Annotated in this window: 43 protein-coding genes and 1 pseudogene (2 of these 44 only partly in view); 26 read left to right on the top strand and 18 right to left on the bottom strand. The window is 54.9% G+C overall.

Annotated elements, in window-relative coordinates; translation table 11 throughout:
* On the top strand, window positions 1–640 hold the 3' portion of the coding sequence (locus ACK509_RS15800) for a tyrosine-type recombinase/integrase (RefSeq protein ID WP_410767527.1). 560 nt of this gene lie to the left of the window's left edge; the window shows 640 of its 1,200 coding nt (coding positions 561–1,200); its start codon lies beyond the left edge, outside the window; its stop codon occupies window positions 638–640.
* A gap of 78 nt (window positions 641–718) precedes the next feature.
* On the opposite strand, the gene ACK509_RS15795 is transcribed toward ACK509_RS15800, so the two are convergent.
* Window positions 719–1,072: a hypothetical protein gene (locus ACK509_RS15795; RefSeq protein ID WP_410767517.1), complete on the bottom strand. Its 354-nt coding sequence runs from the start codon at window positions 1,070–1,072 to the stop codon at window positions 719–721.
* A gap of 189 nt (window positions 1,073–1,261) precedes the next feature.
* Here ACK509_RS15795 and ACK509_RS15790 point away from each other — a divergent pair, with 189 nt between their 5' ends.
* Window positions 1,262–2,605 carry a DNA cytosine methyltransferase gene (locus tag ACK509_RS15790; protein WP_410767516.1) on the top strand — a complete coding sequence of 448 codons (1,344 nt, stop codon included), beginning with the start codon at window positions 1,262–1,264 and terminating at the stop codon, window positions 2,603–2,605.
* 13 nt (window positions 2,606–2,618) lie between these two features.
* Here ACK509_RS15790 and ACK509_RS15785 read toward each other — a convergent pair whose 3' ends face one another.
* Window positions 2,619–3,380 carry a CBS domain-containing protein gene (locus tag ACK509_RS15785; protein WP_410767515.1) on the bottom strand — a complete coding sequence of 254 codons (762 nt, stop codon included), beginning with the start codon at window positions 3,378–3,380 and terminating at the stop codon, window positions 2,619–2,621.
* 397 nt (window positions 3,381–3,777) lie between these two features.
* A complete protein-coding gene (locus ACK509_RS15780; protein ID WP_410767514.1) occupies window positions 3,778–6,720 on the bottom strand; it encodes a DEAD/DEAH box helicase in 2,943 nt (980 codons plus the stop codon).
* 132 nt (window positions 6,721–6,852) lie between these two features.
* Between ACK509_RS15780 and ACK509_RS15775 the strand changes: the two genes are divergently transcribed.
* Complete coding sequence (locus ACK509_RS15775) at window positions 6,853–7,899, top strand: HNH endonuclease (protein ID WP_410767513.1); 1,047 nt, start codon at window positions 6,853–6,855, stop codon at window positions 7,897–7,899.
* 41 nt (window positions 7,900–7,940) lie between these two features.
* Here the strand turns inward: ACK509_RS15775 and ACK509_RS15770 are convergent, their stop codons facing one another.
* Window positions 7,941–12,209, bottom strand: a complete 4,269-nt coding sequence (locus tag ACK509_RS15770; protein WP_410767512.1) for an Eco57I restriction-modification methylase domain-containing protein — start codon at window positions 12,207–12,209, stop codon at window positions 7,941–7,943.
* Between the two features lie 409 nt (window positions 12,210–12,618).
* On the opposite strand from ACK509_RS15770, the gene ACK509_RS15765 reads away from it, so the two are divergent.
* Genes ACK509_RS15765 through ACK509_RS15755 form a run of 3 tightly spaced genes read left to right on the top strand, consistent with a single transcriptional unit; the run spans window position 12,619 to window position 19,377 of the window.
* Window positions 12,619–16,455 (top strand): helicase-related protein, encoded by a 3,837-nt coding sequence (locus tag ACK509_RS15765; RefSeq protein ID WP_410767511.1) that lies wholly within the window; start codon window positions 12,619–12,621, stop codon window positions 16,453–16,455.
* A gap of 31 nt (window positions 16,456–16,486) precedes the next feature.
* Window positions 16,487–18,457 carry a hypothetical protein gene (locus ACK509_RS15760; RefSeq protein ID WP_410767510.1) on the top strand — a complete coding sequence of 657 codons (1,971 nt, stop codon included), beginning with the start codon at window positions 16,487–16,489 and terminating at the stop codon, window positions 18,455–18,457.
* Window positions 18,457–19,377, top strand: coding sequence for a phospholipase D-like domain-containing protein (locus ACK509_RS15755; RefSeq protein ID WP_410767509.1), 921 nt, complete (start codon window positions 18,457–18,459; stop codon window positions 19,375–19,377). The genes ACK509_RS15760 and ACK509_RS15755 overlap by 1 nt, the downstream gene beginning before the upstream one ends.
* Here ACK509_RS15755 and ACK509_RS15750 read toward each other — a convergent pair.
* Complete coding sequence (locus tag ACK509_RS15750; RefSeq protein WP_410767508.1) at window positions 19,366–20,307, bottom strand: TIGR02391 family protein; 942 nt, start codon at window positions 20,305–20,307, stop codon at window positions 19,366–19,368. The two genes, ACK509_RS15755 and ACK509_RS15750, sit on opposite strands and share 12 nt — an antisense overlap.
* A 679-nt stretch (window positions 20,308–20,986) precedes the next feature.
* On the opposite strand from ACK509_RS15750, the gene dcm reads away from it, so the two are divergent.
* Window positions 20,987–22,912, top strand: coding sequence for a DNA (cytosine-5-)-methyltransferase (gene dcm / locus ACK509_RS15745; RefSeq protein ID WP_410767507.1), 1,926 nt, complete (start codon window positions 20,987–20,989; stop codon window positions 22,910–22,912).
* 355 nt (window positions 22,913–23,267) lie between these two features.
* Here the strand turns inward: dcm and ACK509_RS15740 are convergent, their stop codons facing one another.
* Together ACK509_RS15740 and ACK509_RS15735 are read right to left on the bottom strand one after the other, a co-directional pair.
* Window positions 23,268–23,453, bottom strand: a complete 186-nt coding sequence (locus ACK509_RS15740; protein WP_410767530.1) for a hypothetical protein — start codon at window positions 23,451–23,453, stop codon at window positions 23,268–23,270.
* A gap of 305 nt (window positions 23,454–23,758) precedes the next feature.
* A pseudogene (locus tag ACK509_RS15735) lies at window positions 23,759–23,974 on the bottom strand (rhodanese-like domain-containing protein); the annotation flags it as partial.
* Window positions 23,975–24,256: 282 nt separating this feature from the next.
* On the opposite strand from ACK509_RS15735, the gene ACK509_RS15730 reads away from it, so the two are divergent.
* Complete coding sequence (locus ACK509_RS15730) at window positions 24,257–25,117, top strand: translation initiation factor eIF-2B (protein WP_410767506.1); 861 nt, start codon at window positions 24,257–24,259, stop codon at window positions 25,115–25,117.
* Between the two features lie 86 nt (window positions 25,118–25,203).
* Here ACK509_RS15730 and ACK509_RS15725 read toward each other — a convergent pair whose 3' ends face one another.
* Window positions 25,204–26,049, bottom strand: coding sequence for a class 1 fructose-bisphosphatase (locus ACK509_RS15725; protein ID WP_410767505.1), 846 nt, complete (start codon window positions 26,047–26,049; stop codon window positions 25,204–25,206).
* 236 nt (window positions 26,050–26,285) lie between these two features.
* On the opposite strand from ACK509_RS15725, the gene gfcR reads away from it, so the two are divergent.
* Window positions 26,286–26,912, top strand: a complete 627-nt coding sequence (gene gfcR / locus ACK509_RS15720) for a transcriptional regulator GfcR (RefSeq protein WP_410767504.1) — start codon at window positions 26,286–26,288, stop codon at window positions 26,910–26,912.
* A gap of 29 nt (window positions 26,913–26,941) precedes the next feature.
* Here gfcR and ACK509_RS15715 read toward each other — a convergent pair whose 3' ends face one another.
* The 3 genes from ACK509_RS15715 to ACK509_RS15705 form a co-directional block, all read right to left on the bottom strand.
* The gene (locus ACK509_RS15715) at window positions 26,942–28,195 is read right to left on the bottom strand and encodes an HAD hydrolase family protein (RefSeq protein ID WP_410767503.1); all 1,254 of its coding nucleotides are present in this window, start codon (window positions 28,193–28,195) and stop codon (window positions 26,942–26,944) included.
* A 132-nt stretch (window positions 28,196–28,327) separates the two neighbouring features.
* Window positions 28,328–28,681: a hypothetical protein gene (locus ACK509_RS15710; RefSeq protein ID WP_410767502.1), complete on the bottom strand. Its 354-nt coding sequence runs from the start codon at window positions 28,679–28,681 to the stop codon at window positions 28,328–28,330.
* A gap of 101 nt (window positions 28,682–28,782) precedes the next feature.
* Window positions 28,783–30,003: an MFS transporter gene (locus ACK509_RS15705; protein WP_410767501.1), complete on the bottom strand. Its 1,221-nt coding sequence runs from the start codon at window positions 30,001–30,003 to the stop codon at window positions 28,783–28,785.
* A gap of 182 nt (window positions 30,004–30,185) precedes the next feature.
* Here ACK509_RS15705 and ACK509_RS15700 point away from each other — a divergent pair, with 182 nt between their 5' ends.
* Window positions 30,186–31,196: an NADP-dependent oxidoreductase gene (locus ACK509_RS15700; RefSeq protein ID WP_410767500.1), complete on the top strand. Its 1,011-nt coding sequence runs from the start codon at window positions 30,186–30,188 to the stop codon at window positions 31,194–31,196.
* A 161-nt stretch (window positions 31,197–31,357) separates the two neighbouring features.
* Here ACK509_RS15700 and ACK509_RS15695 read toward each other — a convergent pair whose 3' ends face one another.
* From ACK509_RS15695 to ACK509_RS15680, 4 genes are all read right to left on the bottom strand, one after another.
* Window positions 31,358–33,535 carry a universal stress protein gene (locus ACK509_RS15695; RefSeq protein WP_410767499.1) on the bottom strand — a complete coding sequence of 726 codons (2,178 nt, stop codon included), beginning with the start codon at window positions 33,533–33,535 and terminating at the stop codon, window positions 31,358–31,360.
* A gap of 418 nt (window positions 33,536–33,953) precedes the next feature.
* Complete coding sequence (locus ACK509_RS15690) at window positions 33,954–35,102, bottom strand: ABC transporter permease (RefSeq protein ID WP_410767498.1); 1,149 nt, start codon at window positions 35,100–35,102, stop codon at window positions 33,954–33,956.
* On the bottom strand, window positions 35,095–35,859 hold the full coding sequence (locus ACK509_RS15685; RefSeq protein WP_410767497.1) for an ABC transporter ATP-binding protein: 765 nt from the start codon (window positions 35,857–35,859) through the stop codon (window positions 35,095–35,097). The genes ACK509_RS15690 and ACK509_RS15685 overlap by 8 nt, the downstream gene beginning before the upstream one ends.
* Window positions 35,856–37,439, bottom strand: coding sequence for a CARDB domain-containing protein (locus ACK509_RS15680; protein WP_410767496.1), 1,584 nt, complete (start codon window positions 37,437–37,439; stop codon window positions 35,856–35,858). Before ACK509_RS15680 ends, ACK509_RS15685 begins: the two co-directional genes overlap by 4 nt.
* A gap of 83 nt (window positions 37,440–37,522) precedes the next feature.
* Between ACK509_RS15680 and ACK509_RS15675 the strand changes: the two genes are divergently transcribed.
* From ACK509_RS15675 to ACK509_RS15660, 4 genes are all read left to right on the top strand, one after another.
* On the top strand, window positions 37,523–37,951 hold the full coding sequence (locus ACK509_RS15675) for a hypothetical protein (RefSeq protein ID WP_410767495.1): 429 nt from the start codon (window positions 37,523–37,525) through the stop codon (window positions 37,949–37,951).
* A 94-nt stretch (window positions 37,952–38,045) separates the two neighbouring features.
* Window positions 38,046–38,921 carry an NAD-dependent epimerase/dehydratase family protein gene (locus ACK509_RS15670; RefSeq protein WP_410767494.1) on the top strand — a complete coding sequence of 292 codons (876 nt, stop codon included), beginning with the start codon at window positions 38,046–38,048 and terminating at the stop codon, window positions 38,919–38,921.
* 136 nt (window positions 38,922–39,057) lie between these two features.
* Window positions 39,058–39,714 carry a lactate utilization protein gene (locus ACK509_RS15665; RefSeq protein ID WP_410767493.1) on the top strand — a complete coding sequence of 219 codons (657 nt, stop codon included), beginning with the start codon at window positions 39,058–39,060 and terminating at the stop codon, window positions 39,712–39,714.
* Between the two features lie 149 nt (window positions 39,715–39,863).
* The gene (locus tag ACK509_RS15660) at window positions 39,864–40,187 is read left to right on the top strand and encodes an ASCH domain-containing protein (RefSeq protein WP_410767492.1); all 324 of its coding nucleotides are present in this window, start codon (window positions 39,864–39,866) and stop codon (window positions 40,185–40,187) included.
* Between the two features lie 12 nt (window positions 40,188–40,199).
* On the opposite strand, the gene ACK509_RS15655 is transcribed toward ACK509_RS15660, so the two are convergent.
* On the bottom strand, window positions 40,200–41,459 hold the full coding sequence (locus ACK509_RS15655; protein WP_410767491.1) for an integrase: 1,260 nt from the start codon (window positions 41,457–41,459) through the stop codon (window positions 40,200–40,202).
* A 1,327-nt stretch (window positions 41,460–42,786) separates the two neighbouring features.
* Here ACK509_RS15655 and ACK509_RS15650 point away from each other — a divergent pair.
* The 12 genes from ACK509_RS15650 to ACK509_RS15595 all read left to right on the top strand — a co-directional run bounded on the left by ACK509_RS15650 (window position 42,787) and on the right by ACK509_RS15595 (window position 56,120).
* Window positions 42,787–43,548 (top strand): IclR family transcriptional regulator, encoded by a 762-nt coding sequence (locus tag ACK509_RS15650; protein WP_410767490.1) that lies wholly within the window; start codon window positions 42,787–42,789, stop codon window positions 43,546–43,548.
* Between the two features lie 137 nt (window positions 43,549–43,685).
* On the top strand, window positions 43,686–45,002 hold the full coding sequence (locus ACK509_RS15645; RefSeq protein WP_410767489.1) for an ABC transporter substrate-binding protein: 1,317 nt from the start codon (window positions 43,686–43,688) through the stop codon (window positions 45,000–45,002).
* A 9-nt stretch (window positions 45,003–45,011) separates the two neighbouring features.
* Window positions 45,012–46,040, top strand: coding sequence for a branched-chain amino acid ABC transporter permease (locus ACK509_RS15640; RefSeq protein ID WP_410767488.1), 1,029 nt, complete (start codon window positions 45,012–45,014; stop codon window positions 46,038–46,040).
* Entirely contained in the window at window positions 46,037–47,152 is a 1,116-nt protein-coding gene (locus ACK509_RS15635; protein ID WP_410767487.1) for a branched-chain amino acid ABC transporter permease, read from the top strand. Before ACK509_RS15640 ends, ACK509_RS15635 begins: the two co-directional genes overlap by 4 nt.
* Window positions 47,149–47,958 (top strand): ABC transporter ATP-binding protein, encoded by an 810-nt coding sequence (locus ACK509_RS15630; RefSeq protein WP_410767486.1) that lies wholly within the window; start codon window positions 47,149–47,151, stop codon window positions 47,956–47,958. The genes ACK509_RS15635 and ACK509_RS15630 overlap by 4 nt, the downstream gene beginning before the upstream one ends.
* Window positions 47,955–48,662: an ABC transporter ATP-binding protein gene (locus tag ACK509_RS15625; protein WP_410767485.1), complete on the top strand. Its 708-nt coding sequence runs from the start codon at window positions 47,955–47,957 to the stop codon at window positions 48,660–48,662. Before ACK509_RS15630 ends, ACK509_RS15625 begins: the two co-directional genes overlap by 4 nt.
* Before the next feature lie 112 nt (window positions 48,663–48,774).
* Window positions 48,775–50,718 carry a 3-hydroxyacyl-CoA dehydrogenase/enoyl-CoA hydratase family protein gene (locus ACK509_RS15620; RefSeq protein WP_410767484.1) on the top strand — a complete coding sequence of 648 codons (1,944 nt, stop codon included), beginning with the start codon at window positions 48,775–48,777 and terminating at the stop codon, window positions 50,716–50,718.
* A gap of 47 nt (window positions 50,719–50,765) precedes the next feature.
* Window positions 50,766–51,956 carry a thiolase C-terminal domain-containing protein gene (locus ACK509_RS15615; protein ID WP_410767483.1) on the top strand — a complete coding sequence of 397 codons (1,191 nt, stop codon included), beginning with the start codon at window positions 50,766–50,768 and terminating at the stop codon, window positions 51,954–51,956.
* A complete protein-coding gene (locus ACK509_RS15610) occupies window positions 51,953–52,438 on the top strand; it encodes a Zn-ribbon domain-containing OB-fold protein (RefSeq protein WP_410767482.1) in 486 nt (161 codons plus the stop codon). The genes ACK509_RS15615 and ACK509_RS15610 overlap by 4 nt, the downstream gene beginning before the upstream one ends.
* Before the next feature lie 3 nt (window positions 52,439–52,441).
* On the top strand, window positions 52,442–54,064 hold the full coding sequence (locus ACK509_RS15605; protein ID WP_410767481.1) for a long-chain fatty acid--CoA ligase: 1,623 nt from the start codon (window positions 52,442–52,444) through the stop codon (window positions 54,062–54,064).
* Between the two features lie 574 nt (window positions 54,065–54,638).
* Window positions 54,639–54,950: a non-histone chromosomal MC1 family protein gene (locus ACK509_RS15600; RefSeq protein ID WP_410767480.1), complete on the top strand. Its 312-nt coding sequence runs from the start codon at window positions 54,639–54,641 to the stop codon at window positions 54,948–54,950.
* A gap of 162 nt (window positions 54,951–55,112) precedes the next feature.
* On the top strand, window positions 55,113–56,120 hold the full coding sequence (locus ACK509_RS15595; RefSeq protein WP_410767479.1) for a TatD family hydrolase: 1,008 nt from the start codon (window positions 55,113–55,115) through the stop codon (window positions 56,118–56,120).
* A gap of 89 nt (window positions 56,121–56,209) precedes the next feature.
* Here the strand turns inward: ACK509_RS15595 and ACK509_RS15590 are convergent, their stop codons facing one another.
* Window positions 56,210–57,097 carry a fumarylacetoacetate hydrolase family protein gene (locus tag ACK509_RS15590; protein WP_410767478.1) on the bottom strand — a complete coding sequence of 296 codons (888 nt, stop codon included), beginning with the start codon at window positions 57,095–57,097 and terminating at the stop codon, window positions 56,210–56,212.
* Window positions 57,098–57,145: 48 nt separating this feature from the next.
* Window positions 57,146–57,671 carry the final stretch of an amidohydrolase family protein gene (locus ACK509_RS15585; RefSeq protein WP_410767477.1) on the bottom strand. 830 nt of this gene lie beyond the right edge of the window, so the window shows 526 of its 1,356 coding nt (coding positions 831–1,356); the start codon falls outside the window, past its right edge — the gene reads right to left on this strand; it ends in the stop codon at window positions 57,146–57,148.

Genomic DNA, 57,671 nt, shown 5'->3' with positions numbered 1-57,671 from the left:
CGAGGCTGGTGAAGAGTTCGGTTGGGAAGCGGGTGAGCCAGACCCACAGGCGTTGTCTCCGTCGCAGGTTCGCCGCATCTACGGAGAGGTAGATTCTCCTGAAACGGAGTTGCTCGTCGTTGCGCTTGCTGGCTGGGGGTTACGACCCTCGGAGGTCGCTGCGTTGCACGTCGACCAAGTGGTCTTGGATGCTGAAGATCCTCATTTGTCGTTCGGTGATGGAGAGCGAAAGAACGGCCCGGGTGAGGTGACGTTATTGTACGGTGTGGACGTCGTCGCTGATCGGATTGATGCGCTCTCTGACCGTGAGACGTGGAATGGGTATCTGTTCCCGTCTCGGTCATCGTCGACGGGGCACGTGTCAGTCAGTACGATACGTCGTCGGTTCAAACAGCTTGCTGACACTGCTGGTGTTGTCGTCGATGGCGAGACACCAACTCCGAAGATGGGACGGCGGTTCTGGTACTCGGCGTATCAGGAAGCTGTTGGGGAGGTTCTAGAGGGATTGGAAGGGGTAGCTGAAGATCAGGGGAGTTCGTCAACCGAGGTTGTGCTTCGGAATTACTTGTCGAGGGATCAGGAGCGGAAAGCTCGGCGAAGGAGGATGTACAAGAAACTAGACGAGGCATTTGGTTCTTGAACATACATCCCAAACGTTCGGGTACCCATCGATTGCTGGGGTCTACCATTGAAATGCAAATTATACGTCAGAAAGGAGTTAAGAGAGTTGACTGATAAATTTGTCAACCATTTCCCGAGCCTCTCCGAGATCAGATGTTGAGTGAGAAAATTCCGCACTAATAAGTTCTGTGAACCCGGGTCGGTGGTAGTCGGGGCCAGCGGTTTCACTGGCCTCTACATGCCATTCGCTGTCGAAGTATTGGAGTGAAACGACTCTTATCGGCACATCGGTACCAACGAGCGGAACATCTTCTGAGTCCCAAGGGTATTCGTCATCCGACATCTCCCGAACCCACTGATAACTGTCTTTGTCAAACTTAGAACGTTCCCAGTGGTGTCCATCCTTCTCGATAGATTGGGGAGGGATATCCCGATCGTCTTCAGTCGACATAAGCAAAACACTGGTCGGGCCAATTAAATAATGTCGGTCAGTTAATTCGGTTCGGAAACGGCAATTTGAGCTAAAGATATCGCGGTGTCCAACAGATTGGGTGACTGCGCTCTCTGTCTCACCACCAATAGATCTGGAAGCGTCCTTAGTTCCGAACTGCTTTGGCGGTGTCTCATAATCTTACAAACAATGAAAGAGCGGCCATCTGCAATCGATTTGTTCTGTGGGGCAGGAGGGCTCTCACGGGGACTCCAGAATGCGGGCTTCGATGTCTACTGGGCGATTGACAGCGACACTGCTGCTGTGGAAGCCTATCGGCGAAACCACGGCAGTCATGTAGTCGAAGAGGACATCCGTGAAACTGACCCTGCACTAGACGGACCCGACATTGAACCGGGGATGCTTGACCTTGTGGCGGGCGGGCCACCATGTCCTTCCTTCTCTACTATTGGACGGGCAAAGCTTGGATCACTGGAAGACAGATCGGCCGAGGAAGACGATAGAAATGTACTCTACCGCGACTTCCTCCGATACGTCGACTACTTTGAGCCAGCAGCCTTCGTGATGGAAAACGTTACCGGTCTGCTCAGCGATACCGCAATCGTCGAATCAGACACGATTCAACAATCTCTACCGATAGACTCAGCGTCTGCTGGAGAACCAGTCGGCAAGGAAATTCCAGTCCCCGAGATCATCCTTGAAGAAATGAATACACTCGGATATCACGCTAACTGGGAAGTAGTCGATGCAGCTGACTACGGAGTTCCCCAACATCGAAAACGGGTATTCTTCATTGGGACACGCGAGGGCGATACACTACCAGACCTTCACCAGTTGAAAACACACCGTGAACCAAAGAACGAGACCGAACAAACCATGCAGGTCCGGAGCACCCCTGGGGCGTTTAAACAGTCTTCTCAAACTACGTTCGATACCGAACCAGCTGTTCCCCACTTCAATCGAGGTGATACAGTCAAACGACCGTATCTGACTGTTGCAGACGCAATTATGGATCTACCACCAGTTTCACCCGGCGGAGAGATGCCGCCACGAGAAGCGACGGAATACACCCTTCCTCCGGTTTCACCATACCAAGAATGGTTACGCGATATCCCGGAGGATGAAGACTGGGACGACCAGACGCTCCGCAATCACAGCTGTCGAGGTCATAATCATCTCGACCTTACAATTTACAAGCTGCTTGGGCACGGTGTCGGATGGAATATCGGAGATGTGAGCCAAGAGCTCCAGCCATACCGCGACGATGTCTTCCCAGACAAGTACAAGAAACAAAATCCCTCCAAGCCGTCATCAACCATTCTGGCGCATATTCAGAAGGACGGCCACATGTTTATCCACCCTACAGAAGCACGATCGCTGACTGTCCGAGAGGCCGCGCGGTTACAGTCATTTCGTGACTCGTACTGGTTCCCCGAGAGCCGTACAAGCGCGTATCGGCTCGTCGGCAACGCTGTGCCACCACGGTTGGCGCACGCTGTAGGCCATGCGATTAGAGAAGAAGTTCTTGAGTGATATCTCGGGGGCTCTACTGAGGACGCGGATTATCAGCGACAGCGGTGATGTATCCGTGGGCAAATTCGATTATGTCAAGATCCAGCTCGCTCCGGTCTTTTATACGGAAGTGGAAGAGACGATTGCGGTGTTCTCCAATACGGCTGACCAGCTGTCGGACGAAGTCCTGCTGCTCGTGAAAGAACTCATCGAACCCGTCGTCCCAGTTTTTCGAAAACAGGAACTCGTAGTGACTGAAGCTGCACTCATCGAGGCTCTCAACGAGACGTAGATGGCCAGAATCCGAAGAAAGGTCTCTCAACACCTTTGGAACCTCATCGCCGTACACATTCTGAATGATGCTACGGATGGCGTTCTCAATTCCTTCAATCAGCAGAAAGGGCTGGGTTGATTTCCTCCAGAACTCGCGGATGTCGTAGTCAGTGACGATTCTGTATCCGTCTGGGGAGTCCACGAGTACGTATGAGCGTTCGCCAAGAATGCTGAACAAAGTATTGAACTCATCATTGTGGTCGACTATCCGTGGCCTTTCGACTGCGAGTTCAGCTGTCCGGTTGCTCAGCCTCTTTGGTGAGTCGAACAGTTCGTCAGTTGCGAGCAGCGCTCTTGCAATCGACTGATACGATACAGCTCCGATGAGTTCACCACCACGGGTGATTCCAACCTGAGAGTACTGCTGTGCTAGCATCAGTTCGATCACATCACGTATGCTTGTCTCCGCAGTAACTGTCTCAAAAGGAGGGGCGTCGATCTCACCAACCGTATCAAACACCATAGGAGTACACATGAACCCCTTTCAGAAAATATCGACGGGTTCTCAGAAATCACGACAGAAACTGATTATTCAAGCAGTTTCTCAACACGCTCATACTCACTAGTTCCCAATATCAAACACAAATAGCATTCAATTATCATAATTTTATTTGTAAGTACAGCACTTGAACCTGTGGTGTGCATTATCATCTCTGAGTGACTGCGGGCGAACGAGAATCGGAAAACCATGCATTCTCGATGGAATCTATTCTAGGCCCAGCTACCGTTCTTGGTTACTCTCGACGCCATCAGCTCAGCTACCTGTGGACCGAAAAGTAACCGATTCAGAGCAGCACGCAGACGCCAGAGATCCCAGAAGCAATTATTTGTGGAAGGGATCTAGGGGTCTAGGGCGGTGTCTAACTCTCGAAGGCATCTATAACGACGGCCATGTTGATGAGCTCTGGTTCGTCAGGAATTACCTGTTCCTCCTCCTCAAGTTTCGCCAGCTCCGCATCACGCTCTTGTTTAAACTCCTTGAGCTGGCTCCGTGCCTTCGCGAGGACGATACGCATGTCTTCATCCGGCTGAGTGTCGCGTTCCTCGAAGCGCTCGATCCGGTCTTTGAGATCGTCGATCCGGTACTCAAAGTATTTCCGTGTGTGCTCGCGTCGAATGCGGGCCTCTCGCTGTCGTTCTTCTCCTGCTTCTGCTGCCAGATCCTCTATGACCTCCCACGCGACAGCCTCCGCCCGATCCACGAGCTCGTCAGAACACGCAGAAATCGCTTCGACGGCGGAATAGTCGTTGGCGGCGGAAGGCGGGAGACCACCAGTGATGTTGATGTCGCCGGTCTTCTCCACCCCGTCAGGTGTCACATAGACCTTGGCGAGTCGTTCGGTGACCGTCTCGCCAGTCCCCGAGAGGTATCCGACCCGGAAGTGACAGAGCAGTCCCGGTGTTTCCAAGTCTCTACCTCCAGTTAGAACGGCGGTCTGCCCCCCGACGGCATCACTTTCGAAACAGAACTGCATCATCGACCGGACGACCGGATGATCGAGAGCAATGAATTCGAGTGACTCGTCCTCAACTGCGTTCTTCCGGTCGAACGTCGCAGCATCGTACCGATCCATTACTTCGCCCCCCGAGATTGGGTCCGGAACGACGAGGTCGAATACGTCACCACCGTCCTCGGCGGGGCCGGACCGCACGTTGACAATCCGCCCACCGAACTCGTTGCACACAGTCCGGACGAGATATTCAACGTCCGCCTCGCTGATCGTGTCCTCTGCACTCTCGTCGATGATGTTGAGGATTTCCCGGTCCTCCTCACTCAGGTCGAACCGGTCGCGGATGAGCAGTTCTTCGTCGACGCGGCGAACTGCCTCCTCCTGGTCTTCGACAATCGCATCGAGGTCGGCAGCAATCGAATCCGCCCCATCCTTCTGCGTGATAGCGGTCATGATCTGCTCCTCGAGGTCGACGTTCTCCAGCACGAGCCCGAGGACATCCGAACTCATGCCCAATGTGTCCTCGATCTCGTCGAGTTTTCTCAGCAGAAGCTCGAGGATATCGCTCTCCCGCGTATCGTCGACGAACAGATTTCGGATCTCGACTGTGTGTTCCTGCCCGTAGCGGTGGAGCCGACCGATGCGCTGGTCGATTCGCGTCGGATTCCATGGGAGGTCATAGTTGACCATGATGTGCGCGAACTGGAGGTTCAGCCCTTCCCGGGCCGCGTCCGTCGCGAGCATGATGTTGGCCTCCTTTTCGAACTTCTTCAGCTGGCGCCTCCGCTCAGGTTGTGAGAGGTCGCCGTACACTTGGGAAACGTCGTGTTCGCTGAAAAGCCGGTCTCTGAGGTACTCCAGCGTGTCCGTGTACTCTGTGAAGATGAGTACCTTCTCGTCGGGGTCCTCGGCTAGGACGCCGTCGACGAACTCGCGTAGCTGTTCGGCCTTGGAGTCGACGTCGATCGTCCTCGCCTGATTGTAGAGGTCTCGGACGATTTGCCATTCCTGTTTGACCTTCTCCGGGTCATTAGATGCTGCCACACTCCCGAGCTCCTCCTCGACCTTTTCTCGTTGGGCGTCGGTCAGCATCTCGGGGTCCTGTCGATACTGCGGCAGGAGACTCTTAGTGAGCTGAGACAGGTCACCTAGGTCCGCACCACCAGCTTGGATGGACTCCATCCGGTTCTTGAGCGACTTCCTGATGGCGTGGATCGACGAGACGAGTCGCTTCTGATAGAGGACCATCGCGAAGCCCGCAGTGTCGTTGTCCTCCCTGTGGGCGAGGTTGTAATGCTCCGTGATGTACTCGGTGACGTTCTCGTAGAGCTCTCGCTCCTCGGGTGTGAACGTGACTGGTAGCGTCTCGATGTTCTTGTCTGGAAACATCTTCGAGCCGTCGGCCTCGTACATTTCGCTCTTCAGACGGCGGATCATCAGGTCCCGAAGACCCTCCTTATTGACGTCGTGTTCGTCACGGAACCGATAGGGGTCAATGAGAGAAACCATGAAGTAGAACTGATCCCGTTTGCCTTTGTGTGGAGTCCCGGTCAAGAAGAGGAGTCCATCGGAGTTCTGCGAAACTGCTTCGCCGACTCGGTACCGGTCAATCTTGTTGACGCCTCGCTTCCCCTCGCGGCGCGCTGTCAGGTGGTGGGCTTCGTCGACCACTGCAATGTCCCACTCTTCATCGAGGTTGTTGAGTGCCGCGAGCATATCGTCCTGCTTCGCGAAATCGATAGACGTGATGATGCGGTCGTCGTGCGTCCACACGTTTTTGTTGGGGTGAGCGCCGCGCTTCGCCTGGACGTAGTCTCGGTCGTAGATGACGTAGTTGCTGTCGAATTTTTCGCGGAGTTCCTCCTGCCACTGCGTCGTGAGTGGCGCAGGAGCAACGATCAGCACACGGTCGGCTTGCCCCCGAGCGGCGAGTTCTTCGATGACGATGGCCGCTTCGATGGTCTTGCCGAGCCCGACTTCGTCGCCAATCAGGTACCGGTGGTCATACGAGGTGAGAATCTCGTAGGCTGCCTTCACCTGGTGCGGTGCGATGTCAATCCGACTACTCTCCAGAGCAACGAACCGGTCTTGCCGGTGTGCGAGGTCGATCTCTGCGGCGCGCTGGCGGAGGTTGAACCGCTCGGGCTTGTCGAACTGACGCTTCGCGAGCAGTGAATCGCTTCCTTCGACTTTTTCGACTACTGCACTCGGTCGCTTTTCCTGTCCTGAATCTGTTAATATCGTCACTAAACACTGGCCACTGGGTCGGTGGTTCACCTTCGCCACCTCACCATCGCCACCCGCGAAGCTCACGCGGTCGCCGACATCGAATCCACAGTCGCAATCAGTCACTGCTCAAACTGGATGTGACACGCCCCCTTAATTTCTTCGCGAAGTCGGGTTCAACTCACCTCAGCAGACGTTCCACAGTGATGATTTGTCCACAAGTAGATATTTCACGTGCTGGGCTTTAAATAGAAGACAATGAGTCATGCGTTCAGAATCGGTCAAAGCTACCGTGATACTGGGAGCTACAGAAAGACCGAGGATCAATTTCTACGCTGGATCCGAGGCCCTCTAGATAGCGGTATCAAGAACGTCGGTGGGATTCGAGACCTCGGGACAATCCGTTCCGACACACCTGCCGCACTGGTTCTGGTCTCGAACGACAAAGGCGTCTCACAGCATGATGACCCGTGGGATGACACGCTCGCAGTCGATTCCGGATATATCAGCTACTGGGGAGACGCCAAGGAAGGTAATCCCTACGACGAGTCTGAGCAGAACGATAAAATCAAGCAAGCCTTCGACAGGAAGGCTTCAGGTCGGCGCGAGGAAGTTCCCCCAGTCCTCGTATTTAGAAAGCCACAATCCGGAGTCGTTGAATTCTGTGGTCTGTGTGTTCCCGCCCACCTCGAAATTCGTTCATACCAGGATGATTCAGGCACGCAGATTCCCAATTACCTCTTTCATTTCTCGATACTCAACACCCAGTCTGTTCCAGTCTCTTGGCTCCACAACCGTGCACGGACGAATAGTTCTGAAAACGCACCGGATGTCTGGAAACAGTGGGTGAGAACCGGAGACGTCAAGCAGTGGCCGACCGGGGAATTACTCGATTCTGTCGGAGGAACAATCCGACGCTACGAGCAACCAGAGGTCGTTGTGAGCGAGGCTTTCAGGGCTGAAACATTTGAGCGGTACGGCCAAGCGTGTACTCTGACTGGCATCCGAGAAGCGGCCCTGCTCGACTTGGCTCACGTGTTGCCCCGGAGCCAGCGGCCTGAACTCGCCGAGCATCCGGAGAACGTCTTCGTGCTGAACTCACTCCACCACCGGGCATTCGACGCACATCTCTTCACCATTGATAACGATCATAAGATCCGTACCAGTCCTTCGTTTGAGCCTGCCCATCCGTTCCTAAGGGAAACGATTGCTGAACGAGAAGATGAACAAATAGTATTCCCGCCTAGTGCCGAGATTCGATCCGAATTCTTGCAGGAACTGAACACAAGACTGTCGTGGCTATAGGCCGCTACCACGCTACAGTACATACCAAAGGCGACAGCTCGTTAGTCGCCAGCGACGGCATCCTCGACAATTTCGATTTCTTCATTGGTTAGATCGTATAGTTCGTAGACAATTTCATCGATCAGGGAATCGGTTTCCTCAATTTTCGCATCTATCTTGTCGGCTCGCTGTTTAGTTTGCACGTAGCTCGTCAATCCATCTTCGACGTCTGCAATACGAGGAAGTGTCAATTTCCGTAGTCGGTCGACCAAAGAGTTCGTTTTCGTTGCGGTCTCCCGAAACTCAGCAAATCCGCCAGCTTTGTCGACGGCTACTGGAACAAACGCCTTGATCAGATCGGCTTCCTGTGTCGTAATGTCAGTGATCCGCAGTGCTGGTTCGAGATCGGTTTCGGTGTATCCCCACCGGTCAGTCTCGTAGGCGTCTTCATCCTCGGGTTTATAACGAGCACTCAACAGGACCTCAACGGTGGTCTCGGACTCTCGGACCACGTTGGCCTCGCCAACCCGGAGGTTTGGCTTCTCCTCGGTCGTCTCTTGGAGGATCGAATCCGAAGAGCCACTTGTGGGTTGGGTCAGACCAATGTCGGCGAGGGTCTGGCCACCAGAATAAGAGCCGAGGTGATCTAGAAGGTTCAAATTAAGATTCCCTCTTTTCCTATTCAAATCAGACATTTTCGCGGATAGATTAGATAGTTTATCACTCTGGTCGCAGTGCTCTTCAAGAATTATTGGTAAGTTTTTGATTGTACCCTTCCCAAAGGAAAAGTAATTATTTTGGTATGGTATTGCCCTCTTTTTGAGATAGAAGGTTGTGATTTTACTATTTAATAGCGATTGAATATATCTTTCATCACCATCAATCACAATACCATTTCCACCAGCAGTACCACCACCAACAAAGAAATATTCGCCAGTATAGTCAAGTGCAAATGATGTGCGCTTTGCTAGAACCTGTGTTAATAACTTTTTATCTTGCATCCATTCTAATCGGCGTGGTTTCCACATCTCATACCAATACGAATAGCCAGCCCCTTCACTTTCTACGGCATCCATCAGATACTGTCTCGATTTTAATTCGCTTTTTACCTCTGGAATATTAAGATACTCCCAAGCTTTTTGATAACTTTGACTCAATTCTTCCTCTGAAAGCGGCCTACGGTCTGTTTTCCCATATTTTTCTGATTTATACGGATATAAAACAACATACTCGGCATCGCTTATTTCATATCGTCCAATATCTTTTCCTTTTAAGATAGGAAACAGAATTTCAGTCTCTATTAAATGCTCTTCACCAGTCAATTTAGATTTGACTAACGTTAGATCACCAGCGTTTGAGATCGGTTCCAGGATATAAACAGAATCTTTCCCAGAATTCACGCCTTGGAAGATTCTTTGTGTTACTTCTGTTAATTCTTTAGAGGATTCAATCCCCTCGATTTTATTAAGAATATCATACTCTATCTGCGAGCAGAAAATCCAATATTCACTATGCAACGTTTCATAAAATGAATTCTTTAGCTCTAGGCCACCAGATGAAAGAAGCTCTCTTGGTGATGAGTTTATATATTTGAAAGAATCTCCACTATTATCGCCAAGGATAAATATTCCAGTATATGTAGAAAGACCTGGGAAAATTTGACTATCTCCGAAGTCAACAACTTGACGGATATATCGTCCATCATTAAGATATGAACGTAATCCTTCGCCATAATCAGCTGTGAAAAATTTATTTGGCATTATATATGAGACATACCCATTTGTAGAGCACAAAGATAGCCCCCGTTCACAAAATACAACATAAATATCAAATTTCCCAGTTGAGGTTTGGTAGTATGAATTGAAATAATCTACTTGTGATTTTATATTTGAGCGTAAATTCTGGATATTTACATACGGAGGGTTCCCGATGACCGCATCGAACCCTGCCTCATCCAGTTTCTCGCCATCTTCGTTGAAGAACACCTCTGGATACTCTAATTCCCAGTGGAAGATGTCCTCCTCGTCAGCTAATGCTTGCGCTGATGTGAACCAACTTTTCTGTTGAATTGCAGCCCAAGCATCGACATCATCAATCGCACCCGCCATCTCCTGATAAACGCCCTTGGGCACGTCGACGCCGAACTGCTCGGCAGTATGAACGTTCGCAATCTCAAAGAGTCGACCGTAGAGTGGGTCGTCCTGAATTTCGTCATATAGCTCCTCCATTGATTTGATGTCCGCCAGTTCTTCGTTTTCAATCGACAGCAGGTCCTGCATTAGATCCATTACGTGACCCAAAGTCTGCTGGCGTGCTCGCGCAAATGACTGGCTCAGTGTCAATTGTCCGCTGCTTGACTCACTATCATCCGACAGCACGACCGTAATATCTGAGCCGACAAGCGAGTTACCAGTCTTCAGGTGGTGATCAAGGAACGCAAGTGGTTGCTTAGCAGCGAGCGTTCGCAACCACAGAGACACTTTGGCAAGTTCCGTCGCAAGCGGGTTCAGGTCGACACCATAGATGCATTTTTGGACAACTTGTCGACGTGCCCAGTTGATATCTCGGAGTTCGCCTTCCTCAGTCATTGGCTCGCTGATCGCTTCTTCATTCCCTTTCCGAGCTGCTTGCTGGTCTTGACGCTCTTGGGCGTCAATGATCTCACGTGCAAGGTAGTCAACTGCGTTAACCGGGAAATGCCCGCTACCCATTGCGGGATCTAGTATCTTGAGATCAAACACACGCTCTGCAAAGTCCTCCGCAAACTGCCCACCACCCTCTTTGTCGAACGGATCCTGTGCAAGGAGATCTTCTCGAATATCGTCGACGAGCGGACCAAGAGTCTCTTCGACGATGTATTCGACGATATATTCTGGTGTGTAGTACGATCCTGTGGCCTTCCGCTCCCCGTCATCTGTTTGGAGATATACCTCGTCCTCTTGTACAGCAACTTCCTCATCAGAATCTGCTGTTGTATACTCACCATTCTCAACTGCCAATGGTTTGTCAGCGATATCGAGTTTGTATTCCAGCAGCCCTTCGTATATCGACCCGAGATGCCGTTCGTCGAGTGAGGAGTAGTCGACGAAAACCTGGCCGTCACCCTCGTCGGCGTCACGTCGCGTCATTAGTTCGATTACCTCTGCGAGGTGAGCATCGTCTACCTCGTGCGTCGCGAGGAACTGGGCCTCCGCACTGTCGTCCGGGTCTGGATTAATTCGGAATAGACCACCGTTGTAGGCCGGGATGTAGAGTTGATCCTGCGGAATATCCTTCCCTTGGCTCCCTTGGTCGATGAGGACGAACAGTTCATCCAGTCGGTCCCAGAGGTGAGTTTGAAAGGTCTGATAGTGCTGCTGCGTCTGATCACGCTTGTCGGCGACCGTCTGCTTCAGCTCGTTCAGACTGTAGCTATTACTGTAAATGTCGTTGTCAGTAGGAAGGAGGTCGCGTCCCTCACTCTCTGCGTACAGGACGAAGATGAGACGGTACAGGTAGATGAGCGAACTGTCGTGAACCAGCGGCAGGTCGTCCTCACCGAGGTTGTCGTTCGTATCAAGGAATCCCTCCGCGAGAACGCGAATTGCCTCGTAGATGTTGTTTTGCAGGTCCTCACCGATTGCTTCCGCGAAGACGCTGGATTCGTCGTAGACGTTGTCGAGGAAACAATCGCCTGATCGGTCAAGCAGGAACGCCTGCTGTCGGAAGAAGAGATAGAAGTCTTTGAAATCCTCGATGCCACCGTCACCTTCGACGAACTTGAAGAGTTCCGGCAGGTTGATCTCGTAGTAGGAGTCCAGTCGGTGGCTCGTCGGTTCGTAGTAGAGCCGCCACTGCTCTCCGTTCGTCAGGACCGCCCACTGGGGTGGTGTCTCTTGGAGGTAGGCGTGGATCTGGTAGCTCGGGTTCTCGAAGTCGCGTTTCTCCTCACCACGGGTGTCGAGTTTCCGACCCCACCGTTTGGCGTCGGCGACAGCGATTGCTTCTTCGTAGAAGTCTTCCCGATCGAATGCGGCATCCGCCGCCTCCGAACTCGGGAAGAAGCCGTAGTCCGGTCGCCGGGCGTTCCGCATGACCGTCTCCTCGATTTCGAACGGAATCCCGAGTATGTCGAAGATGGGGCGGATGAAATTCCGCTCCAGCTGGGCTTCATTGTAGTCCGCGACGCGGTCCTGCTTGTCTTCCCAGAGATCGCGAATTTCGTCGTACGCCTCACGGACTTCGTCCTCGCCGGCTTCCTCCCAAGGCTCAGTCTGCCGGAGATGCTCGGTGAGGTAGTGGTTGGAGAAGAGGTCCCGGTTCGTGCGATAGGGGTGAGATTGCTGAGACATGTGTGCTGATATACTAGCGCCGGGGGGACGCTATCTGTGAATATTCAGACAGGGACACCACTGCCCTATAACAGTTAGTGAAAATGAGTGTCGGATTGATCTCGCCAAGTTTCTTTCGGCTGTGGTCTGCGTACAGCCGAACGGGAGATTGACAGTTGCCATTGTTCAAACTACGGGCGACCTCCGCTTTTGAGCTCCAGCCCCTCAGTCAATTTATATGCCGCTATTCTGAGAGAGGCGTCATCGGTCACACGCAACAGATCCAATTCCTATCTCCAGAGAGCCAGACTTAGTCGGAATTGTAGCTGTCGTTGGCGGCTTGGGGTTGTCCAATGTCCGTTCGAAGTTTAGCAGACAAAGAGAGGCAAAAAACTATGAGACAGCACGATTGACTTGAACCCAGTTATCGATGAGCCAACACAACCCGGTGGGTGGAAATCCGCCTGACTTTTCGTCTATTGAGTATGGTGACCGCGGGCGCATTGCCCAGCACCTACGCCAGACTGTATTAGATGAGATCACCGGGGCAAAGGGGGATCGAGTACACACTGACTTCCCACGTGATCGCTTCTTTGCTGGGACGCTAGCAGCGGAGTCCTTAGATCAGTTCGACGACTTTGACGATGATCTGCAGTCGAAAATGAAGCCCAGCGCACTTGGGGCCAACGTCAAACTCGACAACGTCACTCACGAGACGACGCTCAAGATCCGCCCTGAAGTAAGTGTCTGGGTTCGTGTCAATCCGACATTCGAAGAGTTGGCCGACCGCGACCAGTTCATTTCACTTGCCGATTCTGAAGACAGCTCATCCGAGACAGAAGACCTCCTCCCCGTATTCGAACGGCTTACGTTGGATATTGAGCCTATCGAGATTACCGGCGAACAGCTGATCAGCGGGTTCGAAACAGTACCATCTGAGGTACAGGCAGCAATCGATTCGAAATTTGAAGCTGCGTTCGAACAAGTGAAAACAGATGCCCATTCAAGTGACTTGGATCTCTATCTCGATGTTGAGGACGACGACGGGCTGCCCGGGTGGGCGATGGAATCTGAGGAGCAGTATCAGACATACCTCAATGAGCGCAGCGGGCCAATCGCATTCCCGGATTGGGAAGCCGACCTAAATCTAACAGTCATCGAGGAGTCAAACGGTCTGCACCTCGATGTTGAGTTCGAGAACACTGCACAGACCCTCAAAGAAGATAATCGCAACACCACACGAGACCCCACGCTCTTCGAAGCGAATCTAGAGCTGAAGATTGACGGCGCGGGTATCTTCGTCCCATTCACCTTCGACCCGCTCCCTGAGGACTTCCGATATAACCGCGATTTGTGGGGTCACGGACGCAATTGTACGATCATCGCACCCGAGATCGACACAGTAGTTGACGGGAAGCCTCCAGGAATGCGCACGCCACGGGAGGAGCCAAGCACGAGTCATCTTCGGACGACTGCGATTCCTGAACACCAGCAACTATCCTATGACTCGGCAACTCGTGGGCCAAAACCCAAGTTCGAAACGTTGTCGGACTTAGAGGACGGCGGCATACAACTGCTCAAAGACATCCACGAACAGATGCAGGCGTACGATTCGGGAACTTATCAAGACGCGCTTGATGACTATCGACAGCACGATGGATGGGACCAATCAGTCAACGAGCGTGGCGGCACCGACGAAGCAGACTTCCACGGAGATCGCGAGTCATTCCGTCGAGAAATGGCCCGCTTCAAGCGTGGAATCGAGTGTCTTGAAGAGTATCCCGACACAGCAGGGCGGGCATTCGAGTTGATGAATGAAACAATGCGCAAGATGCATCGCGGGTCGTTCGATAGCTGGCGCCTGTTCCAGTTGGTGTTCATCGTAATGCTCCTCCCGGACGTTGCCAGCCGGGAATACGACAACTTCACAGAAGCGACATGGCGTCAAGATTCATCTCCGGGGCCACACAACGAGAGCGACGCGGAAGATGCCTTGGATGTCGTCGATGTGCTGTGGTTCCCCACTGGCGGTGGGAAGACAGAGGCGTTCCTCGGGGTCGCTGTTTGGAGTGCGTTCTTCGATCGCTTCAGAGGCAAAGACTTCGGAGTAACTGCATGGACTCGATTCCCGCTGCGACTCCTGTCTATGCAGCAGTTGCAGCGTATGGCAGAAACGATGATGTACGCCGATCTCATCCGCCGTGATGAGCCATCGATTGCGTCGTCACCCGCACACGCGTTCAGTGTCGGGTTCATGGTCGGTAAACGGAACACTCCAAATCAGCTCACTGGCTATCGGAATGACAAGGCAGCCGAGCTGGCGCGTGATGATAAACGTCGGGAAGACCTCAAAGTCTTGCCCACGTGTCCTGTGTGTGGGTCAGAAACCCGGATGAAAGTCATCGAAGATAAGCATCGACTCGCTCACATGTGCACCGGTGGTGAGCTTAACTGTGAATGGCAACAGCGGGATCTCGACCTCGGGACGCCTTACCTCCCTGCAGAGCTTCCAGTCCACATTGTAGACAATGAGCTGTACCGGTACGCACCGACCATCCTTGCAGGGACCATTGACAAGGTCACTGCAGTGGGGTATCAGCGAAAGATGGCACATCTCATCTCGGGTGAGATGGAATACGAGTGCCCGACGCACGGCTTTGCCAGCTTAGGTGAGTGTACTGAGAAGTACGGCTGTGAAATCCCAAGAGACGAATTCGAAGACCTCGCGACACCGGTTGAGCCGTACGATCCGGCACCGTCTCTCGAAGTCCCCGACGAGCTTCATTTACTGAACGAATCGATGGGGAGCTTCGACGCCCACTATGAGACCGGTATCCACGAGCTCCAAGAGATGGCTGATGCAGGAAAAACTAAGATTATCGCTCCGACAGCGACCATCACCTCCTACGACGACCAAGTGTATCACTTGTTTGTCCGAGAGGCTGAGCGATTCCCAGCTCCGGGCCCATATCTTAGAGGGAGTTTCTATGCGGAGGAGTCACCAGAGTTGCAGCGCCAATACATCGGGATCACTCCGCACGGGAAAACGCACATCAACGCGATTATCGACCTGCTGTTCTACTATCACAAGGCAATCCAAGACTTGCTCGTCACAGCAGTCGAAGACCCAGACAGGCTTCTGAACGGAGATATCCTGATACCAGACTCAAACGCTGCAGAGGGTCCACTGGATGTTGACTCAGTGCCTGAGTTGCTCGATATGCTTGGGGACTACACCACGAGTCTCACGTATCTGCTTGCGAAGAAGGACGGCGATAGACTCGACCAAAGTATCAGACTGCAGCTGTCAGACTACTTCCACAAGCTTGACCGACCGGAGTTGAACCCTGATCGGATGACTGGTGGAACCCAATTCGACGAGGTCCAAGAGCGACTCGACAAGCTCGAAAACCCGTGGCATTCGGGGCGCGACCAAGATGTCGTCAGCAGTCTCGTCGACCAAGGAATCATTGAGGAAAAGAATGAACAAGAGCTCATTGAGCTACTCGACATTGTCGACGGCTGCTTGCATAACGGGCAGCCAACCAGTGTCTATCATGACGCCTTGGACAGGGCACCCGATGGAGTCGGTCAGGGATTGGCTTACCTTCTAGCAAGCCGCCTGAACTCAATCACTGCCACGAGTATGATCAGTCACGGGGTTGACGTTGACCGCTTCAACATGATGATCTTCTTCGGGATGCCCCGAGACACGTCAGAGTACATTCAGTCTAGTTCACGCGCTGGTCGGACCCATCCCGGCCTGATCTTCAACGTCTTTCATCCCATCCGGGAACGAGACCAGAGTCACTATCACTTCTTCGAGAAGTACCACCAGTTCTTAGACCGGCTCGTCGAGCCGGTCCCGATCAACCGGTGGGCAAAAAATAGTATCAGGCGCACGCACCCAGGACTGTTCATGGCGTTGCTGTTGAACCACTACATGTATGAAGACGACGTAGATCGACTGTTCTTCGGGAGCAATGCACGGGAGTTCGTCCAAAACTTAGACGACGAATCAGAGCTCTCTGAAGCGATTCATTGCATGTATGGTGGAGATGCAGCCCCTGAGGAGTTCGCCGATACCGCTGAGTCACTCACCAAAGAAGCGATCGCCGATATCCAACTCAACGATGACGAAAAATGGACGAGCAACCGCCTCGGGAACTCTGTCATGACGAGCCTGCGTGACATCGACGAAAAGCTGCGTATCCAATCGACGTACCGTTCGCGAGACGTATTCGATACCTTAGACAGGAGACGCTAGAATGTCAATGGAAAGAAGCCGCACACAAGTAATGTTTCAGTTCCTTCCAGGGAACACTTTCGACTACAGCGATGGCCGAGGAATTTGGAGGGTCAGCTATCTCGAAACCGACAGCATCGGTGGCGAGATAGACCGAGGGTATATTCTCAACAAAATCGAATACCGGGTCAGAAATTGGGACGGCGGTCAGATGGGCTTCAGTACATTCGACCCCGAACGGTACCATTTCGGCCGTCCCGATGATGTTCGTGCGGACCTATTCCCACTCACGTTCCGCTGTCAGCGGTGTGACCGCGCGCATCAGTACTATGATATCGACGATCTTGAAACGAAAAATTCGGGTCTCACCTGTGAACGTGGTGGTTGTGACGGGGAACTTCGCCAGTATCAATTCGTTAGTGTGCACAGGTGCGGCGAGATTCAGGGTCTGAATGTCCCTCGTTGTAGCAACGGGCACGGGCAGAAGTATATCAAACTCGATACCCAGGGAAGTCAGAAGTCTGGGAAATTCAAGTGGGTGTGTGCCATCTGTGGGTGGGACATTCCGGTCAAATTCCTGCAAAACTGCGACTGTGATTACGACGAAGAACACGCCAGCGATGACGAAGACGACGCTAGCGGTGGTATGTACACCACTGTTCATCGGGCAAGCAGCGTCTATTACCCACACTACCTAACCACAGTTAATCTCCGATCGGCAGGACTCGGAGAACTCAGAAGCACTCAAGAGGGCCTTCGAAAAGGAATCGCGGCGTACCTTGGCTTGGTCGCTGATGCAGAGATACCAGTTAGAAGCATTGATCTAAACGCCGAGACTGAACCAGATGAGATCTCTGAAGAGGAATTAGCGCACGTAATCGTTTCGGAGGATGACGTGAGTACGATGGCCGGAGCCCGCGAACATCTCCGAGAAGAGGGTGTATTGACAAGCACGACCCTCAATAGACGCCTCGATGAGATATTGGAATTAGAGGAAGCAGCAGATGAAAATGAGAATGAGGAAGAAAATCAGCTCGCAGATGCTGGCGACGAGCTCCTCCAGTACTCCCTGTCGAAGGAAGAACTCACCAGTCGGTCGTTAGACGAATTGGAAGAAATCGCCCGAGACCGTGGCTTCACTGCGAAGGCAAATCGGATCGAAACGTACCCGAACATCTTGACCAACGCTGGGATTGGTGATGTCAGGGTCATCGAGGACTTCCCGATTCAGACGTTCGTCTATGGCTACACTCGAGGGAGCCGTCAGGACGCCCAGATTCGACCATTCACGACGAACAACAGCGATGCCAATGACAGACCAATCTTCGTCGACACGGCCGAAAGTGAGGCCGTCCAGTTTGAACTTGACCCTGCACACATCCTCCTGTGGATCGCCGCCACTCATCCGGAGACGAGTGACCCAGCCGCTGTCGCCGGCGACGTGACGCTCCCTTCGGTAGACGTGTCCTCTCCAGGGGCCGTTCAGCACGCGAAAAGTGAGATAGATGAGATGGATGAAGAGGTCCAGCGAGCCTTCATTATTAATCACCTGACCGAGGTCGATGGATTCGGGAGGTTCAACACGGAGACAGAGAACTCTATGGCAGGTGAAATAACGGAAACGGTGTTTACGCTCATGCATACGATGAGCCACGTATTCCTCAAACAGGCCTCGACAATCAGCGGTTTCGACAGGACGAACTTGAGTGAGTATCTGTTCCCGCGCGCACTGTCGTTCGTGATCTACGCAAACAATCGGAATGACTTCAACATTGGTGGGATCACCACAATGGTCGAACAGCAGCTCGATACGCTCATCACGCAGGCGCAGTCAGTTGGCAATGATTGTGTGTATGACCCAGTCTGCTCGCGGCGCGGGGGTGCCTGCCTGTCGTGTCTTCACGTGAGCGAAATCAGCTGTTCATATTTCAACCAAGTTCTGGGTCGTCAGTATCTCTATGGGAGTCACCGGCACTCTGGTGAGGAGCGTCCCGGGTTCTGGGAACTTGCCGAGATGCTCTGATGGTCACAGACGAAAAGCTACGGTTGGAAGTCGCACTGTCGATCATCGAATTGATTGACAATTTCGATTCCGTCGAGGGGATGCTACTACAAGCGGCAGGCGCTGACCAAACAATCACGAATGGAGATGTCGAGGCTGTAGCCAAGCTTTCGCCATCGCGGGCCAAGGATTTGTTACGTCAGTTGAATCGTGCCGACGCCGTTCAACTATCGAAATCTGGGAATTCCTACACTGTTCAATCACGTCAAACTCGCAAACTTTTCACTGTGGTTCGACAAGCGGCATCGACGCTGGAAACACACCAGTCACGAACCCCATCAGCAACTGATGTGACGCCAGTAATAACCCTTCCAGATGACCCCGATTTTCGAGGCACATCGCCCCAGCTGTTCGGGATGAGCCATCTAATGCCAAGCCTCAGCAGGCTCATCAAGCAAGCAGAAGATAGGATTGTGCTGCTTTCGCCGTTTCTTGAAGCGGACGGCATCGAGCGACTACACCTCCCGCTGAAAAATGCCCTCAAACGGGGAGTCCAAGTGACAATAGTCACTAGATATCTTGCGGATGAGGAATCGTACAATTACTCAGTTCTTGCTAACCTGTGTGAAACTTTAGAGGAAGATGCCAACCCTAACGAGAAAATTCAGTTCGTGGATTACACTGTCTGGGATGGGGATGTCCCCGCCGACGAACAAGTCCAAGATGGAAGGGCACCCTCGTTTACATTCCACGCCAAGGTGCTACTCTCGGATGACTCCCGTGTCTACGTCGGCAGTGCAAATTTGACAGACTACGGGTTTGACCGCTATCTTGAGCTTGGAGTGATCTTAGAAGGGCCAACCGTCAGCTCATTCACCGACTTAATCGGGTATCTGTTGGACTCGGAGGCTGCGACAGTTGTTCGACCATCAGCCCTCTGAGGTGTCCATCTGTTCGACAAGGAGGTGCAAGAAGTCGTAAAGGAACAATACGTCGCGAGCATGACGTTTCGAGAAGGGCTTCAAATAGGTGTGGTCCACCGCATCAGGATCGTTATGAGTGAAGGGATTTCGAAGCGCGCCATTCGTGCTCTGAAACAGGTCCCTCACTTTCTCCTGCTTATTTTCGTCCTCAGAGGCCAGTAGGCTGGGGTCATCCGAGCTGAATAATTTTCCTAATAGATTTTCGAACCGCTCGTCGGGATTGGCATCAAATCTCGATCGGATCTCTTTTTCGAGTCCTTGGCCAGCTTGGGCGATCGCATCACCGTAGTCACCAGCATAGTACTGACTGACACATTTTGGACTTAGGCGATGATGTATCGGACCTGTGAACTCGCCCATGTGGTCAAGCGCACGGCGAGCCTCCGTTGGGTACTCACTACAACGAATCGCCATGTGTAAGAGAAAGTCCAGCTCATACAGGTGCTCGTGTGACGCTCCATCAGAACCTTCGATCACTTTCTTCGATGAAGGGATTAACGACTCACCAACTTCCGTGTCACCGTTCAATGGGATGACTAGTAGCCCCTCCTCGGAAATTTCGAACTGCAACCGTGAGATTTCTTGCTTTTCGCCTTCAGTGGTGAATTCCCCGTCGACAAATGAAGTCTCAAATGTATTCACCGCTAGGTCCTCAGCAACACACCAGTCACAGAGCATTTTGCTTAATTCATGAAGCTCAGAGGTATTCAGGAGCTCAACTTCGACTGTCGTAGCATCCTTCAGAGACTTATCGGAAGCCAGCCGCTCGGTATCCAACGTCAATGTCGTCTCATTTGCGTCGACAGCTACGTCCAGTGATGCAAATTCCCTCCCTTGGAACCCGTCGGTATCCCAAATCGATTGTTCAAATGAGTGAGAGAATTGCATCTGAAATCAGTAGCCTCAGTGGTGATTCTAATGTTACAGTCGGCGATAATATATTATTTGATTGTCCGCACAACGTTGTTCAAATAAAATGATTCCAACAGGCGGTCGTGGAGTCCGGTAGATCGCTCAGTTCAAGCTCGAAACCTCGGTTCGACCGAACGGGAGATTGACAGGTGCCATCAGTTCTAATTTAACATTCAAATTGCTTGACGTAACCCGGTCGCTGAATTGGAATGAGATTTTTCTTTCTCATCCACCGCCCGGAATCCCTCGAGAACGAGTAGCTAACTAGTTTTTTAAAATTCTGTCATTTCCCGTCACCAGGAGTTTTAAATCATTCCGCTGTGAAGAAAGGGACATGTCTGGGCCGACCACGTCCTGCGGTTCTTTTTCGACGACGGTAAATACCGCGTCGACCGCTGAACGTGAACTACATAAGCAACTTCTGCTAGACAACACTGACTTTCTCATTGACGTACTGACTGCGGAGCATGCTCAACGCCAACGTTTCCCGCCAGTTGGCTGTCCTCGCGCCACACCTGAAAAACTCGCACGTAACCGGTCTGGGAGTGTTGATCCATGCCGATACCATACTTTGCACCGAGATGGCGATCTATCTAACTCCGATGGTTGTCCATGTCAAGACCCGCTGATTGGTAGTGATGATCCTCTTGACGCCGTGGCAGCAGTCGTACTCGGAGGGGATGTAAATGCACCTTCTGAGAGGTTCTTCGAACGAACACCCCGACAAACGGTGTCACGCCTACGAGACAGGGGTGGCACATGGGAAGACATCGCAGCAATGGAACCAGTAGAGCTACGAGAGGCACTTGAAACGGCAACCCCTAACAAGGGGATCAGTGCACAACGAGTAGAACATATCTATTCACTTCTCGAGGCAGTCGAAGACACGCATTATACTGACGGTGTTACACTTCGAGAGTTCTCTAACGTTCAGTACTCGACATATGTTAAGTTCCTAACCACAGTTCCCGGGATCGAAGAGGGAGACGCGTGGTGGCTACTGCAAACGGCATTTGACAAACCCGTTTGGCCAGTTGATTCTTTAGTGGATTCTCTTCTGTGTTCACTCGGTCTACTCACCTCTGAAGACTCAGACGGCGCGTCACATCGCCACACAAAATTAGAAGACGAGCTCATCGACCGTCAGATTCCAACACTGTATCGAGCTCTGTCGACACACGCCGTCAGTTCCGGTTCTGGTACCTGTGGGGACGAATGCGAAGTTCGGAAGTTCCTGCTTAGTCACCGTCTTCAAGAGCAAAGCAAAGAGCGCGACGGGCCGACTGTAGTTGACCTGTTCGCAGGTGCCGGTGGTCTCTCGTGTGGCCTCTCTCGTGCAGGGTACAATATTCGATGGGCAATCGATATCGAACCAGACGCGGTTGCAACCTATCGATTGAACCATCCAGAGATACCTCATGAAAACGTTGTTTGTGGCGATGTTCGTGAGATCGATCTGCCGAGTAGAATCCAAGAAGTCGTTTCTGAACCAGATCTTGTCGTTGGAGGGCCACCTTGCCAGTCACTCTCCCAAGCGGGCTACCGTTCCCGTCGAGCAAACGATGACGATTACAGCGTCCTCGACGACGAACGGACGACTCTCTACACGAAGTACGTCGAGACAGTAGATGAACTCCGCCCGAAGGCTATCGTGATGGAGAATGTGGAGGGAATGATAAACGAGGTTGGTGAAACAGGTGTCTGTGTTATCGACTGGGTACTTGACGATCTCGAAGCACTCGGAGATGACGGTGTTGGGTACCAAGTCGATTTCCGCCTGCAAGATATGGCTGAACTCGGAGTCCCTCAAAAAAGAGAACGGGTTCTGCTTGTGGGTATTCGGAACGACTTGGTTGGCAGCGGAGACGAGGTTGAAAACCTTCTCGACGGGCTTTCGCGGACTGATTCCAGCTACTCAATTCATCAGGGTCTATCTGGTCTCCCACGGTTACGCAGAGATGAAGGGGGTCGAGTACTTGCCGAGACCGGACACGGTAGCAAGAGCAACTATGTGAAAGAAAATAGATTGGATGAAGGGACGCATCTCTCTTTCAATCATCAAGCTCGCGAACACCCCATGGAGAAAGATCGAATACTTTTCGATGAGGGTCTGGAACCCGGAGATACTGGATGGGACGTGAAATATGGTTCGGATGGGGAATACGCTGAGTACATTGAGTACGACGTAGGAACTGCTGAGAACCCGAGATTCAAGGACAAGTACCGGAAGCTCAAGTGGTCAGAGCCGTCCCCAACTATCGTAGCACACCTTGCAAAAGACGCGAACGCGTACATTCTCCCGGATTACTACGAACATGCAAGAAAAAATCCCGAGCGCGCTGACCCGAGGCGGAATCGTGGAATCACGCCACGTGAAGCTGCAAGGTTGCAATCCTTCCCGGATAGCTATATCTTCCTTGGACCATTCACCAGCTGGTTCAGACAGATTGGCAATGCAGTGCCACCAATTGCTGGCCAAATTTTGGGAGAGTCATTACTATCGTATATCACAGTGAATGAGGGTCAAAATTGTAATGCTGAAAATAGCGTTTCAACTGTTGGAACTGCAGCAGATGATTAATTATTGAATCCTACGTTTCATTCTTCTATTGGTGGACGGAGGTCTCTCCAACGAAAATCAGACTTGGAGCCATCAGAAAACTCAATCCGGTATAGATGGTTATCACGAGGGTCTTCAGTCAGGACACCTGCAGTGTCGTCGATCGTTTCGACAACAGTTCCGTGCTTCCCATGGTATTCATCATGGTCCGGGTCAGTGACATCGGGAATGTCTATACGGACTTGATTCCCCGGCACAAACTGTGTCATCGTTCACAAGCAGTCGATTCAGGGTAATCAATGCCTCGGCAGGTACTCATTTTGTCAATATATTTGCTTGCTCCATCTTTAACTATCACTTTTCCACCTAAGCGAGGTTATCTAGACACGTACAACTGCCCAAGTTCTTCTTCCCACTCCAGATACGTGCGCTTCGCCCACTCGCCTTGGTGGTACGGTTTGGGGACCACGTCACGGGGTTCGAACTGCATCCCACCGTCGCCGTCTTCCAGGGTGTAGCCGCCATCTTTCCACGCACTAGTTCCTCCATCGAGGACGCGCACGTTGTCGTACCCGTATTCATGGGTGATTGCCGCCGCCGCGACGTCGAGAGATGTCCATCTCGGCAGGTGAGTACGAGAGAGTCGTCGGTATCGACATCGTTCTCGGCGAGCCACTGGTCGAGATGGTATCGCGGGACCCACTTTGACCCCGGGACGTGAACCTCACGGAACCGTTCGCTCGTGTCCACGTGAATAATCGTTGGCCCGTCACGTCCCACCAGCTCGGAGAGTTCGGATGCTGAGACGGGGGTAATCATTTCCTCGACCATCGACTGGTGTCGTGGTCGGTCGTTGGCGGTGATGGCGGCGCGCTCACCGCTCTGATCGCAAAGAATCACGGAGGCGTTCGTAGTCGGAACGATATCCGGTAATCGAGATTCGAGGATGCGGCGTGGAACGAGCGTGCTTTCCTCGATGTGTCCGCGACTGTAGTCGAGTGGTTCTCGGATATCGATCACGGCGACCTGTCGGTCGGAGCGGAGTGCCGCATACGTCTCTGAAGGTGTGAGGGTGTTTACCATGGCGTGGCTGCCGTTGGGGAGAAGAGGAGAAATAAACTCGGTACAGACACTACCACGGAAGCCTTCCATCACGGCTCCGTTGCCGTTGTCGATTACGTTGGGGCAGCATGAGACGGATACACAGCAGACAGATCCACGGGGGAGTGACGGATGACCACTATTCGTGGGTCAGACCTACGTTTTCAGGCCACTGACGACGCTCGTTCTGTCTTGTATTTTCAATTTCTGTAGTGAAGGAGAAGGGGGCGAAAGTCCATATTGATGGGTGTCACAATTAATGTCATGATCGATGAAACGGTGGACCAAATTCGGACGATGCAGACCCAGAGTGCCTCGATAGTCGCCGTGAAAGCCGCTACGGCACTCAAGGAGTTGATAGATAGAGAACACCGTACCGTTGAAGAATTCACGAGATCACTAGAGCGCAATAGTAGTGCGCTCCGACAGGCAAACCACTCCCACGCATTGCTGTTCACGACCCAACAGCGAATCGTCACCGAACTCAACGAGTCCGACCCCGACACTGTGAAGGAGGCGAAAGAGCGGTTGCGAACCACCATCGAGGCCATGGTCGACGAGATCGAATCGAGCAAGCGCAAAGCGGCGGAGACGGCGGCTGGGCTCATCGAGGACGGTGACGTAATCTTGACGCACGAAAACTCTTCTACGGTAATGGCGACGTTGGAGTACGCCCTCGACTCTGGGACGAGCTTCGATCTGTTCGTGACTGAATCCCGACCACGCTTTCTGGGGCGCCGAACGGCCCGTCAGATAGGGGGTCGAGAGGGCGTGAACGTGACTCAAATCGTCGACGGGGCAGTTGGGTACTATATGTCCGATTGTGACCGGGTCATGATCGGAATGAACTGTCTCATCGCCGAATCCGTATACAACCGGATTGGTACTTATCCGGTGGTCGCCATGGCCGCGTGTGAGGGCATCCCCGTGACTGTCGTCGGAGTGGGACTGAAGTTCATCGGGGGTGGTTTCGAATTCAAAAACAAATTTGGGCCCGCAGTGGAAGTGATGCGGGAACCGGTGGACACATTCGATATCGCGAATCCAGGGTACGACGCGACACCGACTCGCCTCCTCGACACGGTGGTCACCGAAGATGGAGTAATCGAATTTCAAGCAGAGTAGCGATACTACTCAGGATATCAGACCGTACTCAGCAGTCAGGCTTAGAGAAAACCGAGTACGATAACCGAGAGTGGTGACACTCGGGTTCACTCGGTCAGCGCCGTCTCTACTCGCTCGATGAGTTCCTCGTTCCCGAGGAACGTCGGTGTTCGAGCGTGCAATCCAGTGGGTTCGACGTCGAGCAGTGACTGGGTACCGTCCGTGGATCCGCCTCCACCTGCTTCGACGAGGTACGCGAGCGGTGCAGCCTCGAAATGAACTCTGAGTTTCCCCTCGGGATAGACCGCCGTCTTCGGATAGCCGAACAGCCCGCCGTACTCCAGAACTTGTGCTAGGTCAGCGACCGTCGCACCGCCGTAGCGAAGTTTCAGGTCGTGTTCTAACTCCTTAGCAAGGGTGTTGAACTCTTCGCTGCGCTCACTATCTTTTCCAGCGAGCCCAACCACCATTGCCTCTTCGGGAATTCTGAACGTTCCCCAGCGCTCGCTGAAGCCGTCACGCAGGAGGAATTCTTGGACCGTATCGCTGTCGTCACGAGCAACGGCCATCGTCGTGTACGGGCCGTACAGCACCATCATCGAGGCGACGAGTTCCCGACCCGACGCCGGTAAGTCGGCATCGTAGACGCCGATGATCGTCCCGACGGAATTGTTCGAGGCGAGGTTCGACGACCCGTCGAGCGGATCGATAGCAACGCTGTATCCGTCTCCACAGTCGACGACATCTTCACGCTCTTCGCTGGCGTACGCGCCGACACAGTCGAGTGACGAGAGCTTGTCGAAGAACAGACTGTCGGCCCAAACGTCGGCACCGATCTGGTCTTCGCCGCTTGGGTTCGTCCCCGCTCCGGTCCTGGCATGGTCGGCGAGGTGCATATTCACGTAGTGAGCCGTTTGCTGGACTGCGTTAACCACGCTATCCAACTCGTTCACAGAGAACACCTCGTTTTCATATGACACTTGTTGACCATGCTCGTTATCGGGATTCGAGCAACATTAGCGTAATGATAAGACGGTATTCCGACAGTTCCATCGTCTCGCCGAATCGCTGTACTATCGCCGCAAACGACTCCGTGCCAAATCGGTTTACGGAGGAGTATTTTCCAGGTGCGAAAATCAAGTATCCATGAAAGACAGTTAATTTCACGGACGTTCTATCACCTTGTGAAATGAGGTCAATTGACGCACTCATTGAAAGCGCCGAGCAGTTGACAAACCAGGGGCTCTCTCAAGGTGAGGTCGCAGACGAACTAAACGTCTCACGTGAGACGGCGAGTTGGCTCGTCGCCCAGAGTGGCACACCGAAAACCGAAGCGAAACGCTCCGATAGCCCAATCGACGTCCACGTGGACTGGAGCGCCATCGGTCGAGACGGTCACCGATTGAGCCATCTCGGTGCTATCATGGCGAGTCTGCTCGCTCAAGAAGGCGAAGATGCCGACCTGACAATCGGAATCGGGAAGACCGGTGGACCGCTCGCGACGGTTGTCAGTCAGGAACTCGGGACAGACCTCAGCGTCTATATGCCGAGCAAGTACCAGTGGAACGAAGACGAGAGTGAGCCTGCGACCGGGTCGTTCTCCCAGAATTTCGCGCTGGTACAGGACAGAGACTGCTACATCGTCGACGATAACATCGACACCGGACAGACCATGACCGAGACCATCGGCCAAGTACGTGATAGTGGTGGGAACCCACGGGCAGGCGTCGTGTTGACGGACAAACTCGGAACAGGCGAGATAGACGGCGTCCCGATATTTTCGCTCGTCAAGATGGTCCAGATGGGCGAGAGGTGACACCGCACGTGTGGCCTCCAACGGTCTACTCACATCTCGTCGGCGAACCGATTCAACGCGTACACCGTCCGAAGAATATCACCCGCACGACCTTCGTCGAACACGAGTTCGTCCGTCGACTCGACGAAGTCCAGGACACTCTGTGAGGCGTGTTCAGGGGCTGCAGCGATACCGGATTCGTTCTCGTGAACCCAACGCATAACACGTAAGTCGCTCTTCGAGTCACCCATTACGACGGCGAATGGGTCATCGATGCTAAGCACTTCGAACGCCTTCTCGACGCCCACGACCTTGCTCAGTTCGAGGCTGCCGACTTCGGCGGCGTCGCCCTCGTAGTAGCCGATATCGATTCGGTCGAGGATATCTCTCATCTCTGCGGGGACATCGGTCGGAGAGATGTCCGGTAGTTCACCTGCTTGTTCGAGAACCGAGTGAATCTCTCGGTCCTGGTCGGCGTAGTATGTGCGCGTCCACTCGGAGACACGCTTCACGTCCCCTTCGACCCGGTCGAGAGCAGAGAGCGCGTCGCTCAAGAGGTCGAGTTCGTAGACCAGGGCCTCGTCGATAATCTCTATCGCCGCCGCAGACCCTGTGTCAAAGTTGGGCTTCATCGTGACGTTGAACTCGTTTCCTTGGAGGTGACACCCCCGACGGAGTCGTTCGGGTGCTTCTGAGATGACGCGCGACCGTACGTCGTCGAAGACGGCCTGTATTTCGTCGTCTAAATTCTCATACAACAGTTGCTTCGTGTCGGCACCGTGCCCCGGCGTGAAGACACCAGTCCCGGTCTCGTAGACGATGCTGACGTTCCCCGAGTGGACGATTTTACTACCGAGGCCTTGGATGGCGAAGCCTTTGACGTTCTCGAGGGTCTGACCGGTGCAGATGACGATAGGAACTCCCTCGTCGTAGAACTCGGTCAAGAGATTGAGCGTGTCACCAGGTATCTCGTTATCTGTACTCCCCGTCGAACGCAGCGTCTCGTCGACGTCGAGGACGAAGACGTTCACTGCGCGGTGATACTTGTTGTAGAGGTCGAGACCCATGAACGCCTGTTCCTCCCGTGCTCTCGTTGCGAGGTCTGCAAACGTCTCTCCGAACTCAGGGAATGCCACCTCAATCTCTGCTTTTCGTTCGGTGAGTTCCTCGTTAATCTCCTTCCAACGGTCGAGCGCGACGGACGACTCGACGAGTGGAAACAGGTCGACGAGGTCTTGCAGCGCACGGAGGGCGTCTGCATCGTGTCGGTCGTACAGTTCGTAGAGCTTGTCGTACTGTTCCATAGATAAAAATGGACAGGCAGGATGATAATTTGACACGCTCGTCGTAACCAGATTCCGAAGTATCGTGACGGCGAGACTGAGCGACTCGCCGCATCGCAGGAATGCCTGGGTCTGCCTTTCTGCGGGCAGTGCCTACACCCGGTTCTGTAGTTTATCCATCTTACATTGCACACAAAGGTCGTCCACAAAGCACGAGATACTGTCGTAGGGACAGTCGTATTCCTCTACGTCTACCCTGAGACGCCGTTTTTCGTTCTCCCATACTGATTGCCAGTTGTCGATGTCCATCTCATGTGACGAAAAGACGACTTCGTCATCTCTGTCGATGATTTTGGCGACCGTCACGTCTTGCTGTTTCGTCTTGATGACCTCGATCGCTTCTCGATAGGACGAACAGCGGATTTCTTCCCTGCCAGCATCGTCGTCGAGAAGGTGGACGGAAATCCGGCCGTCGTATTCTTCTGCCGGCTCAATCCTGTACGTCATAGTGGAAACTGTTGGATGTACTCGGAAAAAGGTACTCCCCTAGCGCATTTTCGGCTGTACGGACGGTATTAGAGTGACATCTACCAGTCTGTGAGTTCGACTCAGAACCCCTGCAAATCTCCACCGGGTTCGGGCGCACGAAACGCTAAGAGGACACCAAAGAGAGCGACGCCTCCAGCGACGAAGAACGCAAGGTTATACCCCGACCAGTCGATAATTGCGCCGGCTACGATAGGGGCGGCAAACGCGCCAAGTAGGCCAATACTCGTCAGCAAGGAGACGGCCGTGGTCCGAACTGTGGGTGCAACGAGTTCGGTGATGTAAGAAAAGATGAGTCCAGTAATGAGTTGGATAGCGAAGCCGACGACGATGACCGTTCCGATGACAAGCCCGAGTTGCGAGACGAACACGAACGCGACGATGGCAGGAGTAGTGACGGCGAACGACGAGAGGATAACTGGACGACGCTTTCCACCAAACACACGGTCAGAGATTAATCCGCTGCTGGACCGTGCTATAGCACCGATTGCCGGGAAAAGAGCGGTCAGCAGACCACTCGCCGCCAACGAGATGTCGTATGCATCGACGAGGTAGCTCGGGAGCCACGTGTTGACAAACAGATAGAGCGAGTAGGCCAGAAAACAGAGTACACAAACGATCCAGACTGCTTGACTGGTAAACAGCTCGCGCAGTGCTTTGTTGTCGGGGGCAGCAGCATCAACACCGGGAACGTGGCGGCGGGTCGCGAGCAAGAAGACAGTGATGCCGACAACGCAGAGTGCGGCATATAGGGGGAAGACTGCAGGCCAACCAGCTGCTTCTTCGATGAGGGGACTGCCGAACTGACCGAGTGTGAATCCGACTGGCGCACTCGCGGTGAACACTCCAACCGCAGTCGCACGATACCGAGACTCAACGGCGCTGCCGACGGCGTTCGCACCTGCATTCCAGAAGATGACGTACGCGAGACCACCAAGTACGCGCGAGACGAGTAACGAGAGATATGCCCCAGCAGTAGCCGCGTACCAGCCCCAGATACCTGCAACGGAGAGTCCGACGGCACCGAAGAAGACCACCCGGCGGACCGAAAAGCGGTCGAGGACGATGCCGACAGGGATGCTAGTGACGACAGCAGTCGCGTACATGATGCTGACGAGCAATCCGGCGGTACTCCCATCGATTCCGAGTGACGCTCGAATAACAGGGAAGACGCTCGCTGGGGCGATTTCGTACGCTGCGGCTGCTGTCGAGAGTAAGAAAAACCCGACGAGCAGACCCACTGCCTCGTATCGAGATGTTTGGTTGGTTGGTCGGTCGCTCACGGTTTCTATCTCTGATTTCTTGAAGAATGCTAAACCACTTGCTGTTTGCAGGTCGAGTTACCTGCTGGCTGTTGGGGTTCGTTAATCGTTCTCTCTTCTCGTCTACAGTTCACCACTATTCATTTGCCAGAAACACCACCCGCCTCCAGAAGCCCTTTCGGTGAAACGACCCGAGCCAGGGTATGCGCGATTCCAACCGAGAGTGGTACTTTGCTGAACGACCAGAAGGCGAGCCAGACGCAGAGAGTTTCGAACTTCGAGAGGGTGACGTCTCAGAGCCAAAGCACGGACAACTCTTAGTACGTGTCAAGTACCTCTCTGTGGACCCGTACATGCGTGGCCGGATGCGCGACGCAGAATCGTATGCTGATCCGTGGGACGTTGGTGACGTCCTTCGCGGTGGAATCGTCGGTGAGGTCGTCGAGAGTAAGAGTGACCAATACGAAGCAGGCGACCTCGTCACTGGGAACGGAACGTGGGCCGACTATAGCGTCTTGGATGCAAACGATGTCGCATCCGTAGACCCAGATATCGCAGACCTCCCGGCGTATCTCGGAACCCTCGGAATGCCAGGTCGAACAGCGTACTTTGGGTTGCTCGAAGTCGGCGAGCCAAAGCCAGGTGACACCGTTGTCGTCTCTGGTGCTGCTGGCGCGGTTGGCTCAGTCGTCGGCCAGATTGCGAAGCTGAATGGGTGTCGTGTCGTCGGCTTCGCTGGCTCTGATGAAAAGATCGACTGGCTCACCGAGGACCTCGGGTTCGACGCGGCAATCAACTACAAGAAGACCGATGACTACCAAGCAGCCCTCGACGACGCCGCACCAGAGGGTGTCGACGTCTACTTCGACAACGTGGGTGGGCCGGTTACCGACGCTGTGTTCACGAAGCTCAACCTCGATGCACGTGTCGCAGTCTGCGGTCAAATCGCACACTACAACGATGAAGAGGTTCCAATGGGCCCACGAAAGCTCCCGATGCTTATCGCCCCACGTGCCAAAGTACAGGGACTTCTCATCGGTGACTATGCAACGCGATTCGGAGAGGCGTCCGAGCAACTCGGAAAGTGGGTTGCAACTGGACAGTTAAAACACCGTGAGACAGTCGTAGAGGGCCTCGAAAACGCACCAGATGCATTCCTCGGGCTTTTCTCTGGTGACAATATCGGAAAACAGGTCGTGAAAGTCTCCGGCTGACCGTCTCTACTCCGTGCGAGACAGTTGGTTAGACATTCCGGGTTATTACTTGTCGGTTGCTCTTCGAGTACTCCGTCCTGAGTACACAATCATCAGTCGAAGAAGTGGTAGTAGAGTGCGATGACGGATGCCAATTCACCGTCAGCGACGTCGTTACTGCCTCAGGATGCGAGGCGTTCGAGTAGTCGCTCAGCCACGGACGGTCGGCGAGAAGCATGTGAGTACACTGTCAGTGTCGTACAGTTGTAACTCGGCGTCGACGACAACGTCCCGAGGAGAGCGGTTCTGATTCGACGGTCAGGACTCGGTTGTACGACGAGGTCGGGGTGGACACGTCGTCCGCCATCGGTAAAGAGGGCCTCCGTCCGAACTGGGACAGATAACACGTTGTTGAGGTCAGTCCGGTACTCGTTTACTACCTTCAACCGGTCTGGTTCGTCCGATTCATCAGACGTGTACTGAATCGAAATCGTCCCTCGATTTGCCGAGGCGACCCGCTCGGCGATGCTGACTGCGAGTGGAGAGTATGGGCTGGTAGCGCCCGTGAGCGTCACCCGCTTCGGTTCGTCGTAGCCGAGGTTATCGACGAGAATGACGTCACAGGGGGCGTGTCGGACGACCCAATCGATGGGGTCGCCGAACAACCGCGACTGGAGTCGAAGCGGTTCGTGTTCAGCGACGATAGTGTCCACACCGCGGTGGTCAGCGAAGTTGACCACAGCGTGTTTCGTATCGTGGCTGACGATTTCGTCTGCCTCGATAGCAACCGCAGCGTCGTCTGCGAAAGCCGACATTCGGGCCTCGAAGGAAAGGTCAGACGGAGACTGGACCGTGATGTCGTCTGTCAGTGGTACTTGGTCTGGGACTTCGTCAAACCGAACGGCAACGACCCGTCCGTCGTCTCGGGCGACGAGGTCGGCGGCGACGTTCACGAGTGCTCGTTCACGTTCAGGACCGACGTCTTTCGTGAATGCAACGAGCACTTCCTTCGTGTGTTCGTCGGTCGCAGAGACGACGTTGGTCACGGCGTTCTTGTTCACTTGACGTCGAATTGCGTTGGTTGCGACGCCCGAGCGGTTCACCCGTGAACGAGCGTACGCGAAGTACCAAGCGACGCTTCCGACGACGATTACGAAGGCACCGACAAACGCGACGGGACCCATCTGGGTCAGCAACAACACACCAGTTACGGCACCGAACACTTGGACCCACGGGTAGAACGGAGAGGTGAATTCTGGGTTGTACTCCGTGCTTCCCTCGCGGAACGCCACGACAGCGACGTTGATGAGCGAGAACACGAGAATCTGGAACGCACTCGCCAATTTAGCAATCTCTAAGATTGGGACGAACGCGATGAGCAGGAGCAACACGATACCCGTGAGTGTGATCGCAGGAATGGGCGTCCCAAAGCGGTCGCTCACCGTCGAGAGCGACGGCGGTGCGAGTAAATCACGACTCATCGCGAGTGGGTATCGAGACGAAGACAGGATTCCGGCGTTCGCTGTTGAGATTAGCGCGAGTACTGCAGCGAGGATGACTATGATGACGCCGACCTGTCCGAGGGTGGATTCTGCAGCGACGGCGACTGGTGTCAGTGACCCTGCGACCGACCCCGGCTCGGTCACACCGACGAGGACTGCCACGATTGTTATGTACAGCAGCGTGGTGAACACGAGTGAACCGAGGATTCCGAGGGGAATGTTCCGACCGGGCGATTCGACTTCTTCGGCGACGCTCGCTACTTTCGTGACACCTGCATAGGAGACGAACACGAGGCCGGTCGCAGCGAGCAATCCGGAGAGACCGGCGTCGAAGAAGTTCGCGTAATTCGCTGGTTGCACGCTTGGGGCACTCCAGGCCGCAAACCAACCGAGCGCAGCCAACATCACGGCGACGATGGCAATTTGCAGTCTCCCCGTCTGTTTCGCTCCGATGATGTTGACCAGAATCAAGAATGCTGCGAGTCCCAGCGCGACTGGTTTCAAGGGCAGGTCGAACAACAACAACAGGTACGGAACGCCCCCAACCAGTGCGAGCGCACCCTTGAACGACAGCGAAAACCACGTACCCACGCCCGCGATAGTTCCGAGCAAGGGCCCCATCCCGCGTTCGATGTAGATGTAGGTGCCGCCAGCTTCCGGCATGGCAGTCGCCATCTCTGATTTCGAGAGCGCTGCAGGAACAACCAGTAACCCCGCGAGCGCGTACGCGACTATGACTGCGGGCCCTGCAATCTCGAGGGCGAGAGCGGGCAAGATGAAGATGCCGCTACCGATCATCGCACCAGTGCTAATCGCAAGTACAGACGGCAGACCGAGGTCTCGTTCTAATTCTTTCATGTCTCTTCTCGGGCCGGGTTTCGGCTCGTCGGTGGGCGGTCTGGTACGTCACTGTCTCGTCGTATCATCATGTAGTTCATAATCAGATTGGGTTCTCCAGCACGACTTTGCCGGTAGTGGGACTGTATACGCTAAGAAAGAGCCAATCTGTTATAAAATTGCGTAAATAATTGCCAGACTGTTCGAATAATACTAACTATTACACGAATAATCTAAGTAATTGAACTCTGCTTCTGTTGCGAGTTAGATTATTGGCAGGAGTGAAGCAGGAGTGAAGCAGGAGTGAACGACCATCCGATTCGGGGTACTCGAATTGCGCAAGATAGCTCTTGTCCGCAGTATGCAACTGTTCACACGAGTAACTCGATAGATGCTTGTAATCGAGAAGTTAGCCACGTGGTAGCGTTGCTGGCTTCGCTCACCCACGCAACGACTCGACAGGTGGCTCCCACGCTGCCCGATACGCTGGGTACAGACCACCGACGAGCGCGACGGCCGCGCCAAAGGCGAACCCACCGAGGACGATGAGGGCGTTCGTCGGGACGAGTACAGCACTCAATGGCAACTCCGTGTTGAATGCGATTCCGACGACGGTTGCCACGCCGAGGATTGCTCCGAGTCCGCCTCCACCGACCCCAAGGAGCGTAGACTCGAACAAGAGCGTCCAGAGGACCTCGTCACGATGGATGCCCACCGCCCGGAGGACGCCAATTTCACTGCGACGCTCGGAGATTGTCATGAGCATCACGTTAAAAATCGAGACCCCGGCGACGACGAGTGAGACACCCGCTATCGCGAGTAAAAAGCCGTTCAACAGGCCGAAGAATTCCTCGATTTGGGTGAGTACGTCGGTGAGCGAGAAGACCGAGACGCGGTCTTGCCGCGTGTTGAGAGACGCACGAATCTCGTCGGCGATTGCCGTTGCATCCGGGCCCGAATTCGCTTGGACGACGACCTGTGAATAGCCGCTGGCGACGAATTCGTCAGGGGGCAAAACGACGGCTGAATCGGGCTGTAGCGGCGTAATCGAGGACTGGTCGGGGAGAACGGCGACGACTCGATACGTGTTCGACTCCACAGTAATTTGCGAGCCAACCTGCAACTCGAGTGCCGACGCGATATCAGCTCCAACGAGTGCACCCTGTCGGTGATAACTCGGAACACCGGGGGCACTCCCGAACAGTGCCTGCGGATTCGTCGTACCGTACACTTGTGCGAAGCTCTGCCCGCCAGTCGCACTCACTGTCGCGCCGGTCGATTTCAGTGGAATAACTGTCCCTCGACCTGCTGCTGCGCGCTCGATCGCCTGTAAGTCCCGACTGTTCAATTGCTCGCTATCGGACCCTGCTGCGGGACTGACGATTACTTGATTTCCGAGTCCACCTAACTCGTCGGTCGCAGCGACTTGCAGTGCTGTCCCGAGCGTTCCGAGTGTAACCACTGCGAAAACACCGATCATGATACCGAGTGCTGCGAGAACTGCCTTCGCGCGCTGGCGTGAGAGATTCTGAAGTGCAAGCGATACCGCCGGGAGACGCAGCGAGATGCTATCGGGGAGATTAGGCATCTGAAAGTACTCCATCGACGAGTTCGACAGTCCGGTCGGCGAACTCTCTCACGAGGTCGTCGTGCGTGACTGCGACGACACCCACGCCAGTATCTGCGATTCGGTGAATCTCTTCGAGGACTTCCACGCCAGTGTCGGTGTCGAGATTCCCCGTCGGTTCGTCGGCGAGCAGGACGTCGGGTTCGTTGATGAGCGAACGAGCGATAGCGACACGCTGTTTTTGCCCGCCAGACAACTCGTTTGGTGTGTGGTCGAGTCGGTCACCGAGTCCGACACGAGTCAGCAAGTCGACCGCACGAGGTGTCGCATCGCCGGGTGAGAACGCGGTCGGAAGCCGCACGTTTTCGACCGCAGTGAGCGAGGGAATCAAGTGGAAGTCCTGAAAGACGAATCCAATCGTTTCACGCCGCGTATCGGTTCGTTCTCGCTCGCTCAGTCCTGCGACGGGTTCGTCGTGGAGTAACACCGACCCAGTCGTCGGTTCGTCCAAGAGACCGAGGAGATTGAGCATCGTCGATTTTCCCGACCCAGAGGGGCCGATGATGGCGACGACTTCACCCGCGCTGACGCCGAAGTCGATGTCCGAGAGGGCAGTGACCGTCCCTGCACCGCTATCGTACTGTTTGGTGACGCCAGCCAGTCGAAGTGGCTGTACCGCTGACTTCGCACCGAGACCAGCAGCGAGCGCCTCCGACTCAGATTCGTCTGCCGAAGTGGCGTCAGCCGACCCATTTGACAGTGGGAAATCAGACGTCATCGGTACTGACGGACGAGGAATCCAACGGTGAGTGGGACGCCGATACCGACGAGCAGGAGGACGCCTACAAACGTCACCGACGACGAGAACACACTATTCGACGACTGGCGTTCTGCCGGGAGGTCGACCATCGTCGTCTCGGTGATTCGTTCGTCTCCGACCGTGTAGGCAACTTCCACTGGGACAACAGAGGTGTTCTCCCTGTCGACTTGTGCGGTCAACTCGAACGGCGCGAACTCGCTCGAGGCGACCGTGCCAACGAAGTAACTCCGCTGTGGGTAGGCCGGTTGGGCGTACTCACTCGCGGGAACGCTGACGACCACGCCGGTAATCTCACCGTTGCCGACGTTCGCGAGGTTTCCACCGAGTCGGACTGCACCCCCGTCGGAGACACTAATGTTGATGCCAGTCAGTTCGACAGCACCCCGAGCGAGGCGGTCGAAGTCAGTTGTGACCGACCGTCGTTCTCCCGCGAGGTCGTACTGCGCCACGAATTGGAGTGATTGCACTGTCTCGGCGTTGTCGAGATTCACGGTAACCGTCGTCGATTCACCGGGTTCGAGGCGGTCAGCGACGGCAAATCGACCGATTTCATTCGCGACACTACCGTTCTCAGTCTGGGGAACGAGAACGACGTTCTCGATTGCGGCGTTCCCGAAGTTCGTCACCGTCACGCCGATTGGCGAGTCGCCAGCACCGTCACCAGAACTACTCTCAGATGGCTGTAACGCCCCGGCCCCACCGTTGAGGAGGCCTGCGATGCCACCGACGCCCGCATTCCCGCCTCCGCTATCACCACTATTCTGCACGGGGCCGATGCGGATTCCAACGTCGTCAGCGAGCGTTTCCACACGCGCTTGTTCACCGTACGTGACGTTCGCGGCGGTTCCGCTCGCCGTCGTGTAGTCGATTCGGGCGGTAACGTTCGTCGTCCCTTCTTCGACTGGTCGTACCGAGAAATTGAGCGTCGTAGACGCCCCCGCTGCTAATTGCGGGACGGTCCTCCGAACCTGTTCGCCGCCGCTTGGGTTCGTAATCGTCACCGTCAGGTCTCGAAGTGGGGACGTCGTTGGGTTCGAGACGGTTGCTTGGACCGCAGAATCAGCAGAAGCGACGAGCGTTGGGGCAGTCAGGTCGAGTTGTGGTGCGCCCTGTTCGACCGCAATCGTCAGCGGTCGAGTCGCAGTCACTTCGTCGTCGTCGGAATCAGAAGCGACCGCGACGATAGTCAGTTGGTACTCTCCTGAGGAGTCGAGGGTGAACGTGACTGGGACCGTAAGCGTCTCGCCGGGAGAGAGTGAGCCGAGTCCGGTCGCTCTCCCTACGACGTCGCCGTCACTCGTCCGGATTTCGACTGTATCGAGCGTCGCAGCGGACGCGCTTCCCGCAGAGAGTCGAACCGTCGCATCGACGGTGAGCGGCGCACCAGCCGTTGGTGTCGCAGGCGCGACAGTCGCATCCGTCACGGCAACACGCGCATCGGGGACTGCATCGGCGAGACCAACACCGAGAGGTGAGGCGAGTGACAAGACCATCACCCCGACGAGAAGCAGCGTGGTGGTATGACGGATGACAATCATTCTTTGCCGGGGTTAGGTGTGAGCAGGGATATACTGTTCGCCGGAGCAAACGCTCTTGAGTCGTCTCTCCAACGATTAGTCGTATGTCCACAGAAACCGGCGACACGCACACCCGATTCAAGCGACCCCTTTGTTACGTGATGGGCGCACTGTACGTCGTTGCGGGCATGGCACATTTCATCGCCCCGAAGATGTTCGAGCGAATCGTCCCACCCACGTTCCCGCGGAAACGTGACCTCGTCTACCTCTCTGGTGTCGCCGAAATCGCACTCGGTCTGGGCGTGATGATTCCCCGAACTCGGCGATTCTCTGCGTGGGGACTCATCGGCCTCTTGGTCGCTGTCTTCCCCGCAAACGTCTACATGGCGACTGAGAAAATCGTCCCAGATGCTGTCCCTGAATCCTTGCGAGAACACGCTGATTTGGCGCTGTGGGCACGACTGCCACTTCAGGCGGTACTCATTCTCTGGGCATGGTGGTACACGCAACCGAGTGCTGACGACTCGAAGTGAGTGTCCCTTCTGTTTGGATAGTCGTCGGTCGAAAACGGTCGACGACGGAGACGAGTTCCGCCGGTGTTATCTTTCGCCTAAAGCACCGTCCAATATGGACATCGCAGTTACGGGTGGGCGTGGGCAAACCGGGCGATGGATTATCGACCGGCTCGTCGAGAATCACACGGTCACGTGTCTCGACCGAGACCACCCTGGAGAGACAGGCCACCCCGAAGTCGAGTATCGGGCAGTAGACCTCACGAACCAAGGGAGCGTGTTCGATGCGCTCACGTCGCTCGACCCGGATGCAGTCGTCCACTGGGCGGCAATCCCGGCAGCTGGAATCAGACCCGGTGTAGACACCTATCGGAACAACACACTCGCAGCACACAGCGTCCTGACCGCCGCAGGACGAATTGGCGCACGCGTCGTCCAAGCGTCTTCTGACGGGGCGTATGGGTTCTTCTTTGCCGAGGAGACACCCATCCCGGACGAACTCCCGATTACTGAGTCACACGCTCTCCGCCCCGAAGACGACTATGGCCTCTCGAAAATCGTGACCGAGGAAATCGGGAAGACGGTCGCACGACGAGATGAGGTTTCGGTGGCATCGATTCGCCCATCGTGGATACAAATCCCGGGTGAGTACCCCTGTCGTGACGACGAATACACGTCGAACCTTGCGGCTGGCGCTGGCAACTACTGGTCGTACGTAGACGTCCGCGACGTCGCCGATCTCGTCGAGGCGGCACTCACGACCGAATTCTCCGGCCACGAGGCGTTCAATTGCGTCGCTCCCGATAACGCACTCGGCCGTCCACTCCGTGAGTTGATGACTGAATACTACGGTACTGTCCCCGCAGACTGCACGGTCGAGGATGACGCATCTGCGTACGACACGACGAAAGCGACGACTCTTCTCGGCTGGGAACCCACTCGGTCGTGGCGCACTGCCGCCACGGAAGCAATTTCGACCCCGAAAATCTGAGTACCTGAGAGTAGCTCGACTGCCGATTCAAGTATTCAGGTGACACGACCGTAACCCCCTGACATCACCGTCAGCGAGCGCTTAACATCCAATAGACATACGATACACGTGCCGGAGAAACCCCACTACCTCACACATGTCTCAACAGAAATCCGACTACGTAGACGACGCTGAAATCGACGCCGAACTCGACCAAATCCCTGACGACGGGACAGTCGAAGCGACCGTCGAGAACCTCGAAGCGAACGGATTCGACGTCGTCGTCGTCGATACGGCCGAGGAAGCACTCGAATCCATACAGTCGCACATCCCCGACGGCGTCTCCGTGATGAACGGCCATTCGACGACGCTCGAAGAAATCGGCTTCACAGAATTCCTGAGCGAGGGCGACCACGAGTGGGAGGCGCTCCCCGACCAAATTTGGAGCATCGACGACGATGCAGAACGGCAGGCCGCACGCCGCGAGTCGCAGACCGCAGAGTACTTCCTCGGCGGCATCAACGCAATTTCGCAGACTGGTGAACTCGTCGCAGCAGACCTCTCGGGCAGCCGTATCGGTGCGTACCCCTTCGCCGCCAGTAACGTCGTCATCGTCAGCGGTATCAACAAAATCGTTCCCACACTCCAAGACGCACTCGACCGTCTCGAATCGGTTGCATATCCATTGGAGAACGAGCGTGCAAAGGAAGCCTACGGCGTCGAATCGATGATTGCGAAGCAACTCATCCTCAGACAAGAAGTCGAAGAAGGACGGACAAAAGTCGTCCTTATCCGCGAGCAACTCGGTTACTAAGCTCGTACGCTACCCTCACTCTGGTCCCCGTCCAACCTTGGGCACACCTCACTCATCCTTCCTTCCGCTTCAACGAGAGTATCGACCCACACCCGACGGAACGACCGCCAACAGAGACACTTTACTCACCCAGTCCAATCTACGGCCGTATGGCGACCATCGATGTCGACGAACTGTTGCCCAACAGTCGTGTGAAGCAAGCCGTTCGAGCGGGGAAGATGACGCAACTCACTCGCGGTGCGTCGAACCAATACGCAACCGAGGGTGACGAGTTCATTATCGACGGTGAGACGTTCACCATCACGAGTGTCAGTCGTCGTACGCTCGGTGATTTCACCGACGAAGACGCACGACGAGAGGGTTCAGAGTCGCTGGATGCATACAAAGCTCGGATGGAGCGCGTCCATCCGGGTGACTTCGAGTGGGACGACAGTGACGAAGTCCTCACCTACCGGTTCGAACACCGGGACTGACTCTGGACTCGGTCAGAGGTACGCCTCGAATATTTCTGAGAGTTCCTGTTGGACGAGTTCCCGCATGGCGTCTGCGCGAGCCTGCCGTCGAGTCCGTTCGTCCAAGTAGTTCCGCTCTGAGACGCTTGCGTCTCGACTCCCCTGCGCGGACGCAACAGCGGCAGTCCCCGCTTCGATAGATGGACGCTGTTGTCGGTACAAACGATACCACGTCCGCCGCCCCATCTTCGGAAGCGGATGCGACCCTGCAATCTCCACGTCGGCACGCTCACCGAGGTTACGGAACCACCGTCTCGCAGTCTGCGTAGACATCGGACGAGAGATAGATTGGCCGGGTAAGAGGTACCCTGTCCACTCGTCGTCCGCTGCGAATGCATCGATTCGTTCCTCGATGGCTTCGACGCCGACGAGAATTTCGACCGTGTTCCGCATTCGTCGGGCGTTCTTTCGCGTTCCGACCTCGAATTCGATGTACGGTACGCCCCCATCCTTCGGGTCCAATACGAGTTGGTCCGCGTGGAGTTCGCATGCTTCCACAGGGCGAAGCCCCCACCCGGCAAGGGCGAGCAACAAGAATCGCTCGTCGCCATCTGCCACTGAGAGGAGTACATCGAGGTCGTCGCGCGCGAGTGCTGGATGGTCGTAGAGTGGGTCTTCGTCCCACCCGAAGCGATTGAGCAGGTTCTCAGCGGGGTTGTAGAGTCCGCGCCCCATCTCTTCGAGAAACGTGTACCAGTTCTTCACCGCAGAGACGTACTTCTTTTTCGACGCGAGACTCCCCAAGTCGTCGTTCAGCACACGAAACGTGTCGCGGACGCGGGCTATTTCGTCGGGTTTCGCTCTTTCATCGAGGAGCGGTGAGAGGAGGTCACTCGTCTCGTTGACTTCAGCGTAGGTGGTGACGTAGGTCTTCAGACGCGACCGCCGGGGTGCGACGGTGGTCTCGGCCCGCCCACGGTCACGCCGGAGTTCTTCGAGGTAGTCTTCGAGGGCTTGAATGGTGGGTTCGTGGTCGAGACTCCACGGGTCGTCGTCCTCTTCTCCCGCTATGGGGATACCGACTTCTTGGTAGAACTCCCCGGGCGAGAGGTTGAAGTCACGGCGGAGTCGCTCGACGAAACCCGAGTAGTTGGATTTGAGCCACCGATAGGTCGGTGTTTCGTGGTCGGGGTCGATATCGAGGCCCGAGTCGTCGCGTATGGCCTGCTCGATTTCTGTGTAGTAGAACGAGGCGAATTCGTCGAGGTCGTCGAATCGTGCGTAGTTTGGCACTACTCGGTCACCCCAAACATCGATATTCCGTGGAGTAACCCGCATTCGCCGTCAGCGGGCGTTTTTGAATCCATGAATTTCAGTATCGTGAACAATACAGTCACTCGTACTATAATTTGTGGTGCGTTGTTGTCCAACCCAGACAACAATACAACACAATAGCTGGGCGATATTCCTTCACCACCTCATAAATTGCATGATGCTATATCGAATTTGGGTGTCCCCACAACCTTGTAACCTCGGATAATGAACGTGCGAACAGAGACCGATAGTCTGTCTCCGTACGCTTGTTCAAGTACTCCTACTTCTGTCTCTAATGTACTCGTTCAGCCGAACAAAACGTACCTTCTACAGCATTGGTTGCATCGGATACTTCGATTTGACAATTTGGCCGCGATTCTAGAGAACTAGTATCCGAATAGAATTTCATTAAGCATACATGAGTAATGAGGTTGGTAGCAACATTTGAATTGACTCATCTGTGTCCATATTCACTATATTCAACAAATAACCAATCGAATATGGGGTTTTGGCCTCGATTAATCGGATAGTACTCTTCTATTGTCAATTTATTCAGATGAAGAAGCAACGATAGAGATCGAACTATATTGTCAATATTACACAATTCTGGTAGCGAATGCACGGCCAAAGACTGGCCACCCAGACCGACCAGTATCAGAGTCGTTAGATAGATTTCATTCGATTATATCGAACGGATATTGTTTTTCGGCGCTGTCCGATGACCTTACAATACCGTTTCGATTCCATTTGTCGTCGAGATACCGCTCTACAGTTGAAGTATTCACACTAATACGAAGAACATATGAATAGAATGCCAATTCTCGGATACGATGTAGACGAGTGTCTGTATACTATTCGCAACTAAATCGAGTGGAAAGTGAATAGAATTACAGATGTAGTTTTGTAATCTACAAGCGTAGTCCAAGCTCATACTCGCACCAGTCAAAGTACAGATGTAAGCGAGGTACTCCGTGTTCGAGGCACTCTGTAGCTAGGAGGATGATTCTCTTGTCTCTCGACCGTGGATTCGCTGCTTCGACGAATGTATTGTTCGATTATCTCGGACAGATAGGCCACTTGTCGTTTGCAGAAAGCAGATTTACACGCCATCGGTTGACTACGGGTGAGGGGGTGCCAATGCAATTAGAAGTTTTCTCGTCTGTGAGGCGCTCGCGCACGTGAAAAAATGAACTGGACACCGCTCGTCACGCTTCCGACTGACCGCTTCCACCCCCGAGGACGACGTGACGTCATCCATTCGAGATAATCGGATGATTTATCAGAACGTAGTGTGTCAACACTGAACATGAAAGAGAGTACGACCGGTCTAAAGACTATCGAACGTGCGTTCGAAATACTCGAGTTGTTGAAAGATGAGAAAGAAGTCGGCGTCGCCGAACTGTCCCGGAAGATCGACCTCCCGAAGAGTACCGTCCATGACTACCTCCGCACCCTGACGTCGATAGGGTACGTGATCAACGACGACGGAAGATACCGACTCGGATTCCGACTATTGGAATTCGGTGGCCAGATGAAGTATCGAAATCGATTGTTCCACATTGCCAAGCCCGAACTTGAGCGAATCGTGGAGAACACGGGGGAAATCGCCAGTGCGAACATCGAAGAGCGTGGCCGGTTCGTAATTCTCCACGCAGAACATAGCGCTGAATCACTGAAACTGGGCATCTATCCGGGAATTACGATTCCAATTCACACACACGCCGCCGGGAAAGTGATGCTTGCGAATTACCCCGAAGACCGTCGAGACCGTATCATCGAAGAACACGACTTGGTCGCAATGACGGACCATACGATAACTGACCGCGACGAGTTGTGCGACGAACTCAAGAAGATAAAAGAGCAGGGATACGCAGTTGACTGGAACGAGCAGGTCGTTGGAATGGGTGTTGTCGCCGCACCGGTCGAAGTCGATGACCAAGTGATAGGGTCGCTGGGTGTGGTTTGTCCTACCGACCGACTCCGGGACGAAGAGTACCGGGCAGAACTCGCGCGAGAAGTACAGAAATCGGCCAACATCGTGTCTGTAAACTACCAGTACTCGCCGTGACTTTCGGTGGCACCGGTGCCGTAGAGCGATGGTATGTGGCACCTATTGCACGGCTCGTGTTCACTATGAGTGGAGTGAACATCGATGGGATATGATTCTCCATAATCTATAAATATGATATTACCACTCGTAGGAGTATGGTTGTCAATAGCAGACGACAGCTGCTGAAACAGATAGGTGTAGCCTCGACAGCTGGGATTGCAGGGCTGGCTGGTTGTGCTGGAAGTCCCGGCGATGCTGACGACTCCGGTGGTTCCGGCGATTCCGGTAGCGGAAACGATGACGACTCGGGGTCGTCGGGTGGCGGCTCTTCCGGCAGTGACATCGAAGAACTCACAGTCGGCGTCTTCGCCCCGTATACGGGCGCGTTCGCTCCGTGGGGCGAATCGGTGACGACGGGGTCGATACTTGCGAAGCAAGACCTCGAAGAGGAGTTTGGCATCTCTATCACACTGAAAGAATACGACACTGAGACGAACCCGAGTACGGCGCTCGAACGTATGAAACGGGCCGTCACATCCGACGGCATCGACTTTGCACACGGCGGAATCTCGTCTGCGGTCTGTACGAGTATGGGGTCGTGGGCGTCCGACAACGGTGTGTCGTATATCGCCCAGGGTGCATCAGACTCTATCACGGGAAGTGCGTGTGCAGAACATATGTTCAGCGTCTATCAGTCGAATACGATGATGGCTCGTTCGGCTGGACCGCGGATGGCGAACGAAGCCGACTCGTGGTACATCCTCTACTCTGATTACGTATGGGGACAGACCGCACAGAAGGTTATCTCCGCGACGCTCGAAGAGAACGGCGCTTCGGTCGTCGGGTCGGACGCGACGCCGTTCCCCGGCGACGACTACACACAATACATCAACAACGTCCAGAACTCCGACGCGGATGCTGTGGCGCTTCTCATCCCCGGACTCGACGCGAGACTGGCGACCGAGCAAATGATGAACACGGGACTCCACGAGGAGTTGACGCTGATGTACCACCAGTTCGAAGACCTCGTCCTCTGGGGCCTCGGGAAAGATGCCGCGTCCGCAGTCGATATTGGCCCAACTGGGTGGGCGAACGCTGTCGAAGGGGCCGACGAGTTCAAACAACGCGTGGTTGACGAAGGCGACACCGACCCATTCGCACGTCATTATATGGCGTACACGTCTCTCGATCAGCAGGTTCGTGCGGCGATGCGAGCTGGTTCGACGGCTGGTGCCGATATCACAACCGAGTTGGAAGGCCACCAAATCGAGGGACCTGTCTCCGACATTCAGTCAGGGACGATGTACTGGCGCGAGTGTGACCATCAGCTCATCCAACCGACGCACGTCGTCTCGGGACTCGATACCGGGGAGATGAAAGACGACCCGTGGAAGGAATGGTTCGGCGTCGACGAGACAATCGCGGGCGACGAGCTTGCTCGGGCCTGCGAGGAAACTGGCTGCCAGCTGTAGCCCGAAATCATGGAATACAAACTACCGCGAACGCTCGACCCTTCAAACACCCAGTGGTCACGGAACGCACTCGTGTTCTGGGCCGTTCTACTGGTCCTCTTAGCGAACGCGTTCGCCTTGCGACCTGGGCTGTTCGTTGACCAGTTAGTCGGTGGACTCGTCTACGGGTTCATTCTCGTCCTCTTGGCGCTGGGGCTGTCCATCATCCTTGGATTGCTCGGCGTGGTCAACTTCGCCCACGGCGCGTTGTTCATGTTAGGGGCGTACCTGACGTTCCAGGTCGTCGTTGGCTGGGGCCTCTCCTTCTGGGTGGCACTGGTCGTCGTTCCAGTGTTGGTTGGTGTTCTCGGGATTGTCATCGAACGCACTATCCTCTACCGACTGTACGACGAGACGCCACTTATCGGATTGTTGGCGACGTTTGGATTGGCACTGATGCTGAACGAGGCGACTCGTGCAATCTGGGGCGCATCACCCCTGAGCGTGCCGAAACCAGCCGTCTTGTCGTCGAGCATCGACCTCGTCGTCACCAACGTCGCCCAGTTCAGACTGTTCACGGTGGTCGTAAGCATCCTCATCGTCGCTTCGGTGTACGTGCTTATCGAACGGACCGACTTCGGACTGTCTGTGCGAGCAGGTGTACTCGACCGCGAGATGGCCGAATTAGTGGGTGTCAACATCCCCATTCGATTCGTCTTGATGTTCTTCCTCGGTGCTGCGACCGCTGGATTAGGCGGCGTCCTCCGAGGAACGGAACTCGGGATGGATATCGGGATGGGCGACCAGTTTATCATCCTCGCGTTCGTCGTCGTCGTGGTCGGTGGCATTGGAAGCCTGTTCGGGAGCGTCGTATCAGGACTGCTCATCGGAGAGGCAGTGTTTCTGACGCCACTCGTCCTCGAAACGTTGGCGATTCGAACCACTATCGATGCGGTTGCAATCCCAGGCATCGGCGGGTTGATGCCCTACCTCGTGATGATTGCCGTTCTGCTCGTTAGACCACGCGGATTGTTCGGTCAGGAGGGCTTTCTCGAATGAGCGGACAGCGCTCCCCGAACTCACTCGTGACCAGAGTCATCAACGCCGTGACGCCGGAGTCGATAACGAAACTGCAAGTCCCTCTCGGACTCATCGCTATCGTCGTCTTCATCCGGCCAGTCGTCTCGCACCCGGCGCTCCTCGGGTACGAACAAATCGCCAACACCATCCTCATCTGGATGCTGTTTGCCGTGTCGTTCAACCTGCTCATCGGGTACTCTGGCCTACTTTCGTTCGGCCATTCGATGTTCCTCGGAATCGGCACGTACGGCGTCGCCATCAGCCTCGTTCGATTGGACTTGCCGTTCATTCTCGCGGCGGTTGTCGGAGTTGCCGCGGCGACGACGCTGGGTTACCTTCTTGGTCGTCTCACGGTCGAGAAAGGCGAGATATACTTCGCTATGTTGACTCTGGCGTTCGCCCAGTCGGTCTACTTCATCGTCAATCAGAACTACGGTGGCCTCACCGGCGGGAGTACCGGCATCAGTGGCGCACTTCCGACGTGGATAGAAAGCTACCGCGGTGTGATGTACGTCTCGCTGGGGTGGGTTAGCTTCGACTGGTACTATCTCCTCGCCGCAGTCTTCCTGTTCGGTATGTTGGCGCTGTGGCAACTGGTTCGCTCGCCGTTCGGCCGGACGCTTGCTGCGCTCCGGGAGAACGAGCAGTTGGCCCGTGCTGTCGGCATCGACACCAAGCGGTACAAGGTGTGGGCGTTCACGTTCAGTGCTGCGTTCACGTCGCTAGCGGGCGTTCTCTTGGAGATAAACAATCAAGGAGCGACGCTTCAGAACCTCTCGATAACCACGAGTGGTGACATCATCTTGATGACCATCCTCGGTGGGACGAATTACTTCCTCGGCCCAGCAGCGGGCGCGTTTGTCTGGCTGTTCGCCGAAGACTTCCTCACGGAGTTCGAGACGCTCGTACTTCCAGTATCGGAGTTCCCGCTGGTGACAATAGAGCTGTCCGGAGTGCTTGCCTACTGGCAATTCTTCCTCGGGCTGCTGTTCGTGGTGGCGGTTCTCGTCGCACCTCGTGAAGGTGTGTGGGGACTGTTCCGCGGAGGCATCGAGCGTGTTTACGATAGACTCAACGGAGACCGAACATGAACGAAACAACGCTGAAAGACGGACCGACGGCCGCTGCGACACCGGAAGACACGATTCTCCGAACTGATGGGCTCACGAAGACGTTCGGTGGCGTGGTCGCCCTCAGAAACGTCGACCTGACCGTCGAACGAGGCGAACTGCACGCGATTATCGGACCGAATGGGGCCGGAAAGACGACGCTGTTCAACACCATCACTGGTGTACTCGACCCGACAGAAGGTAGCGTCTGGTTCGATGACGAGGAGATAACGCACCTCGCTGAGGAATCTCGGCCCCACCGCGGGCTCGCACGGTCGTTCCAGTCGAATCAACTGTTCAACGACCTCACTGTCCTCGAAAACGTCCGGATTGTCGTTCAGACAGTCCAGTCGGGAACGTTCACGTTGAACGTCCTCGGCGACGGCCAAGCGATGTACCAAGAGGAGGCCTTCGAATACCTCGAACGGGTTGGGCTCCACGACCAACACCACGTCAAGACGAAGAACCTCTCGCACGGAGACCAGCGACGACTTGGAATCGCCATCGCACTGGCGACCGAGCCGTCGATGCTGTTGCTCGATGAGCCGACAAGCGGGATGGGGACATCCGAGACCAAAGAGACCGCCGACATGGTGGACGAATTACAACGCGAACTCGACCTCACCATCCTCCTCATCGAACACGACATGAGTATTGTCCTCTCGATGAGTGACCGAATCACCGTCCTCAACCAAGGAGAAATTCTTGCGACGGGGAGTCCGGAAGAGATTCGTGGAAATGAAGAAGTGCAAAACGCCTACCTCGGCGGGATGCGGGAGGAGCTATGACGCTTCTCGACGTATCCGACTTGGAGGCGGGTTACGAGACTGGTCAGGTACTGTTCGGCGTGGACCTCTCGATCGACCGTGACGAAGTCGTCTCGCTCCTTGGCCGGAACGGCGCGGGGAAGACGACGACGATGCGAGCGATAGTCGGTGCCGACGAGCCACAGATTCGCGGTGGTAGCATCACGTTCGATGGCCACGATTTGCAAGCGGCTCAAAGTTACGAGATACCGAAACTCGGACTCTCGCTTGTCCCCGAAGGACGCCGCTGCTTCAGCGAACTCACCGTCGAAGAGAACATCAGACTTGCGGCGAACCACGCGAACGACCCCTTAGATGTCGCGACCGTATTCGAGCAGTTCCCCGAACTCAACAAAATGCGAAATCGCCTCTCGAAGAACATGAGTGGCGGCGAACAGCAGATGTTGGCTATCGCGCGGAGTCTCGTTGCAAACCCGGAGATGATTCTCTTGGACGAACCCTGTGAGGGACTCGCACCGTACATCGTCAGACGAATCGAGTCTATCATCAAAGAGATAAGTGATGACCGGAATGTGACGGTACTCCTCGTCGAGCAGAACGTTGCCGTCGCGATGGCTGTGGCGGACCGACACTACATCATCGACGAGGGTCGTATCGTGGACGAAGTAACGACAGAACGGCTCAAAACCGATACTGAGCTGAGACAAGAGTATCTGGGAGTGTGACCGGTTGTGCCAACCACAGCTCGACTAGCCGACCACGATTCCCAACCAGAACGGAGTAATTGCAAGATGAATTACAACAACATCAAAAACCACACGAACGGAGACGAGTACGATGAACATTGAGATAGAGAGCCTCGCGGTCGTCGGAGCGGGAAGCATGGGCCACGGTATCGCAGAAGTGGCTGCAATGGCTGGCTACGACGTCGTCATGCGAGACATCGAACCCGATATCGTCGAGTCGGGGTACGACCAAATCGAATGGAGTTTGAACAAGCTTGCCGAGAAAGGCCAGTTGGACGAAGAACCCGAGGCCGTCCTCGGCCGGATCGAGACGACGACCGACCTCGCGGCTGCGGTCGAATCGGTCGACCTCGTCATCGAGGCAGCACCCGAAGACCTCGAGATTAAACGCGAGATTTTCGCCGATGCTGATGCCGCATCAGAGCCGGAGACCGTCATTGCGACGAACACGTCCAGTCTGCGCGTGAGCGACATCGCAGAGGCGACAGACCGACCGGACCGGTGCTGTGGTCTCCACTTCTTCAATCCCCCGGTGAAGATGGACCTCGTCGAAGTCGTCTCCGGAGAACAGACGAACGATGCTGTCGCAAAGGCGGCATATGAATTCGTCGAGTCGATAGAGAAGACACCGATACTCGTCCGCAAGGACGTCCCCCAATTCGTCGTCAACAACGTCTTGACACCGTTCATGGGAGAAGCTGCGTGGATGCTCGACGAGGAAGCCGCCAGTATCAGCGAGATGGATGCTGCAATGACGTTCCACCGGGGGTATCCGATGGGACCGTTTGAACTCAACGACTTCGGTGGGTTGGATATCTTTGCTCACACGCGCGAGCAGTGGAACGACCCCGTTCCCGAATCGGTCCAATCACGTGTCGAAGCCGGTGATTTGGGTCGTAAGACCGGGCGAGGGTTCTACGAGTACGAGGACAGCAAAGGTGCCGATTACGCGCCCGACCAAGGAGCGGGAGTCGATACAGTCCGAATCGAAGCACGAATGATAAACGAAGCGGCCAAGCTGGTCGGCGACGGCGTTGCTGACCCCGAAGACATTGACGTGGGGATGCGTCTCGGTGGTGGTCTTCCCGAGGGAACGTGTAGGACCGCAGACAAGCTAGGGTTAGACGTCGTCTTGCGGAAATTGCGAGAGCTATACGAGGCGACCGGCGCGAAACGGTACGAACCCGCAGAGTACCTCGTCGAACTGGTGAACGCCGGTCATACCGGTGAAGACGCTGGTCGTGGGTTCTACGACTACGCGGACGGCGGCCCCTACCATTACATCAGCCACGAACTGACGGATGACGGCCGATTGAACGTCCTGTTCGACCGCGAAGAACGCCTCAACGCGTTCTCGACCGACATGTTCGACGAACTCCAGCGAGTACTGGAGACGGTGAACGACGAGGAGGTCTCCGTCGTCGTCTTCGAAGGTGCTGGTGACCGAGCATTCTCTGCTGGTGCAGATATCACCGGCTTCACCACGGCGGAACCAACGGAACTAATGTACGTCGATGAGGCGATTCAAGCCGTGTACGAGTTCCCACGGCCCACGGTCGCAAAGATAGACGGATTCTGTCTCGGCGCGGGCATGGAGATAACGTTGGCCTGCGACATCCGTATCGCCACCGAAGGGTCGACACTGGGAAGTCCAGAAATCAATCTCGGGCTGATTCCCGGTGGCGGCGGGACCCAGCGTCTCGTTCGCCTCCTCGGTGAGCCACGAACGAAAGAACTCGTCTTCACGGGTGAGCCGATTTCGGCACAAAAAGCGGCCGATTGGGGGATACTCAATCGGGCCGTCCCCGAAGACGAGTTCGAATCAGATGTCGAACAGACAGTTTCGAACATCGCGAACGGTCCACAGACCGCCCTCGAAGTCGCAAAGAGCGTCATCAACGAGGGGCAGAACGCTAGCCTCGACGCCGCACTGGCACTAGAGAGCCAAGGATTCGGTCTGTTGACGACGACCGACGACATGCTCGAAGGCGTCGCCGCCTTCAAGGGTGACCGTGATCCGAACTTCTCGGAGTAGTTGGCGAAATAGATAAGTGAACGAACAAATATGACAAAACACAACACATGACACGCAACGTCGCTATCGTCGGCGGGGGCCATACCCGGTGGGGCAACCGCGACGCAACCTACAAAGACTTGATTCAAGAGGCCGGGAAAGCAACGTTTGCAGACGTACCAGACATCGGGCCGGAGGACGTAGAAGGCTTGTTCGTTGGGTCTGTCCAACCAGAGAGATTTGCCTTCCAGACGCACGTCGCGCCGATGGTCGCCGAACTGGTGGGTGTAGACGTCGATACGATGATCGCCCGGACAGAACTTGCCTGTGCAAGTGGGCAGGCCGCATTACGGTATGCCTGGCTTGCAATCGCTGCGGGGCAACTCGACGTTGCGCTCGTCCTGGGTGTCGAAAAGATGAACCTACCATCTGCCCACGGCGGAGAAGCCCAAGCGAGCATGACGAACGTGATGGACCGTGAGTTCGACGGCGTCAATGGACTCAATGCGCCGCCGTACTTTGCGATGGTCGCACAGCGCCACATGCACGAGTACGGAACGACCCGCGAGCAGTTGGCGATGGTGAGTAAGAAGAATAAGAACCACGCCGCCCACAACGAGTTCGCCCAGTTCCAAAAGGAGGTGACTATCGACGAGGTAATGGATTCGTATCCGCTCTCGCCACCACTCTGTCTGTACGACTGTAGCGGAATCACTGACGGTGCGGCTGGTCTCTTGCTGATGAGCGAAGAGAAGGCGCGCTCGGTGACAGACGAAGCAACGTACATCTCAGGAAGTGGACAGGCGTGCTTCGCCAGCAACTCCGTCAACAATCTCCCCTCGATGTCTGGCTGGCCGCAGGCGACGACAGCGGCCGAAAAGGCGTACAAACAGGCAGGTATCGACGACCCAGTTCGTGAACTCGACGTTGCGGAGATTCACGACTGTTTCTCCATCAGTGAAATCGTCGAGTACGAGGACCTTGGGTGGGTTGACAAGGGTGAAGGCGGCCAGTTCATCGAGGATGGCCGGAGCGAACTCGACGGCGATATTGGTGTTAACCCACGTGGGGGACTGCTCGGATGCGGTCATCCACTGGGGGCGACAGGTGTCTCACAAGCACTCGAGATACACAACCAATTCCGCGGCGAAGTTTCGGCTCACCGGCAGGTTCCCGACCCTGAGACGGGGTTGATTCACAACTTGAGCGGAAGTGCGTCCGTTCACAGTGTGATGGTTCTGGAGCGTGGTCGCCCATGAGCGAAGAGCGAACAACGGTTGAGGTGCCCGACACTATCGGTCTCCCTCGACTGCTCGATTTCTACGAACTACAGACCGAAGACCACACAGGCATCGCTGAGTTCTACACCAATCTGCGTGAAGGGCAACTCACGACGACCCAGTGTACGGCGTGTGAGGAGTTGCATTTCCCACCGCGAATCGTCTGCCCGTCTTGTCACAGTGACTCGCTAGAATACGTCGAACTCCCAGACACCGGTGAGCTATTTGCGTTCTCGACGGTTCGAGCGGGCGCACCGCTTGGGATGGAAGACGAAGTGCCGTTCGTGACGGGAATCGTCGATCTCGGTGACGTCAAACTCAGTTCGAGAATCGACAACACGACGTACGAAGAACTCGCTATCGGCGATTCGGTCGAACTGTCTATCGTCGAAATCGACGGTGGTGCCGACCACGAGCGTGTGTTCTTCAGATTCGAGCCGACCGATACCGGAGGTGACTAACCGATGCTAGATTACGAACTGACGATAACGAAGTTTCTCGAACGAGCGACCGACCGCTTCGGTCACAAGGAAATCGTAACGAAACTCGACGACGGCTACCATCGCTACACCTACGCAGACGCCTACGAACGTATCGCTCAGCTGGCCCATGCGCTAGACGAGTTCGGCCTCGACGCCGGAGACCGAGTCGCCGCCGTTGCGGCGAACCATTTCCGACACTACGAACTGTACTTCGGTCCGGCGTGTAGCGAGCGAAGCGTCCACACGGTGAATCACCGTCTCCCGGACGAACACCTCGTCCACATCATCAACGAAGCATCTGACCGACTGGTGTTCGTCGATCCGGCGTTCGTCGAAACCATCGAACGCGTCGCCGATGACTTAGAAACTGTTGAACACTACGTGATACTCGATGACGAAGTGCCCGACACGTCGTTCGATTCCGTCGAGGATTACGAGTCGTTCATCGCTGGACACCCAACAGAGTACGAGTGGCCCGAAATCGAAGAGAACACTGAGTGCGGTCTCTGTTACACGTCGGGAACCACTGGCCTGCCGAAGGGAATTCAGTACTACCACCGAAAGGTATTCCTTCACACGTTGATGCACAGTCACGTCGACGTGTTTAGTGTGGGCGAGAGCGATACGGTGATGCCAGTCGTTCCAATGTTCCACGTCAATGGTTGGGGGTTTCCGTACACCGCAACGTTCTGCGGTTCGAAGCTCGTTCTTCCCGGTGGTCACACGGATGTTGAGTCTATCGCGGAACTCATCGCAGACGAGGCTGTGAGCGTGGCGGCGGCCGTCCCCACCGTCTGGATTGACATGGAAACGTACCTCAATGACGACACGGCGGGGAAACTCGACAGCCTCGACCGAGTTCTCACGGGAGGAAGTTCGCCACCCAAGTCACTCATTCGGAAGTACGACAACGTGTACGAGGCACCAATCTACCAGGGGTACGGGATGACCGAAGCGTCACCTCACCTCGCAAACACGCTGTTGACGACGGAAGCAAAAGGCCTCCCCGAAGACAAGCAGTACCAGCTTCGGATGAAAGCAGGAATCCCAGCACCCGGTGTCGACCTCCAGCTCCGTGACGACGATGGCGAACGCGTGCCGTACGACGGCGAATCAGAAGGCGAAATCTACGCCCGTGCGCCGTGGCTCGCGGACAAATACTACAACCGCCCCGAAGCGACAGCAGAGTCGTTTACCGAAGACGGCTGGTTCAAAACCGGCGACATCGGACGGATCGACGAGTACGGCTACCTCAGCGTCGTTGACCGGGTTGACGACATCATCAAATCGGGTGGCGAATGGATCTCCTCTATCGAGTTAGAGAACGAACTCATGAGCCACGGGAGTGTCGAAGAAGCGGTCGTCATCAGTGCGGACCACGAAAAGTGGCAAGAGCGACCGGTCGCCTACATCATCTCGACAACCGACGGCCTGACCGAGGAGGCCCTCCGGGAACATCTGCTCGACCGATTCCCGAAGTGGTGGCTCCCCGAACAGTTCGTCTTCGTCGACGAAGTGCCGCGGACGACGACTGGAAAGTTCGATAAGGTACAGTTACGAGAGCAATTCTCGGCGGAGTTCGGAACGCTCCCAGTCGAAGAGTAGCAACTCAGTGCGTGGATTCAACGAGGCATTCACGTCCCCCTTTTGCCTCGTGTCGCTCACCAACCCCAAGTGTCGTCTGTGGGAACAGAACCCGCGAAATTGCTCGAGAGGGTACGCGAATTACCAAACAGTCAAACAACACCCAAATAATCTGAATAACTCAGATAATTCAAATGGCTTAGACTTCTTGAGAAATTTTAACTTTTCAAATACAAGAATATTGGATTGTGCTTTGAATTATCCAGAATAAATGTTTTGGGCAGCCCCAATGTAGTGTTTAGGAAATCATGTAAAGAAACAAAATAATTATTATCTGAGGTTATCTAACCATATACCAGACAATCCGACAAATTAGAGATGTACTCATCCTCTCTTACAGACTGTGAGTTGGTATGAACCAACCCCACGCTACAACGCTTTCGGACACCCCCGAACCGAGAGATAGTACTCGAAAGTCGGGGGTCCGAAAGAGTATCTTACAGTTCTGGGTAGGAAAACGGGTCACTAACACGCCGGAAGAGAATGAAGTTCGGCCACAACAACTACTAATTTTGAAAGTGTGCTACGATTAAACATGGTTCGAGAAGATGGAAAACGGAATTTCGTCCTGGTTGAGAACGATGGGACAGAATCGAGCGTATTCAGTGGTTCGTACCCACGACAGGCAGCGTTGAAGGCTGCACGGCGTCTCCACCCCGCACCGAGCCAGGACGATATCGACGGTCATGCGGTACTCAAACTCCGCGAACGAGGGACTGACAAGGTTCACGTATACCATGGATGGGCGTGGATGGAAGCGAAAGATGAGGATGCACCAGCGTGGATGGACGACTTTGTCACCCGTTCGAACGTCTCGAAACAGGGTATCGAACACAGAGACGAGTAACTCACTCACGGTGTAGAATCTCGCCTTGTAGATGGAGACGGAGACATCACCGTCTACCGTGGAACCACATCGTCAAATGCTAAGTGGGACCACACCAATCACCACTCACACAGGACATCGGAGCGGCAGCAACTGCCCAGCGGATACTGTACGAACACACACATGAACCCCAACTACCCAACGAAACGACCAACTGACGATGCCTATCTGCACGACGAGGAGGAACCGCGACTGCCAACTGAACTACTCAACATGCCGTGGATAGACGGACACAACCACGCTCATACGCTCTCGTGGGACGATAGAGAGCGGTACGCACTTTCCGGGTGTGAAGGCATGGTCATGGTCTCGTCGGGGTATCACTGGACGCCGTACAAACCAGTTCGGGCATCCGATGTCCGATTCCTCTGGGATGATGCCGTCAATCGCCGCGCAGCAATCGAGCGAAATCACTTCTTCAGGGCGCGGTTGGGACTCGGAATCCACACTGGCGTGCGTATCGAAGACCCAGACGAGTTGCTCGAAGCGATGGATGGCTACTGCCAACTTCCGGAAGTCGTCGCAGTCGGAGAAACTGGTGTCACTCCATCTCAGCACGTCGAAGCGTGGGGCCTCGACGAGCAACGAGCAATCGTGCAAGCCCAGATGGAACTCGCAACACAACACGACTTGCCAGTTATCCTCCATACCCCAAATACGTCCAGTAGCTCTGGTCGGTCGTATCGCCCAGCGTTCGGCGTTCCGGGCTACGAGAAGAACTACGGACTCGGGCAAGAACCCGTCATTACGGGAGAAAACCCCGCTCTGAAGGCAGTGAAAATCGATATCGAGGCAGCCCACGACGCTGGCTTACCCGAAGACAGAGTCGTCGCCTCCCACGCCGACCAGAACAACATCCAATACCTCATGAAAGAGACCGAGTGCTATCTGAGTTTCACCATCGGCCACTCGTGGCTCATCGGTGTCGGCCCGGCGGATGTCGCTGATGCAATCGACGAGTACGGTCCGGAACGAATCATGATCGACACCGACTGTGCGAACATCCTCAAGACGGACCCCTACGCGATCAAACGGGCGATGTTCGAACTCTATCGCTACGGTATCGACACCGACGCGATTCGAAAAGTCGTGTGGGAGAATCCACGAGACGTGTACGGGTTCTCCAACTGAGGGTGGTGCTTTTTTTCGACGGTGGGACGTGACCAGTTGCACCGAACTGGGGTTGGAAGGGTGTTGGGAGTCGGAACGCGAAGACTCGATTAGTCGAACGCGCAGGTGTTCGACAACTCGCCGAGTTCGTCGATGCCGACCGTTACTTCGTCGCCATCTTCTAACAGCACCGGTGGTTCTCGATACACGCCGACGCCGGGGGGCGTGCCGGTGAAGATGAGGTCTCCGGGTTTGAGCGTGAACGCTTGGCTACAGAACGACACGAGTTCGTCCACACCGAAGATGAGGTTCGACGTCGAAGAGTCTTGGAGTCGCGTTCCGTTGACTTCGGTCCAAATCGACAGATCGTGGGGGTCGGATACTTCGTCCGGTGTCACAATCTCCGGGCCGATCGGCGCGAACGAATCGAGACTCTTCCCGCGGACCCACTGACCGTCGCCGTGCTGTAAGTCACGAGCAGATACGTCGTTCCCGATGAGGAATCCTGCGACGTGGTCGAGCGCCTCGTCTTCGCTCACGCGGCGTGCCTCGCGTCCGATGACGATGACGAACTCTGCCTCGTAATCGACTTTTTGGGTCAAATCTGGGTCCCACGAGATCGTGCTGTCCGGACCGGTAATCGTCGTCGGGAACTTCGAGAACAGAACGGGCGTCTCCGGAATCGGATTGTCACCTTCTTCTGCGTGGTCTCGATAGTTCAGCCCGACACAGACGATTTTCTCCGGGCCGGTAACCGGTGCGTGTCGGTCGAGTTCGTCGGAGTCGTACAGTCCAGTTTCTGTCTCGGTCGCGTACTCGATTGCGAGTTCGACCTTCTGTTCCCACTCCCAACTCGCGAGCAACTCGGTACTCTCTGTCGGAAGTGAGACGCCTGCTGCCGAGCCCGCTTCTTCGAGATTGACGACCGTCGAGTCGTCGAGTCGGACGCCGACCCACAGGTCTTCGGAATCAGCCGTGCTATATTGTCCTATGCGCATTGTAGTGTGCTACCATTGGGTGTTTCCTGAAGGGTATTGAATCTAGCTTTAGAGGTCAATACCGGATTCTTCGATGAGGCGGTGGCCAGACTGCTTGAAGCGGTCGAATTCGTCGGTGACTGCCGGGTTGAGGAGTTCGCCGTCGCGCTTGACAACCTCGCCATCCACGAGTACTGTATCAATGTGTGCCGGTTCGATTTCGAAGACGACGGTTTGGACCGGTGAGTGTGCGGGCGCGGTCATGAAGTCGTTCGTGTCCACCATGATGATGTCCGCACGCTTGCCGGGTGTGAGTGACCCGATTTGGTCTTCCAGACCGAGTGCTTTCGCACCTTCGATAGTCGCCATCTCAAGGGTGTCACGCGCGGTGAGGTCAACTTGCATGACCTCCTCGCCGCCCTCGAGTTGTGGCTGGTTCGCCAGCATCCGGTGGGTTTGCAGACCGATGCGCATCTGGGTCGTCATGTCGCCGCTGATTGCCGAGGAGACGTCCACTCCCCACGTCGGACGACCGCCTGCTTTCAGTACCTTACCGGTGACCGGGGTCCCGTGGCCCATCTGCATCTCGACTTCG

It is taken from the genome of Haloferax sp. DFSO60 (assembly GCF_046557615.1).
Lineage (GTDB): Archaea > Halobacteriota > Halobacteria > Halobacteriales > Haloferacaceae > Haloferax.
This window is presented reverse-complemented; position numbering and strand designations above follow the sequence as displayed.

What these genes read in the sequence shown, in the direction of transcription:
- ACK509_RS15685 (WP_410767497.1), bottom strand. Translation starts at nt 35,859, where the DNA reads ATGACGTCTGATTTCCCACTGTCAAATGGGTCGGCTGACGCCACTTCG.
- ACK509_RS15695 (WP_410767499.1), bottom strand. Translation starts at nt 33,535, where the DNA reads ATGAAAGAATTAGAACGAGACCTCGGTCTGCCGTCTGTACTTGCGATT.
- ACK509_RS15795 (WP_410767517.1), bottom strand. Translation starts at nt 1,072, where the DNA reads ATGTCGACTGAAGACGATCGGGATATCCCTCCCCAATCTATCGAGAAG.
- ACK509_RS15600 (WP_410767480.1), top strand. Translation starts at nt 54,639, where the DNA reads ATGGTTCGAGAAGATGGAAAACGGAATTTCGTCCTGGTTGAGAACGAT.
- ACK509_RS15730 (WP_410767506.1), top strand. Translation starts at nt 24,257, where the DNA reads ATGATCGATGAAACGGTGGACCAAATTCGGACGATGCAGACCCAGAGT.
- ACK509_RS15690 (WP_410767498.1), bottom strand. Translation starts at nt 35,102, where the DNA reads ATGCCTAATCTCCCCGATAGCATCTCGCTGCGTCTCCCGGCGGTATCG.
- ACK509_RS15645 (WP_410767489.1), top strand. Translation starts at nt 43,686, where the DNA reads ATGGTTGTCAATAGCAGACGACAGCTGCTGAAACAGATAGGTGTAGCC.
- ACK509_RS15595 (WP_410767479.1), top strand. Translation starts at nt 55,113, where the DNA reads ATGAACCCCAACTACCCAACGAAACGACCAACTGACGATGCCTATCTG.
- ACK509_RS15775 (WP_410767513.1), top strand. Translation starts at nt 6,853, where the DNA reads ATGAGTCATGCGTTCAGAATCGGTCAAAGCTACCGTGATACTGGGAGC.
- ACK509_RS15610 (WP_410767482.1), top strand. Translation starts at nt 51,953, where the DNA reads ATGAGCGAAGAGCGAACAACGGTTGAGGTGCCCGACACTATCGGTCTC.
- ACK509_RS15760 (WP_410767510.1), top strand. Translation starts at nt 16,487, where the DNA reads ATGTTTCAGTTCCTTCCAGGGAACACTTTCGACTACAGCGATGGCCGA.
- gfcR (WP_410767504.1), top strand. Translation starts at nt 26,286, where the DNA reads ATGAGGTCAATTGACGCACTCATTGAAAGCGCCGAGCAGTTGACAAAC.
- ACK509_RS15635 (WP_410767487.1), top strand. Translation starts at nt 46,037, where the DNA reads ATGAGCGGACAGCGCTCCCCGAACTCACTCGTGACCAGAGTCATCAAC.
- ACK509_RS15785 (WP_410767515.1), bottom strand. Translation starts at nt 3,380, where the DNA reads ATGGTGTTTGATACGGTTGGTGAGATCGACGCCCCTCCTTTTGAGACA.
- ACK509_RS15755 (WP_410767509.1), top strand. Translation starts at nt 18,457, where the DNA reads ATGGTCACAGACGAAAAGCTACGGTTGGAAGTCGCACTGTCGATCATC.
- ACK509_RS15590 (WP_410767478.1), bottom strand. Translation starts at nt 57,097, where the DNA reads ATGCGCATAGGACAATATAGCACGGCTGATTCCGAAGACCTGTGGGTC.
- ACK509_RS15680 (WP_410767496.1), bottom strand. Translation starts at nt 37,439, where the DNA reads ATGATTGTCATCCGTCATACCACCACGCTGCTTCTCGTCGGGGTGATG.
- ACK509_RS15700 (WP_410767500.1), top strand. Translation starts at nt 30,186, where the DNA reads ATGCGCGATTCCAACCGAGAGTGGTACTTTGCTGAACGACCAGAAGGC.
- ACK509_RS15675 (WP_410767495.1), top strand. Translation starts at nt 37,523, where the DNA reads ATGTCCACAGAAACCGGCGACACGCACACCCGATTCAAGCGACCCCTT.
- ACK509_RS15670 (WP_410767494.1), top strand. Translation starts at nt 38,046, where the DNA reads ATGGACATCGCAGTTACGGGTGGGCGTGGGCAAACCGGGCGATGGATT.
- ACK509_RS15630 (WP_410767486.1), top strand. Translation starts at nt 47,149, where the DNA reads ATGAACGAAACAACGCTGAAAGACGGACCGACGGCCGCTGCGACACCG.
- ACK509_RS15620 (WP_410767484.1), top strand. Translation starts at nt 48,775, where the DNA reads ATGAACATTGAGATAGAGAGCCTCGCGGTCGTCGGAGCGGGAAGCATG.
- ACK509_RS15650 (WP_410767490.1), top strand. Translation starts at nt 42,787, where the DNA reads ATGAAAGAGAGTACGACCGGTCTAAAGACTATCGAACGTGCGTTCGAA.
- ACK509_RS15615 (WP_410767483.1), top strand. Translation starts at nt 50,766, where the DNA reads ATGACACGCAACGTCGCTATCGTCGGCGGGGGCCATACCCGGTGGGGC.
- ACK509_RS15750 (WP_410767508.1), bottom strand. Translation starts at nt 20,307, where the DNA reads ATGCAATTCTCTCACTCATTTGAACAATCGATTTGGGATACCGACGGG.
- ACK509_RS15660 (WP_410767492.1), top strand. Translation starts at nt 39,864, where the DNA reads ATGGCGACCATCGATGTCGACGAACTGTTGCCCAACAGTCGTGTGAAG.
- ACK509_RS15715 (WP_410767503.1), bottom strand. Translation starts at nt 28,195, where the DNA reads ATGGAACAGTACGACAAGCTCTACGAACTGTACGACCGACACGATGCA.
- ACK509_RS15640 (WP_410767488.1), top strand. Translation starts at nt 45,012, where the DNA reads ATGGAATACAAACTACCGCGAACGCTCGACCCTTCAAACACCCAGTGG.
- ACK509_RS15770 (WP_410767512.1), bottom strand. Translation starts at nt 12,209, where the DNA reads ATGTCTCAGCAATCTCACCCCTATCGCACGAACCGGGACCTCTTCTCC.
- ACK509_RS15765 (WP_410767511.1), top strand. Translation starts at nt 12,619, where the DNA reads ATGAGCCAACACAACCCGGTGGGTGGAAATCCGCCTGACTTTTCGTCT.
- ACK509_RS15790 (WP_410767516.1), top strand. Translation starts at nt 1,262, where the DNA reads ATGAAAGAGCGGCCATCTGCAATCGATTTGTTCTGTGGGGCAGGAGGG.
- ACK509_RS15625 (WP_410767485.1), top strand. Translation starts at nt 47,955, where the DNA reads ATGACGCTTCTCGACGTATCCGACTTGGAGGCGGGTTACGAGACTGGT.
- ACK509_RS15665 (WP_410767493.1), top strand. Translation starts at nt 39,058, where the DNA reads ATGTCTCAACAGAAATCCGACTACGTAGACGACGCTGAAATCGACGCC.
- ACK509_RS15605 (WP_410767481.1), top strand. Translation starts at nt 52,442, where the DNA reads ATGCTAGATTACGAACTGACGATAACGAAGTTTCTCGAACGAGCGACC.
- ACK509_RS15710 (WP_410767502.1), bottom strand. Translation starts at nt 28,681, where the DNA reads ATGACGTACAGGATTGAGCCGGCAGAAGAATACGACGGCCGGATTTCC.